The sequence below is a fragment of the Streptomyces sp. NPDC002730 genome, assembly GCF_042888805.1.
Lineage (GTDB): Bacteria > Actinomycetota > Actinomycetes > Streptomycetales > Streptomycetaceae > Streptomyces.
In genome coordinates this window covers 169,221-226,891 of the sequence record NZ_JBIAQG010000015.1, presented here as the reverse complement: position 1 = coordinate 226,891, position 57,671 = coordinate 169,221, and the positions used below count along the sequence as shown (strand labels likewise).

The following is a 57,671-nucleotide window of genomic DNA, read 5'->3' as shown; positions in this document are numbered from 1 at the left end:
GTGCCGGAAGACCTCCTTGCCGGCCATCGCGAAGTAGCGGTCCGCGGCCTCGGCGGGGAGCCCGGTCAGGCGCTGCTCCGAGCCGTCGGCACGCACGGTGATGAGATCGCGGCCCTCCCCGTCGCTGCCGAGGTCGAACGGGCCGATGGCGCCCGGTTCGTCGGGCTCCCCCGCGCGCAGCACCACCGCGCCCGCGCCGTCACCGAAGATCGCCGAAGTCGTCCTGTCCGTCGGGTCGAGAATGCTGGAAAACGTGTCCGCCCCGATGACCAGGGCGCGGGTGGAGGAACCGGACGCGATCAGCCCGGCGGCGTTGGCGAGACCGTAGATGAATCCCGTGCACACGGCGGAAATGTCGAACGCTGCCACGCCGGACAGCGCGAGCCGCGTCGCCACAGTGGGCGCGGTCGCCGGACAGGGCCGGTCGGGCGTGGACGTCGCCACGACGACGGTGTCCACGTATGGGTCGCCCGAGGACTTGAGCGCCTGCTCGCCGGCCCCGACCGCGAGGTCCGAGGTGGCCGTTCCGGGCGCGGCGAAGTACCGCTGGCGGATGCCGGTCCGGGACCGTATCCACTCGTCGGAGCCACCGGACACCGCGGCGATCTCCTCGTTGGACACCGCGCGGGGCGGCAGGCAGCCGCCGATGCCGGTGAGTACAGCGGCCCGGGTCATCGGATGTCGCCCATGTGCCGAGGAACGGCCGGCACCGGTCGGCCGAGGTGGCGTATGACCACGATCGTGTGCCCCCGAGATCCTGGTGAAGAAAGTTGCTCACGACTCGGCATGTTCAGCACGGTGCGCATGCCCGGCATGCTCACCGTGTTCATGCGATCTGACCGATGGCTGACGGCCGGCTGACCCCGGTCAGCGTGAGCGCGGGGTCCTGGGCCAGGATCTCGGCGTAGCGCTGCTGCAGAGGCAGGCCCGGCTGTACACCCAGTTCCTCATCCAGTCGATGACGGGTGCGGTGGTACAGGGTCAGCGCCTCGCCCTGTCGTCCCGAGCGGTACAGGGCCATCATCAGCTGCGCGCAGAAGTGCTCGTTCAGGGGGTGCTGGGCGACGAGTGGGCGCAGTTCGGCGGCTGCCTGGCGGACATCGCCGACGGCAAGTCTGGCGGTGACGAGGTCTTCCCACATGGTCAGCCGGCGCTCGTCGAACAGGGCGGCCGCCGCCCTGCACCGCAGGCCGTCTCCGGCGTCCAGCAGGGCCGGTCCGCGCCACAACCGCAGCCCCGACTCGAGGAGTTCGAGCGCCCGGCAGGGGTCACGGCGCAAGGCCGCCGAGCCCCGCGCCGCGAGGTCGAGGAATCGGTTGCCGTCCACGGACTCGCGCGGGATGTCCAGTACGTAGCCGTTGTGCACGGCGCGCAGCACGGTCCCGTCCGCGCGTCCCTGAGAAGGGCCGTCAAGGATTTTCCGCAAGCGCGCGGCATGCGCCTGGAGTGCGTTGTGCACATTGCCGAGAGGCTGGCCGGACCACAGCTCGTCGGCGAGTTCAAGATGGGAGATCGCCCGTCCGGGTTCCAGCGCCAGGGTGGCGAACATGGCGCGTACCTTGTTCGCGCGGATTTCGCGTTCATGACCGCCCACTGTGACGGAGACGGTGCCAAGAATTTCGATGTGCACGACACTCCTAAGTCAATTCGACTCGTCGGGCGTCCAGTCGGCGGCATCGCAATGGCGTCCGATTTACGGCTACCGCGATCTCGCGTTGATCAAATTGTTCAGACGCCAATAGTTGTCGTGTGACAGAGGGAGTGTCAAGGCAGTTCTGGCGGGTACAGGGGGCAACCCAGGGGCTCCCCCAGGGTGCCCAGGGATTCCCCCGGTGCCTTACAGGGGCAGCGGATGCAAGACTCCTGGCTCCGGAGTCCGCGAGAGCAACCGCGTTAATGCGATGCGCATTGACTATTCGTCGGACCGCCAATTCGGACGGGATCGGAGCAGACGCTTGACGAGTGGATCTGCAGCGAACTGGAGGCCGGTGCCTCGCCTCGACCACGTCATGGTGCTGCTCGACGGGGCCGCGCATCGCGATGTGTCGGCGAGTGGATTCCTGACACAGCGCTTCGGGAGGATCAAGCGCAAGGAGGCGGAAAGCTCGGTCGCCGGGCAGTACTCCACACTCGGAGTGGCCGGTGAGAACACTTTGATCGAGCTGTTCGGCAGTGATCTGCCCAGCGCGTCGCCTCTCACGGGCGGCCTGGTGTTCTCGTTCGAGGAGCCGGGCTCCGCGCAGCGCGCCCGCGCCTTGCTGGACGCCTCCGGCGAGGTCAAGTACCACCATGACCTGGTACGTCGCTCGGTGGAAGGCACGGACGAGCAGCAGCCCTGGTACCACCTGATCAGCGTCGACCTGGGTGAGGCCAGCCCGCTGCTGCTCTTCCTCAACGAGGTGACGCCCGAGTACTTCCAGTCCCTCGGCGCCCAGCCGGCACCGGACGGGACGCTGCCCCGGAAGCACTATCTGGACGCGGCGCTCGGGGCTCCGGCGGGGGGAAACCGGCTGATGAGGGACGTCACCGGCGTGACGATCTCGGTTGCCGCGGAGCGCGGCCGGCGCCTCGCCGACGCGCTCGCGGTCTTCGGCTACACCGGGGCCGAAACTGCTCCCGGAGTACATGAACTTTGTGGTCCCGGCCTCACCGTCCGGCTGGAGACCGGCGACCAGCTGGAACGCGTAACGGAAATCGAGATCGGCCTGGACCCCGAGGTATACGAATCCTCGATCCCCAGGGAATTCCGATTCGGCGAGACCTCGCGACTTGTCATCGAATCAGCAGAAACTGCGCGGTGGAGCTTCACTCCGTCGCACTGAGCGATCTTGTGCGGGATACGCCAGAAAGGCTTAGTCAGTCACCGCAGGTCGAGTGCAATCGGGGAGCCCAAAGAAATGCCTGAGACGACACCACTGTTCAGTGAGATATTCGACCAGAACGTCGCGGCGACGCCGGAGGCGATCGCGGTCGAGTTCGGTGACCAGCGGCTGTCGTACCGTGAATTGGACGACAGATCGGCCCGGCTGGCTGCGGAGCTCATCCGCAGAGGCGTCGGCCGGGACAGTGTGGTCGGGATCGCGGCGAGCCCGTCGCTCCACCTACCGCCGGCGGTGCTCGGCATCCTGCGCGCCGGTGCGGCCTGGCTCCCTCTCGACCCCGCCTACCCGGCAGACCGGCTCCGCTACATGATCGCCGACTCCGGGCTCTCCCTGCTCGTCGCCGATCCCGACACCGCTCGTGACCCGGCGTACGACGGTCTGGAGATCATCAGCCCCGACGCGGGTCCCGCTGTGCCGACGACGCCCGCCGCCGGGGAGCCGTGGCCGCTCCCGACGCCCGGCCAACTCGCCTACGTGATCTACACCTCGGGGTCCACCGGCCGTCCCAAAGGCGTCGCACTCACCCATCGGGGGCTGGCCAATCTGGCCCGCGCGCAGATCGACACCTTCGGCGTCGAACCGGACGGCCGGGTGCTGCAGTTCGCGCCGACCAGCTTCGACGCCTCGGTATTCGAGATGACGATGGCGCTGTACGCGGGCGCCACCCTGGTGCTGGCGCCGCGCGACGACATCGCGCCCGGTCCCGGCCTCGCGGACTTTCTGCGCGACCGTCGCATCACCCATCTCACGCTGCCGCCCTCGGTGCTGGCCACGCTGCCGGAGACCCCGCTGCCCGACCTGGCGGTGCTGGTGTGCGCCGGCGAGGCGCTTCCGGAGCACCTCGTCGAGCAGTGGCTGCCCGGACGCCGCATGTTCAACGCGTACGGGCCCACCGAGGCCACCGTGTGGGCCACGGTCGCCGAGCTGACTGCCGACGGCGGCAAGCCTTCCATCGGCACGGCCATCCGCGGCGCCCGCACCCTGGTCGTCGATGAGTCGCTGCGGCCGGTGCCCGCGGGCACGCCCGGCGAGTTGCTCATCGGCGGGGCGGGAGTGGCGCGTGGTTACCTCGGCCGGCCGGGCCTGACCGCGGAGCGGTTCATCCCCGACCCCGGCTCTGCCGAGACCGGTGCACGGCTGTACCGCACGGGTGACCGCGTGGTCGAGCGGGAGAATGGCAGCCTGGAGTTCCTCGGCCGCTTGGATCACCAGGTCAAGATCCGCGGCTTCCGCATCGAGCCGGACGAGATTGCCCGGCAGCTGGCCGAGCACGCGCAGGTCACCGATGCCGTGGTGATCCCGCGCGACGACGGGGCCGGGCCGCGGCTCGTCGCCTACGCGACGGGCGTCGGCCTCGACGCCGCGGGGCTGCGGGCCCATCTCGCCGAGCGTCTCCCGGAGCACATGGTGCCGGCCGTCGTTGTGCCTCTGGCGCAGATGCCTCTGACACCGAGCGGCAAGATCGACCGGGACCGACTGCCCGTGCCCGCCAGAGGATCCCGCAAATCCTCCGGCCGTACGGAGCCCCGCACCCCCACCGAACGAGCGCTCGCCGCCATGCTGGCCGACCTTCTGTCCCTCGACTCGGTCGGCGCGGACGACGACTTCTTCGCCCTCGGAGGCCACTCACTGCTGGCCGGGCGGCTGGCTGCCCGGGTGCGCTCGGAGCTCGGCCGCGAGCTTCCCCTGCGCCGCGTGTTCGAAGCGCGCACCGTGGCGGCGATGGCCCTCCTGATCGACTCGGCCGCCGCCGGGCTGACCGTGCCACCGATCCGGGCCGGGGCGCGTGGGGACGGGGGCGCACCGGTTCCGGTGTCCTTCCCTCAGGAACGCATCTGGTTCCTGGAGAAGCTCGCGCCGGGCAACCTCGCCTACAACGCGCAGGCCACGATCCGGCTGCACGGCCCGCTCGACATCGACGCACTGCACGCCACCCTCACCGAAATCGTGCGCCGCCACGATGTGTTCCGTACCGCGTTCCGCGAGGTCGACGGTCGGCCCATGCAGTTCCCGCAGCCGACGACGCAGGTCTTGCTGCCGCTGCACGACCTGGCCGGGCTCTCCGCCGGCGAGGGGACGGAGCGCGCCGACGACATCATCAGGGAGACCGTGCAGGCCCCCTTCGATCTCACCACACCGCCGCTGGTCCGCTGGGTGCTGATCCGGCACGGCGAGGACGACCACACACTCGTACACGTCGAACATCACCTTGTGCACGACGGCTGGTCGTACGCGCTCTTCCTGCGTGAGTTGCAGGAGCTGTACCCGAGTCTGGCGCACGGCAAGCCGTCGCCGCTTCCCGAGCCGGCCATCGGCTACTCCGACTTCGCCCTGTGGCAGCGGGAGTGGTTGCAAGGTGACGTCCTGGACGCGTACGTGGCGCACTGGACCAAGGAACTCGACGGCATACCCGCCGCGTTGGAGCTTCCTACGGACCGTCCGCGGCCGGTCGCGCAGAGCTTCAAGGGCTCCTCGGTGCGCATCGACCTGCCCGGGGAACTGTGCCGCAAACTGCGCGCCTACAGCCGCTCCCGCGGCACCACCCTCTATTCCACGATGCTCGCCGGGTTCTCGGCGGTGATGTCGCGCTACAGCCGTCAGTGCGATGTGGTCGTCGGCAGCGGGGTCGCCAACCGGCGACTCACAGAGATCGAGCAGATGATGGGCATGGTCGTCAACACCGTGCCGTTGCGCATCGATCTGTCCGGACAGCCGGGCTTCGACGCACTGGTCCGGCGCGTCCACGACACCGTCGGACGGGCACACGAATGGCAGGACGTGCCGCTGGACCGGCTCGTCGACGCCCTGGCGCTGCCCCGCGACCCCTCGCGCAACCCTGTGTTCCAGGTCATGTTCAGCTTCCACGACTCACAGATCCCGGACCTGGACTTCATGGGCATCCGCGGCTCCGTGCTGGAGCTGCACAACGATTCCGCCAAGACTGACATCAACGTGGTGGTGATCCCGCGTGCGGAGCAGCGCGCCGGGCGCGGAGTCGGTGACGACGACGCGGCCATCACCCTGATCTGGGAGTACGCCTCCGACCTCTTCGACCCCGAGACCATGCGCCGGATGGTCCAGCACTACACGACCGTCCTCGACGCGGCACTCGACTCCCCCGAACTCTCCTACGAGCACCTTCCTCTGCTCACCGACGGCGAGCTGGCCGGCATTCTCCGGGGAGCGCGGGGAGCGGCGACGCCGTTCCCGTACGAGCGCACTGTCCCGGAGCTCTTCGCCGAGCAGGCAGCCGCCCGGCCGGACGCGACAGCGCTCGTCAGCCGCGCGAAGTCCTACACCTACGCGCAGGTGGAGGAGCGGGCCAACCGCCTGGCCCAGCTGCTGCGGGCGCGCGGCGTCGGCAGGGACGTGCCCGTCGGCGTACTGCTCGAACGCGGCGACGAGATGGTGATCGCGCTGCTGGCGGTCCTCAAGGCCGGCGGCGGATACGTACCGCTCGACCCCGGATATCCGGCGGAGCGGCTCACCGCGATGCTCGACGACGTCGCCGCGCCGCTTGTGGTGACGCGCGCGGGTCTAAAGGGGCGGCTGGCCCCGGGGGCGGCGCGGACGCTGGTCCTGGACGAGGTGGCCGAGGAGCTGGCGAACGCCCCGGCACACGCGCCGGCTGCGCAGGCCGCATCCGACAGCCTCGCGTACATCCTGTTCACCTCCGGCTCCACCGGCAGGCCCAAGGGCGTGATGGTCGAACACCGTTCGGTGCTGCGGCTGGTGTGCGGGACCGACTATGTCTCCTTCGGGCCGGCCGAGCGATTCGCGCAGGTTGCCGACGCATCCTTCGACGCGCTCACCTTCGAGTTGTGGGGCGCGCTGCTGCACGGCGGTGCGCTGTTCGTCATCGACGCGGACCAGCTGCTCACCCCCGGCGGGCTGGCGGCGGCGCTGAGCGAGCACGGTGTGACCAGCATGTTCCTCACCTCGGCGCTGTTCACGGAGGTGATGACTCAAAGCCCGGGCGCCTTCGGGGGGTTGACCAATCTGCTGGTCGGCGGCGATGTGCTGAATGTGAGCCGGATACGGCAGCTGCTGGACGGTTCCGCCGCCGACCGGCCGGCGCGGCTGCTCAACGGCTACGGACCCACCGAGACCACGACGTTCGCGGTGTGCCACCTGATCGAGGCGCTGCCGGACGGTGCGCCCTCGGTGCCCATCGGCCGGCCGATCGCCAACACCACGGCCCATGTGCTCGATCCGCACCTGCGGCCCGTGCCGGTCGGCGTGCCGGGCGAGCTGTACATCGGCGGACCGGGCGTGGCCCGCGGTTACGCGAACCGCCCCGGGCTCACCGCCGAGCGGTTCCTGCCCGACCCGTACGCCGGTGGCGGAGCGCGGATGTACCGCACGGGTGATGTGGCGCGCTACCACCGGAACGGAACGGTGGAATTCCTCGGCCGGGCCGACAACCAGGTCAAGATCCGCGGATTCCGGATCGAGCCCGGGGAGGTGGAGACGGCGCTCAGCGCTCACCCCGGCGTCGGCCAGGCCGCGGTCGTCGTCGACGACGACGCCCCGTCCGGTCGGCGGCTGGTCGCCTATGTGGCGCGCGCGCCGGGTCGGTCGGCGCCTTCCCCGGAAGAGCTGCGGGACTTCCTCGCCCGGACGTTGCCCGCGTATCTGCTGCCCGCCGCGTATGCCGAAGTGGCGGCGATGCCCCTGACTGCCAGCGGCAAGGTCGACCGGGCCGCGCTGCCTGCGGTCGACGACAGCCGGCTGCCGCTCGACGGCCATGTGCCTCCGCGCACCGCGACCGAACGGACACTGGCCGAGCTCCTCGCGGAAATGCTCGGCGTCCCCGGAGTCGGGGTGGCGGACGACTTCTTTGTTCTCGGCGGGAACTCCCTGCTGGCGATGCGCCTGATGAGCAGGGTCAACGAACTGTTCGTCGTGGACGTGCCGCTGCGTGACTTCCTCGGCGCGCCGACCGTGGAGCGCCTCGCGTCCGCAGTGGACGCCGCGCTCGCATCCGCCGACGGCGACCGCCCGCCGCCCACGGCCCGCGGCACTGTCGGCGAGACCGATGCCGACGAGGACCTGCTCGACCGGATCGACGAACTCTCCGACGACGAGGTGAACGCACTCTTGCGTGACATGGCTGAGAACGAGGTCGAACGATGACGGACGGCGCTCTCTCCGGCGGCACGGCCGACGACCGGCGTGCCCGGCTCGCGGAGCGGCTCAAGCGGCGTATCTCGGAGCGCCATTACCCTCTCTCCTACCCTCAGCAGCGCCTGTGGTTCCTCGACCAGCTCGACCCGGGCAGCGCCGTCTACGTCGTCCCCCTGATCTACCGGATCAGCGGCCCGCTGGACGTCGCCGCCATGGAGCACGCGCTCGGCCAGGTGGTCCGCCGACATCACGTGCTGCGTACGGTCTACCGGTCGGTGGACGGCACGCCGCGCCAGTTCGTCCGGCCGGCGGAGCCCGTGACCATCCCGGTCCGCGATCTGTCCGCCCGGCCCGACCCGGCGGCCGAGGCGGAGCAGGAGTGCCGGCAGGAGGCCGGCCGGCCGTTCGATCTGGCTTCGGACGTGCCCGTACGGGCCCTGCTGCTGCAGCTCGCGCCCGACGAACACTGGTTCTGCCTGAGCCTGCATCACATCGCTTGTGACGGATGGTCGCTCGGCGTCCTTGGCAGCGAACTGTCCGCCCTGTACGGGGCTTTCATGGACGGTCGGGAGCCCGAGCTTGCACCGGTGGAGAGGCAGTACGCAGCCTTCGCCGAGGACCAGATGGCCCGGCTCACGGGGGAGCCGCTGGAGGAGATGCTGGGTTACTGGCGGGAGCGGCTGGCCGGGGCACCGGCCCTCGCGACGCTGCCCGCGGATCGTCCGCGGCCTCCCACGCAGAGCCACCTGGGCGACCATCTGGACTTCGCCATCGGCCCCGATGTCACCGAGCGGGTGGGCGAGTTGGCCCGCTCCAGCGGCGCCACGCCGTTCGCGGTGCTGCTGGCCGCGTTCACTGCCGTGGTGCACTCCCGGGCCGGCGGCGACGAGGTGATCGTCGGATCGCCCGTGGCGGGACGGACCAAGGCCGTCCTGCAGCCGCTCATCGGCTTCTTCACCAACACCGTGGTGCAGCGCGTTGACGTCTCCGGCGAGCCGACCTTCCAGCAACTGGTGGCTCGCGCCCGGGACGAGAGCCGGTCCGCGGTCGCGCACCAGGAGCTGCCCTTCGAGAAGCTGGTGGAGGAGCTTCAGCCCAGCCGTGACCCGGCCCACAACCCGCTCTTCCAGCTCATGTTCAGCTACCACGAGGGTGATGCGGACGGCCTGGTCCTGCCGGGTTGCGAGGCACGGCTGGTGCCGGGCGATACCGAGACCGCGAAGTTTGACCTGACCCTGAGCCTGACCCGCGTCGGCGACCGGCTGTCGGCCCGCCTCGAGTACAGCACCGACCTCTTCGAGAAGGACACGGCGCTCTCGATAGGCAATCAATTCAGCGCTGTCCTCGCCGCCGCCGTGGCCGCCCCGGACACCCCGCTGCGTCAACTGCCCGTGCTGTCACCGGACGAGACCCGCCACGTCCTCGTGGACTGGAACCCGCCCGCCGAGCCCGTACCGGACATATTGGTTCACGAGCTGATTGCAGAGCAGGCCGCGCGGACGCCGGACGCCCCGGCGCTGCTGGGTGCGGACCAGCAGCCACAGGACGCGCTGACATACATCGAACTGGACCGGCGCGCCGAGGCGCTGGCCGCCCGGCTGCGCGCATACGGCGTCGCCGCGGACGTTCCCGTCGGCGTCTATCTGGACCGCTCGCCCGACCTGGTCGTCACACTGCTGGCCGTCCTCAAGGCCGGCGGCGCGTATCTGCCGCTCGACCCCGGCTATCCGGCGGACCGGATCGCGTTCATGGCCGAGGATTCGCGCACGCCGGTGATCGTGACGCGAGTGTCCCTGGCCCGTCGCATCGCAGGGTTGCCCGCTTCGCTGTTGCTGCTCGATGCGCCCGAGCGGGACGTGACACCTGCCGGGCCCAGCCCGGCCGGCACCGTCTCGCCGCAACATCTGGCGTATGTGATCTACACCTCGGGCTCGACCGGCAGGCCCAAGGGCGTGATGATTTCGCACCGCAATGTCCAGACGTTCTTCGGCGGCATGGACAAGGTGCTCGGCGGGGACTTCCCGAACACCTGGCTTGCCGTCACCAGCATGTCCTTCGACATCTCAGTGCTGGAACTGCTGTGGACGTTGGCACACGGCTACCGGGTGGTCATCCGTGGCGACGAACCGAGTGCGCACAGCGCCGGGGCGGGCGGCATGACCGTCACCTCCTCCGTGCAGGCCCGGCCGGTGGACCTCAGCCTGTTCTACTTCGGCGGCGACCGGGGAGGCGAGCCGGGCGATGCGTACCGGCTGCTGACCGAGGGCGCCAAGTTCGCCGACCGGAACGGGTTCTCGGCCGTATGGACGCCCGAGCGGCACTTCCACGAGTTCGGCGGTCTGTACCCGAATCCGTCGGTCACCGCGTCCGCGATCGCGGCGATCACCGAGCGCGTGGCCGTACGGGCGGGCAGCGTCGTCCTGCCTCTGCACGATCCGCTCCGGGTAGCCGAGGAGTGGTCCGTCGTGGACAACATCTCCCACGGAAGGGTCGGCATCTCGGTCGCCTCCGGCTGGCAGCCGGACGACTTCGTACTTGCGCCCGACGCCTACGCCGACCGCAAGAAAGCCATGATGAGCGGCCTCGACGAGCTGCGCCGGCTGTGGCGAGGGGAGACCGTACGCCGTCGCAACGGGGCCGACGCCGAGACGGACGTACGCATCTTCCCGCCGCCCCTGCAGGACGAACTGCCGGTGTGGGTCACCAGCGCGCGCAGCCCGGAGACCTTCCAGCTCGCCGGAGAGAGCGGCGCGGGGCTGCTGACCCATCTGCTCGGGCACAGCGTCGAGCAGCTCGCGGAGAAGATCCAGCTCTACCGGCAGGCCTGGCGCGAGGCCGGGCATCCGGGCAACGGCCAGGTGACGGTCATGCTCCACACCTTCGTCGGGACCGACACCGACGAGGTGCGCGAGACCGTGCGCGAGCCCCTGTGCGCGTACATCAAGTCCTCCTTCGACCTGCTGACCGGCCTCGGCCAGGCGATGGGGCGAGAGATCGATCTGCGTACGCTGCCCGAGGACGAGCTCGACCACCTCGTCGCGCAGGCCTTCGACCGGTTCTTCGAAACGTCGGGGCTGCTGGGCACTCCGGAGCACTGCGCCGATGTGATCGACCGGCTCAAGTCGATCGAGGTTGACGAGGTCGCCTGCCTCATCGACTTCGGCGTCGAGCACGAGCGAGTGCTCGCCTCCCTGGAACATCTCGCGACGACACGCGAGCTGAGCGAGTCCCGGCGTCGCACCGCGCAGGCCGACGAGCCCATTGCGGCACAGCTCGTACGGCACGGGGTCACCCATCTGCAGTGCACGCCCTCGGTGGCGGGGCTGCTGGCCGAGGACGAGGAGGCCGCCGCCGCCCTGGCCGGGCTGGACCGGCTGCTGGTCGGCGGCGAGGCACTGCCCGCCCCGCTCGCCGAGCGGCTGGCAACACTACTGCCCGGCAGGGTGCACAACATGTACGGGCCCACCGAGGCGACGGTCTGGGCGACGACGGCGTCAGTGGGCGGTCCCCGGCCGGTGACGCCGGTGACCATCGGGCGGCCACTGGCCAACGTACGGGCGTATGTCGTCGACGCCTATCTGCGGCCGACGGCCGCCAACGTCCCCGGGGAGCTGCTCCTCGGCGGCCCCGGTGTCGCGCGTGGCTATCTCGACCGGCCCGCGCTCAGCGCGGAACGCTTCGTGCCGGACCCCTTCTCCGCGAAGCCGGGAGCGCGGCTCTACCGCACGGGCGACCTGGTGCGTCGGCGTGCCGACGGCGAGCTGGAGTTCCTCGGCCGGCTGGACCACCAGGTCAAGGTCCTCGGCCACCGCATCGAGCTCGGCGAGATCGAGAACACGCTGGGCGCACATCCCGACGTACGAAGCGTCGTCGTCGCGGTGCGCGGGGACGGCGGGCACAGCCGCCTCGTTGCCTACTGCGTGCCCGTCCCGCACGGGGCGGACGCCCTGACCGGTCCCGCACTGCAGGCGTTCGGCGCCAAGTCGCTGCCGGACTACATGGTTCCCGCGGACGTCGTCCTCGTCGACGCTCTGCCGATGACGGCCAACGGGAAAGTGGACCGCGGAAGGCTGCCCGCCCTGGAGAACCGGCCGGCTGCCGTCTACCGGCCGCCGGACAACGACAAGGAGCGTCACGTGGCCGAGGCACTGGCCGAGGTGCTGCACGCGGACCGGATCGGCATGGACGACAACTTCTTCGAGGCAGGCGGAAATTCGCTGCTCGCCGTGCAGGCCAGGGCGCGGTTGCAGCCCGTGCTCGGCGATCGGCTGTCCCTCGTGGACATCTTCCGCTACCCCACGGCGCGGGCTCTGGTCGCCGCTTTCGACACAGCGGGTGCGGCAGGGGGCGCGGGTCCGGCAGGCGCGGCGGGGGGCGGCGACGGACTGGACCGGGTGCGCAAGGCGGCGGGCAGGCGGGCCGACGCGTTCGCCCGGCAGGCGAAGCGGCGAGCGGAACGGAGTGGGGCGTGACGGGCGGCGAGGAGCTGGACGGCGTTGAGCCGGTGGCCATCGTCGGCCTGGCCTGCCGAGTACCGGGGGCCAGGACGGTCGATGACTTCTGGCGCAATATGCGCGACGGGGTGGAGTCGATCACCTGGTTCGGCCGGGAGGAGCTGGCGGCCGCGGGCATCGACGAGGAGACGCTGGCCGATCCCGACTATGTCCCCGCCTCCGGTCATCTGGAAGGCGCGGACCACTTCGACGCCTCGTTCTTCGGCTTCAACGCGGGCGAGGCCGAGACGATGGACCCCCAGCAGCGCATGTTCTGCGAGACCGCCTGGGAGGCCATGGAGGACTTCGGTCACGACCCGGCACGCTTCGACGGCACCGTCGGTGTGTTCGCAGGCTCGTTCATGAACAAGTACATGGCCCAGAACCTGAACACCAATACGCGCTTCCTGCGCTCACCGATGGCCCCCGCGGCACGGATGTTCAACGACAAGGACTTCCTTGCCACCCGGATCGCCTATCTGCTCGACCTGACCGGCCCGGCCTACACGGTGCAGACAGCCTGCTCGACCTCGCTGGTCGCCACCCACCTGGCCTGCCAGTCGCTGCTCAGTTACGAGTGCGATGTCGCGCTGGCCGGCGGAGTGACGGTCAATGTGCCGCTGAAGGCCGGCTATCCGGTCGCGGACAGCGGGCTCTTCAGCGGCGACGGCCGCTGCCGCCCGTTCGACGCGACGGCCGACGGCGCGGTGCCGGGCAACGGCGCTGTGGTGCTCGTGCTGCGCAGGCTGTCCGAGGCGCTGGCCGACCGTGACCACATCTACGCCGTGATCCGCGGTTCTGCGGTCAACAACGACGGTTCGATGAAGGCGGGATTCGCTGCCCCCAGCGTCGACGGCCAGGCCCGGGTGATCGCTTCGGCGCTGGCGATTGCCAACGTCGATCCGTCCACCATCGGCTATCTGGAGGCGCACGGTACCGCCACTCAAGTGGGCGACCCGATCGAGGTCACCGCACTGACGCAGGCGTTCCAGCTGCCCGACGACGCCGTGGGCCGGTGCGCGCTGGGCTCGGTCAAGGCCAACATCGGGCATCTGGACGCGGCGGCGGGCGCCGCCGGACTCATGCGGGCCACCCTCGCCGTACATCACGCGCAGATCCCTCCCACCGCGAACTTCACCCAGCCAAACCCCGAACTCCAGCTGAAACGCACGCCGTTCTATGTGCCGAACAGCGCCCGCGACTGGCAGCCGGCTAGCGGACCGCGGCGGGCCGGGGTGAGCTCCTTCGGAGTGGGCGGCACCAACGCACACGTCGTCATCGAACAGGCACCGGCCACAGCCACCGAGCCCTCGCCGGCGCAGCCGCGCGAGTGGCAGCTGCTGCCCGTCTCCGGACGTGACCGGACCACCGTGGATGCCGCGACCGAGCGGCTGGCTGCCCACCTCGACCGCGCGGATGCGTCCCAGACCCTGGCCGACGTGGCGTTCACGCTGCAGGACGGCCGACGGAGCTTCGGGCTGCGGAGGTTCACGGTCTGTACGGACACGGCGGACGCGGTGCGCGCGCTGCGGGGCGACGAGCCGGACCGGCTGATCACCAGAACCGCGCCCGACGGGAAGCACGAGGCGGTCTTCGCCTTCCCCGGCGGCGGCATGCAGCACCCGGACATGGGCCTGGACATCTACCGCTCGGAGAAGGTGTTCCGTACCGAGGTGGACCAGTGTGCCGAGCTGCTGGCGCCGAGGCTTGGGTTCGACCTGCGCAGGCTGCTCTTCCCCGCCGCCTTCACCGCGCTGAGCGGCAAGGAACTCGCCGGTGGCGCCGCCACTATGGGACGCGGCCAGGGGGCCGGCGTGGTATCCGCGCTGTTCACCATCGAGTACGCGCTGGCCCGTCAGCTGATGGCCTGGGGCGTACGCCCGGCAGCGATGATCGGGCACAGCCTCGGCGAGTACGTTGCTGCCTGCCTCGCCGGAGTGTTCACACTCCCGGGCGCGCTCGACATCACCCTCGCCCGGGGCGAGCTGTTCGCGAAGATGCCGCCGGGCCGGATGCTCGTCGTGCAGCTGCCCGAGGAGGAGCTGCTGCCCCTGCTGTCCGACCGAGTGTCGGTCTCGGCGGTCAACGCGCCCGATCTCACGGTGGTCGCAGGGCCGGACGAGGACATCGCGGCGCTGCTCACGGATCTGCGCGCTCGCGACATCGACTGCCGCAAGGTGAGCGTGCCGGTGGCCAGCCACTCGTGGATGGTCGACCCCTATCTCGAAGAATTCACCCGCAAGGTCGAGCAACTTGCGCTGTCCAAGCCGGAGATACCCTTCGTCTCCAGCGTCACCGGCACCTGGATCACTCCGGTGGAGGCCACATCCGCCGCGTACTGGGCGCAGCATCTGCGCCGGCCGGTGCGGTTCGCCGACGGGGTGCGCAGCGTTCTGGACCGGCCCGGCCGGATGCTGCTGGAGGTCGGCCCGGGCAAGGCGCTGACGTCGCTGGCCACCGCCCAGCGAATGGCGCCGGCTCCGGTCGCGGTCTCCACGATGGGGCTGCCGCGCGACCCGACGCCCGATCTGGCCCACCTGGTCACCGCCGTCGGCCAGTTGTGGCAGCAGGGGGTCCCCGTGGACTGGAACGCCTTCCACGGCGAGGCCGCCCCGCGCCGTGTGCAGCTGCCCACCTATCCGTTCCAGGGCAAGCGGTACTGGGTCGAGGCGCAGCGGACCCGGCCGCACACCGAGCCGGAGCCGGACTTCGAGGATGCGGCACCCGAGGCGGTCGGGGACCGGGCCGACGGGCAGATGGCTCCACGTACCACGACGGAACGCCAAGTAGCCGACATCTGGTGCAGCTTGCTGGGTGTCGACCGGATCGGAGTCGACGACGACTTCTTCGATCTGGGAGCGCACTCGCTGATGGTGACGCAGGCGACCCGCCAGCTGCGGCGCATGGGCGTCACCGGCCTCGCCGCCCGGGACGTGCTGCGCGCGCCGACGGTGGCGGCGCTGGCCGCCATGGTCGAACGGGCGCTGGGCGGCACGGATGCCCCGGCTGTGCCGTCAGGCCCGGTCCTCGAGGACGAGGTGCTGCTGGACGAGGACATCCGGGCGGGCGATCTGCCCGCTCCGCACGAGGGACCGCCGAGGGCCGTGCTGCTCACCGGCGCCACCGGCTTCGTCGGCGCTTTCCTCTGCGCCGAGCTGCTGGAACGTACGGACGCCACGGTCCTGTGCCTGGTACGGGCCGCGGACGTGGCGGAGGGACTGGAGCGGGTCCTCTCCGCGCTGGACTCGTACGGCCTGGCGGTACCCGGGAACCGGCTGCGCGTGGTGACCGGCGACCTGGCCAAGCCGCTGCTCGGCCTGACACCGGACAGCTTCGACGAGCTGGCCACAGAGGTCGACGCCATCTACCACTGCGGCGCATGGGTCAACTTCGTACGCCCCTACCGTGCCCTGAAGTCGGCCAATGTGCTCGGCACCCAGGAGATTCTGCGGCTGGCTGCCCGGTCCCGCCTCAAACCCGTGCATCACATCTCCACGCTGGCAGTCCTCGCCGGTGCGATGACCGGCGAGCGGGACACCCTCCGCGAGGACGATCCGCTGCCTCCACCGGTCGGTCACGACACCTCGTACAGCCAGAGCAAATGGGTGGCCGAAGGCCTGGTCGGAATTGCACGGGAGCGCGGGATCCCGGTGTCCGTCTACCGCGCGGGCGGGGTGTTGTGCGACAGCCGTAACGGCGCCGCCAACAGCGAGGACTACATCACCAAAGTCATCCAGGGATGCGTCCAGCTGGGGCTTGCGCCGCTCCGCGCGTACGAACTGTCCGTCGGCACGGTCGACCACCTGGCGAAGCTGGTCGTCGGACTGTCCCAGCGGCCGGAATCACGGAACCGGACGTTCCACACCATCGACCCGCAGCCGCTCGAGTGGAACCACATCTTCCAGAGGATCAGGGAGTTCGGGTATCCCGTGCGCAGCGTGCCCTTCGAGGAGTGGCGTGCGGCGCTCATCGAGCAGGTGGACCGGGAGGGCGAGGACAACGCCCTGGCACCGCTGATGGCCATGCTCGGAGATGTGCCCGACCGGCGGATGCCCGCGATCGACTGCGGCAACGTCCTGCGGACGCCGTCCCTGGCACCCGCACCGGCCCTGGACGCCTCCTTCTTCCAGCGGATGCTCGGGTTCTTCGTACGCCGGCAACTGCTGCCCGCGCCCGAGGGCGGCGCGACCACCACCAGGACGGAGAAGTGACAAGACATGCCTCAACTCCTGACCGGCGCCACGGTCATCGACGGACTGGGCGGCGACCCGGTGCCCCGGGGTTCGGTGCTGATTGACGGAGAACGGATCGCCGACGCGGACGTGAGGGGACCGGCGCGCGATGCCGACCTCGTCGACCTCAGCGGGCTGACCTTGCTGCCCGGCCTCATCGACGCGCATGTCCACCTCGGGCACTCCAGCGAGTCACGGGCCATCCTCAACATGGAACTGTCCGTCGCCGAGCGGGCCGCGGACATCTTCCGCACGCTGCGCCAGACCGTCGAAGCCGGGTTCACCGCGGTCCGCGACTGCGGCGGGATCGACCATGGAGTGCTGCGCACCGTGGGCCGTGGGCTCGTGCCCGGGCCCAGGATCTGGGCGTCCGCGTCCCCCCTGGTGCAGTGCGGTGGACACGGGCACCTCGGTTCGCCGTTCCTGCCGCCGGATGAGACCTTTCACTTCCGGGTGCGCGGGCTGACCGCCGTGGGCCGTATCTCCGACGGCAGTGACGAGGTGCGCAAGGCCGCTCGTGAGTGTTTCAGGCAGGGCGCGAGCTTCCTCAAGATGGCAGTCACCGGCGGGGTGGTGTCCATCGCCGACTCGCTGGACGACACCCAGTTCACCATCGAGGAGATCGCCACCGCGGTGACCGAGGCACGGGCCCGGCACACCTACGTCACAGTCCACGCGCACAACGTCGCGGGCATCCACAACGCGGTCAAGGCAGGCGTGGAGTGCGTCGAGCACGGAACCGGGATCGACGAGGAGACCGCCGCGATGATGGCGGCCGGCAACGTCAGCCTCGTGCCGACCCTGTCCATCGCGCAGGTCCTCACGGAGAACTTCGAACAGCACGGACTGCCGCCGCAGATCCGCGAACGCGTCGGCGACACGATGCAGGGCATGATCGACGGCCTGCTGGCCGCCCGGGAGGCCGGCGTACCCGTCGGCTCCGGCTCCGATCTCATCGGGCCGAACCAGAACCGGCGGGGCCTGGAAATCGCGCTCAAAGCCAAGATCCTCGGTGCGCGGGAAGCCATCATGTCGGCCACCTCGGTGAACGCCTCCATCATGCGCGTCGCCGACAGGATCGGCTCGATCGAGGCGGGCAAGTACGCCGATCTCGTCGCGGTGGACTTCGATCCGCTCGCCGAGCCCGAACTCTTCGACAACCCCGACCGCGTCGTCCTTGTGATGAAGGGCGGCACCATCGTCAAGGACACCCGCAAGTAGCGGGGGGAGAGGCAACTCATGGCGGACCACGGCAGCACTCCGGAAGCAGCCAGCAGCTATGCAGTGGTGCTCAACGAGGAAGAGCAGTACTCGATCTGGGACGTGTCGCTGCCGATGGCGGACGGCTGGCACGCAGAGGGGTTCTCCGGCAGCAAGGAGGACTGCCTCGCTCACATCGAAGACGTGTGGACGGATCTGCGCCCACGCAGCGTGCGCGCCGGCTGAACCGCCGGCCACGGCCGGGAAGGGAGACGATTGACTTGGCCATGTGGCCGAGCGAGTTGAAACCATTGGTCGTCGGCATCGGCGGCACGGGACGACCTGGATCGACGACGGACAAGGCGCTGGCAATGGCGCTGCAGGGCGCGGCGGAGGCCGGTGCCCGGACCCGTCTCTTCGATGCCGGATCTCTCGGCTTGCTGCCGCTCTTCCGGCCGCAGCATACGGAGCGCAGCGAGACCGCCCTCGAACTGCTCGACGCCCTCGCCCGCGCGGACGGCGTGCTGCTGGCCAGCCCCAGCTATCACGGCGGCGTCTCGGGGCTGGTCAAGAACGCGCTGGACTATCTGGAGGATCTCAGTGACGACCCCCGGCCCTATCTGGACGGGCGTGCAGTCGGCTGTGTGGTCACCGCCGCCGGGTGGCAGTCCGCCGGGACCACCCTGTGCGCGCTGCGGTCCATCGTGCACGCGCTGCGCGGCTGGCCGACCCCGTTGGGCGTCACGCTGAACACGACCGAACATCCTCTGACCTCAAGCGACATCGAGACCGGCCGCCGATTCGAGACGCAGCTGCTGACGGTCGGCCGGCAAGTGACCGAATTCGCCATGGCGTTCGGTGGCTCGAGCGAGGCCATGGCGGGGGCAACCAGATGACCGCGCAGCCCGAGTCCACACCTCAGCCGGCACGTGCCGTACGGCACACCACCGCAGAGCGCATCGAGAAGTTCAGGGAACGGCAGCAGCTGGCACGCGAGCCGGGATCGCCGCGGGCAGCGCGGCGGCAGCACGTACTGGGAAAGCTCACCGCGCGCGAGCGCATCGAACTGCTCCTGGACGACGGCTCCTTCATGGAGACCGACCCGCTGGCCCGCCATCGCTCGACCAACTTCGGCATCGACAGCCGACGCCCGATGGGCGACGGCGTGATCACTGGCCTGGGAACCGTCGACGGCCGTCAGGTGTGCGTGTACGCCCAGGACGCGACCTCCTTCAACGGCAGCGTCGGCGAGGTGTTCGGGGAGAAGGTGGGCAAGCTCCTCGACATCGCCATGCAGATCGGCTGCCCGGTGATCGGCATGAACGACTCCAGCGGCGCGCGGCTCCAAGAGGGCGTGCTGGCCCTCTCCGCGTACGGCCAGGTGGCCAGGAGGGTGGTCACCGCGTCGGGAATGATCCCCCAGATCTCGGTCATCATGGGCGTGTGCGCCGGCGGCGCGGTGTACACCCCGGCCGCGACGGACTTCATCGTCATGGTCAACCGGACCTCGCACATGTTCGTGACCGGTCCCGACGTGATCCGCTCGGTGACCGGTGAGACGGTGGGCCTGGAAGAGCTCGGCGGGGCGAGCGTTCATGCGCGGCGGACGGGCAACGCGCACTACATGGCGGCCGACGAGGAGGACGCCCTCGCGTACGTCAAGGACCTGTTGTCGTATTTCCCGAGCAACAACCTGGCCGAGCCGCCGAGTTACCCCACACGTGTCGATCCGGCGGGCACGGCCCGGGACCTTGAACTGGACTCGGTGATCCCGGACGTCTCCGAGCAGCCGTACGACATGCACCAGGTGATCGAACGACTCGTGGACGACGCGGACCTGCTCGAAGTGCACCCACAGTTCGCGGAGAACATTCTGTGCGGGTTCGCCAGGATGGAAGGGCACACCATCGGCGTGGTGGCCAACCAGCCCATGCACCTGGCCGGCTCGCTGGACATCGACGCCGCGGAGAAAGCCGCTCGGTTCGTCCGGTTCTGCGATGCGTTCGGCATTCCGATCCTGACCCTGGTCGATGTTCCCGGCTTCCTGCCGGGCACGGTCCAGGAGTACGGCGGGATCATCCGCCGCGGCGCCAAACTCGGGTTCGCCTACATCGAATCCACCGTGCCCAAGATCACCGTCATCACCCGCAGGGCGTTCGGCGGAGGGTATGCGGTGATGGGATCGAAGGAGCTGGGCGCGGACATCTGCTTCGCCTGGCCCACCGCGGAGATTGGCGTGATGGGCGCACGCGGCGGCGTCGACCTGCTGTTCCACCGCGATCTCGCCGCGGCCGAGGACCCCGTGACGATGGAGCGGTCCCTTACCGAACAGTACGAGGAGACGCTTACCAGCCCCTATGCCGCGGCCGAACGCGGCTGCGTCGACGACATCATCGCGCCGTCCGAGACGCGGATTTCCGTGATCAGGGCGCTGCGCGCCCTGCGGAACAAGCGGGTCGCGCCGCTGCCGAAGAAGCACAGCAATATTCCACTCTGACAGGACTGACAGGACAGGAGTTGCTGATCACATGGCGCACGCACGGGAGGGGCTGAACGCACTGTTGCGGACGCTCATCGGGATCTCTGCCGGGATTCCACTGGGTCCGGGCATGGGTGTGCCCGACGGGAGGGACATCCCGGCCACAGGCGGGGATGACCCGTCCTGCCTGAGGTGCGGCCTGCCGGCCGAACACCTCGGGCAGGACGGACCGGCAAGCAGGTCCGTCCCTCTGGACCCTGTCGCGTCAGTGCCCTGAGGCGGAGTCGGGCAGGGAGTCCGGGCCCTCGCGGGTCACGGTCGCGGCGACGGCTGCCCTGTTCGACACACCGAGTTTGGCGAAGACATTGGACAGATGCATCTCCACGGTCTTCTCCGCTATATGCAGCTTCTTGGCGATCAGCCGGTTGGTCAGCCCGTCGCTCACGAGCGCGGCGATCTGCTGCTCCCGGCCGGTCAGAGCGATCACGCTGCTTTCCGAATCGGTGCTCCTGGCGTGTGGAGCGCGGGCGGCCAGCCTGCGGCGCTCGACGCGCGCCGCTCGCGCCAGAGCGGAGGCTCCCAGCTGCTCGCAGGCCAGCTGGGTCGCCTTCAACTCCTGTGCCGCGTCGTCGAATCGGCCGTCCTGCCACAGGGCGAGGCCCACGGCCACGCGAGCGCGCAGTGCGTCGATCGCCCGGCCCGCCTCCTCCAGCCCCGCCGCGGCATGCTGTGCGGGAGCCAGTGCCGCTTCCGGGTTCTGATGAAGCAGCACCTGCGCTTCGGCCAGAGTTGCAAGAGCTATACGGCCGGGCTGCTCGAGGAGGTTCGCCGCGCGCATGGCCCGCTGCGCCCAGTCCGCCGCCCGCCCGGGCCGGCCCGCGGCGAGCTCCGCCCGGACGAGCAACTCGTACCAGGCGACCCGAGAACCGGCGTCGGCGGTCGGCAGGTCCGCCCCGCCAGCGTCGGTAACCAGAGCCAGGCATCCCTCGGGGTCGCCGTTGAGCAACCTGGCTTCAGCCAGAATCCGCAGGGCGAGTGCTTCCTTCCAGCTGCTGGCCGAGTGCCGGGGCTGCAGCGTGGCAGCGAAGGAGTTCTGCAGCGCGCCGTCGAGGTTGCCGAGAGCGATGTCCACGTATCCCTGCACCGCGTAGGCGTTGACGAGTTCTTCCGGGCTGTCCGTGCGCTCGGCGAGGTAGACCGCGTGCTCGACGGCGATCTGGGCCTCGGTGAGTTTGCCCCGGTCGCGGAGTACGAACGCCTTGCCGGCCAGCAGGTGCGGCATGAACAGCCGGTAACCGCTGCGCGTGGCGAAGCTGACCCCCTTGTCGAAGTGCCGGAGTGCTTCGTCCCAGCGTTCGAGCAGCACCTCGCTCCAGCCGATCCACATCACTGCGTCCAGGCTCTGCGCGAGCTCGCTGTCCAGCATCCCGTCCAGGATCGTGGTTGCCTGTCCGAGCAGCTCATAAGCGAGTCCCGTCCGCCCGTTGGCGGTGTTCGCCATGGCCATGAGGCCGAGGCAGGACGCCTGCAGGGGGCGGTGCCCGTGCCGTTCCACCACGGTCAGCGCCTCTTGCGCCCACTGATAACAGCCCAACGGGTCGCCGCTGTGCAGCTGTCCGGCGGCTATTTCGAACTTGAGCGATGCGCGGACCAGGGCGTCCTCGCTGCCGAGAGCATCGAGCTCCAGGCGCAGCATGGCGTCCGTCTCCTCGCGGCGTCCGAGGAGCCGTTGCACCATCGCGGCGAAGGCCACGGCTTCGGCGTGCTGGGGTGCCGGCTCCCTGGGCAGGATGCTCAGCGCCTCATGCATCAGATCGCGGCACTCCTGCAGCTGGCCCGTCGCCCCTCGCGCCTCTGCGAGCTGGGTCATCATCCTGGCCCGCCGGCCCTCGAAGCGAGGCTGCTGCGGGAGGGCGCGCAGTGCGGTGGTGAGCCAGGCCGATGCCCTACCGGGGTCGGTGGAGGCCACGGTGCGGGCCGCTTCGTCGAGCACTTCGACGGCGGGGAGATCGCCATGCTTGATCCATTGCTCCACATGCGGGGCGCGCTCGACGGCTGGGGCCCCGCGCGTACACAGAGCTTCGTCGGCACGGAGGTGCATGTCCACGCGCCAGCTCAGTTCGCTGTGGTTGTATACGGCCCGGTGGACCACCGGGTGACGGAAGGCGAAGTACTGGCCGGGTACCACCGGGTGGACCAGGTCTCGCCGGATCAACTCGCCGATCGTGCCCAGCACCGCGGTCTCGTTCCGGCCCAGCATCTGAGTGAGCAGCCCGGCTTCGAACTCGTGGCCGACGACCGCGGCGGCATCCGCCACCTCCCTCATCTCGGGTCGCAGGGGGGCCAGTTCCTCGGTGTACCGGGCGTAGTTTCCAAAGCGTGGGGTCTGGTTCAGCCGGGACAGATCGTCACGTGCGGTGAAGACCGGCTGTTCGGAGATGAGCGCCTTCAGATATCCCGGGTTTCCGCCGCTCTCCCGGTACAGGTGCCGGCGGTTGAACGCGGTGGCCTCACCGGCCAGCATCTCGCCCACTTCCTCTTCCAGAAGCGGCTCCAGATGTATGTGCTCGACGATCACCTGCTCGGACCGGCCGCGGAGGGCCGCCTGCAGCGATGGGGTTGCCTGGCGATTCCGATAGGCGAGCACGAACAGCATAGGAGCCCGCGGTGGCCTGCGCAGCAGACTCGCCAGGAGTTCAACGGAGGCTGGATCGGCGACGTGATAATCGTCAAGGACAAGAACCAGCCTGGGCACGGACAGCTGTTCCAGAAATTCGCGTACGGCGCGGAAGCCGGTTTTCGCCATGGACTTCACAGCGTCCGCCGCACGTTCTCGGTCGAAGTCCATGGTCAGCCGGAGCACCGTGTTCAAATCCTCGCGCTGCCAGGGGGGAAGTCCGTCCACTGCTGCGCGCACGAGATCATGCTGGTCGTCGAACGCGTCCGAGATCAGACCGAATGGTGCGTCATCATCATGTCGATTGACCCTGCCGGTGAATACATGGGAGTTTCCGGAACGGGCGATGCCGGCGAACTTGCCCAGTACCGCAGTCTTGCCAATGCCTGGGTCTCCCGTTATTTTGACAAGCCGGGCAACTGGCTGCCGCGCCCCTACCTGACGGAGGGCGCCGCTCAACGTACTCAAGACATCTCGCCGTCCGGCGAGAGTCTCTGTTTGTGCGGGAGTGGTTGCAGATTCTGCTGTATCCCACATTTCCGAATCGGGTGAAATAGCTAACTGACGTAGATTACGGCCGGTACGTGCCATCGCCCCCCCGTCGTGGCAGTAGGGCGCACATCCGCGTTGGTGCGGACCGCTCCCCCGTGCTTCGCGCACTACGCTTCGCACATTAGCAGCAGGGCGGGTGACCGCACAGGTGCTCGATGTAACATGCATATTGCCATTACCCCTGCAATCTGCATGCCGACCGCCGTCTTCGACATGAGTTCGTAGGCAGGGAGTGTTCGAAATCGCGCGCGGGGTGAGCCCCGCGGGGCACGGCATGGGCGAGGAGTTTGACCTGAACTTGCCGAAAATAATGGCTGATTCGCGGCGGCCACAGGTCGAGATCAATTGTAGGTGTCTTGTTTTGCACCGTGACGCGGCGGCGGGGCGCCGTCGGCCCGGACGGGTTGTCAGTATCCGGATCCGGGGGGTTTGGGCTGACAAGTAGGCACGGGCGGGACTGATCGGCCCCTGTCCCTGCCCAGGGTTATCCCCAGTGCCTAGTGAGCCTCGAGTGGACCAGACTTGGCGCGTACTTCCTCTGACCCGTGCACCTGCTGTGTCCGAGTGCGCGGGCTGTCGCTGTTTGGAGGAACGCGCGTGAGTACACGAATCTATGCACTCCCGGTCGAACAGACGCGGTGGCAAGTTCCCGGTGGGGGAACGACGGTGTTCGACTGGGAATACGACGAGGGCCGCGACCGGCTGCTCGGCCTGTACGAGAAGGGCAAGCAGAAACAGTGGGATGCGGCCGAGCGGATTGACTGGTCGATCGACATCGACATCAGCAACCCCATGGGCGTGCCGGAACAGACAATTGCCATCTATGGATCCCGAGTATGGGACAAGCTCAGCCAGAAGGACAAGGGCGTTATTCGCCATCACCTCGCTTCTTGGCAGTTCTCACAATTCCTGCACGGTGAGCAGGGTGCGCTGATCTGCTCTTCGAAGATCGTTCACACTGTGCCCGATCTTGATTCCAAGTTCTATGCAGCAACTCAGGTGATGGACGAGGCCCGACACGTCGAGGTCTATTCGCGCTACCTCCGAGAGAAACTGGGGCTGGCATACCCGATCAATCCCAGCCTCAAGTCCATCCTCAATGACGTCGTATCCGACTCCCGCTGGGACATGACATACCTGGGCATGCAGGTTCTCATCGAAGGGCTTGCACTGGCCGCGTTCGGGCTGATCCGGGACAACGCCACGGAGCCGCTCGCCCAGGCACTCAATACCTACGTGATGCAGGACGAGGCCCGGCATGTCGCATTCGGCCGGCTCGCGCTTCGCGAGTACTACCCCGAACTCACCCAGGCGGAACGGGACGAGCGCGAAGAGTTCTGCATCGAGGCGTGCTACCAGATGCAGGAGCGGTTCGTCGGCGAAGAGGTCTGGCGCAATCTCGACATCGATGCGGACGAGTGCATCGAGTTCATGCGCAACTCCGAGCACTTCCGTGCCTTCCGCAGCCATCTCTTCTCCCGCATTGTGCCGACGCTCAAGGACATCGGCCTCTTCGGACGGAAGATGAAGCATGCGTTCGGTGAGATGGGAATCATCGGCTACGAGCACCACGATCTCGACTCCCTCATGGAGCAGGACGAGAAGATCGCAAGCGATCTCGACCGCACCAGGATCGAGCAGGTCGAGAAGGTGATCACGCTGGGCGGCGCCGACGTCTGACGGTGCGCAACCTACATATCTGAAGGCCGGATCCGGCCTTTCCGCATCCAGTTTCCTCGGGAGTGCTGAGTAGTGACGACATCCGAACCGGCCCGCAAGCGGCGGGGATACCTCGCGGTGACTCTGACGGCGTCAGGGGGCACTTTCCTCGCGATGCTCGACTCCACGGTCACCAACCTGGCGGTGCCGGATCTGTCCGAGGACTTCCCCACCGCCTCGTTACCCAACCTCTCCTGGGTCATCAGCGCCTACGCGGTGATGTTCGCGGCGCTTCTGGTGCCGGCCGGGCGGCTGTCGGACGTACTGGGCCGGAGACGTCTGTTCCTTCTCGGCATCGGGATCTTCACCGTGGCCTCGCTGCTGTGCGGTGTTGCGCCCAACCTCCCTGTACTCATCGCGACCCGCGGGCTGCAGGGGGTGGGCGCCGCCGCGATGATCCCGGCATCGCTGGCGATCCTGCTCCTCGACGGGCCGGCAGACCAACGGGTGAAGTCGATCGGCTTGTGGAGCGCGGCCTCGGCGTTCGCCGCGGCGGTCGGCCCCAGCGTCGGCGGGGTGCTGGTCGACGTGTTCGGCTGGCGCTCGGTGTTCTACGTCAACCTCCCCTTCGGTCTCCTGCTGATTTTCGCGGCCGTACGGCTGCTGCCCCGTCCCGCCGGCTCGGACAAGAAGCAGATTCCGGACCCGCTGGGCACCCTTCTGGTCGCTCTCGCGGTCGGTGCAATGACCGTGGGAGTCACCGAGGGCGGCACCTGGGGCTGGTGGGACGGCAGGACACTGGCCTGCCTGGTGGGCGGAGCCGCCGGTGCGGTCGTCGCCGTGCTGCGCTCCAGGAAGCATCCGGCGCCTGCCCTCGAGACGTCTCTGCTGGGCAATCGCTCCTTCGCCGTCACGAACGTGGTGTCACTCCTGTACGGCATGGCGCAATACCCGTGGCTGCTGGTCAGCGTGCTCTACCTGACCGGCTCCTGGCACTACTCCGAGCTCAAGGCGGGCTTTGCCATGACACCGGGCGCGGTCGCGGCGTCCGTCGCCGCGCTGGCCATGAGCCGGCTGGCCCCGCGACTGGGAGGACCCCGAGGCGCCACGCTGTCCGGGCTGCTGGCCTTCGTGGCGTGCGGTCTCTGGATGGTGTTCGGGCTCACCGACACCCCCTCGTTCCTGACCTTCTGGCTGCCTGCGGGATGCCTGGTCGGCATCGGCATGGGGGCGGCCACCATGGGGACCTCGGCTGCGGCGGCGCTGAGCGCTCCGCCCACCCGGTTCGCCGCGGCAAGCGGTATGAACACCACCGCGCGGCAATTCGGCGGCGCGCTGGGCATCGCCGCACTGGCGGTGATCATGCAGCAGCGCACCGAGGACGGCGGCGGCACGAACCTCGACGCGTATGTGGGCGTCTTCGCCTTCTCCACCGTCGTCGCCGGCGTCGCACTGCTCATCAGCCTGTTCTGGCTGCGTGTCACCCCGCCGCCGCAAGCGCAGGCCGCCCCCGCTGCCAGGCCCGGGACGGCGTCGCCCGCCGCTGAGGAACGGAGTCGAGGGTGATGGACTCCGAGCGGCACGAGGCCACCCCACGGCGTACGGCACTGGTGACCGGCGCCAACAAGGGGCTCGGCAAGGAGATCAGCCGACAGCTCGCGGCGCTGGGGATGAGCGTTCTGCTCACCGCCCGGGACGAGGAGCTGGGCAGAGCCGCTGCGGCCGAACTCGCGGCCGAGGGCGGTGACATCCGATTCGCACGGCTGGATGTGACCGAGGAGAAATCGGTCCGGTCGGTCGCCGAGCTCGTCGACGGATTCTTCGGCCGTCTCGACATCCTCGTCAACAACGCGGGAGTGAGCGGAGTGGTCCGGGGGGAACCCCTGCCCTTCGACGAGATTTCCGTCGAGACGCTGAGAAGCACGCTCGAGACGAACTTCGTCGGAGCGTTCGCGCTCACGCAGGCGTTGCTGCCCGCGCTGCGCACCGCTGGGGGCCGGGTAGTGAATGTGACCAGCGCGCTGGCCACCTTCGCACGGACCACGGGAAGCGGTCCGGCGGGACGGGCGGACCTCATTCCGTACTGTGCGTCCAAGGTGGCCCTGAACATGACCTCGGTGCTCCTCGCCGACCAGTTGAGGGATTCGGGCGTCACCGTCTGCTCGGTCTCTCCCGGATACGTCGCGACCGACATGAACAACTTCGCGGGTACGAAAACAGTTCGCGACGGCGCACGGACCGTTGTGCGCTTCGCCACCGCAGCCTCCGATGAGCTGCCCGACCGGGCCTTCATCACGGAAGAGGGTGTCGCGCCCTGGTGAGGGGCCACGAGCAAGAGGCGGCCAGGTCTGCGATTTCGTGGTCGCGGGTGGTGGGTCGGGGTAGGCGCCGATCGAGTTGCAGTGCCCCGTACTGCTGCTGCGTAGGCACTCGCGCGGAGATCCTGTCCACGCTCAGCCGAGGCGGGTACCCCAATTCGGCGAGGAGCGTCGGCGTGCCGCCCTTGATCTTGCGGCGCTCCATCCTCGCCGTACCCCGGGCGATGTCCAGCGGGCAGTAGGACGTGACCAGTTCCGCCGACTCGTCGTCGTGGTGTCCATGGGGCCGATCAGCCATAGGTACTCGTCGATTCCGCCGGGCCCGTACAGGTCCATGAACGCCTTGCAGTCACGACATAGCCGGTACCGGCAGAGCAGCATTTCCGCCGTACCACCGGCCCGGATCACGGGAGGATCCGGCGCGGCGAGCCGTCAGGCGCGGGCGGGCGGTGTGAGTTCGGTGCCCGGTCTGGGCGACGTGTGGGCGGCGAAGGAGGCGCGGTAGGCGCGCGGGCTGGTGGCGAGGCGCGCGGCGAAGTGCTGGCGCATCGTGATCTCGCTGCCGAAACCCGTACGGCGGGCGACCTCGGGCATGGGCAGGTCGGTGTGTTCGAGGAGCTTCTGGGCGGCGGCGATGCGCTGGTCCAGGAGCCAGCGCAGGGGCGTCGCGCCGGTGGCCGCGGCGAAGTGGCGGGCGAAGGAACGTGCCGACATGCCCGCGTGGGCGGCGAGGTCAGCGACGGCGAGCGGTTCGTGGAGGTGATGGAGGGCATATTCGCGCACGGATGCGAGGGCGTCGGCGTCGCGGTCGGTGCGCGGGGTGGGGTGTTCGATGAACTGAGCCTGGGTTCCGGTACGGAAGGGGGCGGTGACCATCGAGCGGGCGATCGTCGCGGCCGCCTCGGCGCCGTGAGCCGTACGGACCAAGTGCAGGCACAGGTCGATGCCGGCCGCCGTACCGGCGGCGGTCCAGATGCTGCCGTCCTCGATGAAGAGCGCGTCGGGTTCGACGGTGACGCGAGGGTGATGGGCGCGGAGCAGATCGACGAGGTTCCAGTGTGTGACCGCGCGGCGGCCATCGAGGAGGCCGGCCTGGGCGAGTGTGAAGGCGCCGCCGCACAGGGCGGCGATGGTGGTGCCGCGGACGTGTGCGCGGCGCAGGGCCTCGAGTACTGGTTCCGGGGCGCGGGTGAGATGGTCGTCCAGGCCGGGGACCAGGATCAGGTCGGCACGAGCCAGCCAGGTGAGGGTGCGGTCGGGGGTGAGGCTGAGACCCCCGCGCATGCGGACGGGCGTGGTGTCGGCGGCGACGCGGCGCAGGTCGAAGGCGGGGACGCCGCGGTCGGTGCGATCCGTGCCCCAGACCTCGGTGATGACCGAGACGTCGAAGGCTCGTATGCCCGGGAAGCTGACGAGGGCGACACGGTACGGGACGGGGTCGGCGGACACCGTGGCAGTAAACCATCGATCGCTGACTTGTGCACCTCTGGGGCCAAGTGGACCGGGGCGGCAGGATCGTGGACATGAAGATTGCAGAGAGCGCAGCACTGGTCGTGGTGGACGTACAGAAGGGCTTCGATGAGCTGGACTTCTGGGGTCGGCGGAACAATCCGGAGGCCGACGAGAACATCGCCTCGCTCATCGACGCATGGCAGGCCACGGGGCGGCCGGTCGTCTTCGTCCGGCACGACTCGTCGAAGCCGGACTCGCCGCTGCGGCAGGGACACGAGGGGAACGGCTTCAAGAAGTACGTCGAGCAGCGGCGCGGAAAGGGGCCCGCGGCGGAGCTGTTTGTGACGAAAACCGTGAATTCGGCCTTCTACGGGACGCCGGACCTGGACGCGTGGTTCAGGGCTGAGGGCATCTCGCAGTTCGTGGTGGCCGGGATCCAGACCAATATGTGCGCGGAGACGACGGCACGGATGGGTGGAAACCTTGGGTACGAGGTGCTCTTCGCGCTGGACGCGACGTACACGTTCGATCTTGAGGGGCCGTTCGGCTGGCGGCGGACCGCGGACGAACTGGCGCAGGCGTCGGCCGTGTCACTGCACGGCGGAGGCTTCGCGACGGTGGTGACGACCAAGGAGCTCGTGGCCGCAGCGGCCTGAACGCGGCCGCCCCCGTACACGGACGCATCGGCGAGACCGTAGCGGCTCGCCCCGCCGGAGGGGGATCGATGCCGTTGGTCAATTCGGGCCCGGCGTGACGTCGGCCTTCACGGGACCTGGTTGTGGTCGTGAAGGCCGACGTTGTCCTGCGTGCTGTACGCGAACCCGTCATGACCGGCTGACCGCCCGGGGCCCGGCGGTCGGTAGCGTCGACGTCCATGAACAGTATTGAACTGACGGACGCCGTCCAGGACTTCGGCCGCCTGGTCGCTCTCGTGGAGGAGACCGGCGAGCGCGTGACCCTCACCGAGGACGGCCTGCCGGTGAGCGTGCTACTCCCGGCGGCCGAGCTGGCGTTCGCCGAGTTCCTCGCCCGTCAACCCCCGGTCGGCGAGCAGAAGGGGCTGGTTCGATCGGGGCAGCCTGCCGGGCGCGAGCGTCCGCAGGCTGCGGGTAGAGACCACAGTTCCCCGCCGGTTGCGCGTCACGTGAACAGGGTTGTCCAGGATGGCTGCGACGCCGTGATCACACCAGCCATACCAAGACCATCTCACCCGCGACCAGCAGACTTGGGACAGCCCATAGGGTGAGCGGATGGTCGAACGCGATGCAAGGAAGATGCCGGCGGTGCTGCCCGCCCACGCGATCGAGGTAGGGACCGAGCCGCTGAACCGGCCGACGCGAAACTCAGTGGGCGGCTGGCCGTTCCTCGACGATGCCCAGGAATGGCCCGAGTGTTTTTGCGGCGAGCGGATGGCCCTGTTCTTCCAACTCGACATACCCCTCGACCTGGAGCACTTCGGCGGAGACCACCTGCTGGTCTTCCACTGCCGCACGCACAACGACGCATCCGACCCCAAGATGGCTGCTGGCCGGCTCGTGCCCCGGTACTGGGATGCTCCGCAGCCGCCCTACCCGCGTCCGTTCTGGCGCGTGCTGCTCCAGCGCCACGCGGCGCTGCCGGCGGCTGAGACCGAACCGTCCCTGTGCGCCCTGCCACTGACGCTGCAGCCCTTCGTGGACACCCCCAACCCGCACGGGCTCGGAGCCCAGACATTCAAGGTCGGCGGTACCCCGTCCTGGGCGCAGGATCCTGAGCACTACAAGTGCGCGTGCGGCGCCGATTTGGTGTACGTCTGCCAGGTGCCGGAGGGCATGGAATTCGGCGCCGACACCGACGGGCTGTTTCTCGGCAACGAGATCTACCTGCTGGCGTGCCCCAGCCACTGCGATCCGGCGGCTGTCTGGCCGGTGAACCAGAACTGACCCTTGGGCGTCACCGGCCTGCACAACCCCGTCGGCGCCGATAACCCCACAACGAGCAGGTCAGCCGACGGCTCCGTAGATCATTTACGGGACGACCCTTAGGACAACGTCGGCCTTCACGACCACAACCAGGTCGTGAAGGCCGATGTCACGCCGGGCCCCGAATTGACCAACGGCATCGAGGGGGATCCGGCGGGGCGAGCGGTCACGCGTGGGCGGGGGCCGTCGGCTCGGTGCCCGTCTGGGTGACGACCGAAGCCGCCACCTGCGCCGCGAACTCCAGCATGCTCACCGCACGGTCCGGGCTCAGCGTGCGATCCCAGCCGGCCCTGGTGCCGAGCCGGGCGAGGACGCCCGCCATGAAGGCGTCCCCGGCGCCGATGGTGTTGACCACATCGACCGGGACGGCCGGTACGGAGACGGGCGGACCGGCCGGGGTGTAGGCGGCGGCGCCGTGGGCGCCGCGTGTCATCACCACCAGGCGTCCCTCCCCGGCAAGCCTGCGGCAGCTCTCGTCCGGATCCCTGTCCGGCCACAGCCGCAGCAGATCCTCGTCGCTCGCCTTCACCACATGGGCCAGCGCGCACAGATCACGGAGCAGCCCCAGGCCCCGGCGGGGGTCGATCGTGCGGTCCTCGCGCACATTGGGGTCCACCACCAGCAGCGAGTGCCGGGCGGCCGCCTGCGCGGTCGAGGCGACGGCCTGCGCCGCCGGTTCGACCACCGCGGCCAGGCCTCCCACGTACACCGCGCCGAAGCGGCCGACGTCGGCCGCCCGGTCCGGGAACCGGAAGGTCGCGGTGGACTGGAGGTGGAAGTGGTAGCCGGTCCCCGTCTCCCCCGGATCAGCGACCGCCAGTGCAGTGGGGAGGTCGGAGCGGGCGCAGCGGGTGAGATCCACGCCGGCGTCCGCCAACCGCCGTTCGATGCTCCGCGCGAAGCCGTCACCGCCGAGCGCTCCGGCGAAAGCGACAGGAGTGCCGAGGCGCGCGAGGCCGACCGCCACATTGGCGGGTGCGCCGCCGGGCTGCGCGCGCCTGACGTCCGGCTCGCTCGGCACGGGGACGAGATCGACGAGCGCTTCGCCCAGTACCAGGACTCCGTCGGGCCCGTCGCTCACGGCTCCACCACGATCTTGCGGCCGATGCCCGCCTTGAACCGGTCGATGGCCTCGGGGTACTGGTCCAGCGGCAGCCGGTCGCTGATGAAGACGGACGGGTCGAGCACCCCGGTCGCGAAGAGCGCGGCGGCCCGCTCATAGCTGTGCAGCACCGCCATGGAGCCGGTGATGGTGATCTCCTGGTTGTAGATCCGGTACGGCTCGATCACCGCGGTCGTCGCATAGTCGGCGACCCCGAACTGCAGGAAGGTGCCTCCCTTGGCGACCCGTCCGAGGCCGTCCTGGATGGCCCCCGCATTGCCGGTCGCGTCGATGACGAAATCCCAGCCGCCCGGCTGCTCCAGCTCCTCGGCGGTGGCTGCCGAGCGGGAGCAGCCGAGCAGCGAGGCCGTCGCGAGACGGTCCGGATTGACGTCGAGTATGTCCACGCCCGCGGCGCCTGTGCGTTTGGCGAGCTCCAGCATCATCAGACCCATGGTCCCCGAGCCGTAGATCAGCACCTTGGCGCCGAGGGTGCTGCTGTTGAGCACGTCGTATCCGCGGACCGCGCAGGACAGCGGCTCGATCAGCGCCGCGTCCCTGACGTCGATGTGGTCCGGCAGGCGTACGCAGTTCGCGACGGGGGCGACGGCGAACTCGGCCGCACCGCCGGGCACGGTGACGCCGATGGCCGCCCAGTTGTCGCAGAGGTTGCCCCTTCCGGCCCGGCAGTAGCGGCATTCGTGACAGTGCAGGGACGGGTCGACCGCGACCTTGTCGCCGACGGCCAGTTCGCTGACATCCCTCCCGATGCCCACGATCTCACCGGCGAACTCATGGCCGGGCAGGATCGGCAGCCTGGGCGCGAACTCGCCCTGCAGAATGTGCAGATCGGTGCCGCACAGACCGCACGAGGCCACCGAGACGACGACCTCCCGCGGTCCCGGCGTGGGGTCGGGAACCGTCGTGACGGAGACCTTGCCGGGGGCTTCGACGATCGCTGCCCTCATTTAACAGCTCCTAGGGAAAGGCCCTGGACGAGCTTGTCCTGGGCGGCGTAACCGGCGGCGAGCACCGGCAGGGACACAACGACGGACGCGGCGCACAGCTGGGCGAGGAACAGGCCCTGGCTGGTGACGAATCCGGTCAGATAGACGGGCGCGGTCTGGGCGACCACGCCGGTGAGCACGCGGGCGAAGAGCAGCTCGTTCCAGCTGAAGATGAAGCAGATCAGGGCGGTGGCCGCGATCCCGGGAGCGGCCACCGGCGCGACGACCCGGGCCAGCACGGTCGGCAGCCGGGCGCCGTCGACCTGCGCGGCTTCGATGATGGAGACGGGTACGTCCGCCAGGAAGGACTGCATCATCCAGACCGCGATCGGCAGATTCATCGAGGTGTAAAGAATGACGAGGAGCCAGATGTTGTCCAGCATCCCGGCGTTCTTCGCGAAGAGGTAGACGGGCAGCAGACCGGCGACGACCGGGAGCATCTTGGTGGACAGGAAGAAGAACATCACGTCCGTCCACTTGCGTACGCGCCGGATGGAGAGCGCGTACGCCGCCGGGAGGGCGAGGACGAGCACCAGCAGCGTGGAGAAAGCTGACGCGGTCAGGGAGTTGATCAACGACGGCCAGGGGCTGGGGCCGCCGCCCGCGCCGAAGAACTCCCGGTAGCCGGCGAGGGTCAAGGGCGCGCCGAGGGAGGGCGGATTGGTCGCCGCGTCCGCCTCCGAGTGCAGTGAGGTCAGCAGCATCCATGCGGCCGGCAGACAGAACCCGATGCCCGCCACCCAGGCCAGCAGGCCGAGCGCTGCGGTGCGGCGCCTGGCCCGGCGCGCGGCGGGTGGCAGCAGTGTCGAAGGAGCCGGAGCGGCCGTGGTGGCGGTCATGCGCGGTTCCCCTCCTCACGGAAGAGGGACGAGACCACCCGGAGCGCGAATGTCGCGATGATCATCGTGCCGATCACAACGACGACTCCCGCGGCGGACGCCAGTCCGTACTCGTGGGCTTGGTAGAAGGTCTGGTAAATCGTGTACGGGAGGTTGGCGGTGCCGAGTCCTCCGGAGGTGATCGTGAACACCGCGTCGAAGTTCTGCACGATGTACACCGAGCCGAGCAGGACGCCCAGTTCGAGGTAGCGGCGCAGATGGGGCAGGGTCAGATAGCGGAACGTCTGCCAGGCGCTCGCTCCGTCGAGGCGCGCCGCCTCCATCATCTCGGCGGGCCTGCTCTGCAGTCCCGCGAGGAGGATCAGCATCATGAACGGCGTCCACTGCCAGACGAGCGCCGCTTCGACGGCCATGAGCGGCATGCCGGATATCCAGTCGGGCTGGGCCGGGGACGTATCGCCGAACAGCTCGCCGACCCAGGTCAGTGCCCCGTTGAGCAGTCCGTACTCCGAGTTGTAGAGCGCGTGCTTCCACAACAGCGCCGCGGAGACGGGCACGATCAGGAAGGGCGTGATGAGCAGGGTGCGCACCATGCCGCGGCCGAAGAAGGAGCGGTCGAGAAGCAGGGCGAGCAGCAGTCCGAGCACCACGGTGGCGACGACGACGCTCGCGGTGAGCAGGACGGTGGTGAAGACCGAGTCGCGCAGCTCGGGGTCGGTGACCACGGAGGTGTAGTTGGACAGTCCGGCGAAGCTGCGCGCGTCGGGGTTGAGGGAGTTCCAGTCGAAGAGCGAGATCACCAGCGTTGCCACGAACGGCAGTTGGGTGACCGCGATCAGGAAGACGAGGGCCGGAAGGAGCGGGGCCCGGGTGGCCCAGGCCCGTACGCCCCCCTTCCGCTCCTTCGGCTGCCGCGCCTGCTTCGACCGGACCTGAGGGTTCAGCGGCTGTGTGGTGACGGAGGCACTCACTGCTGCTCCCTGCCGACCTTCTCGGCCAGCTTCTGGGAGGCGGCCAGGGCCTGGTCGACGGACTGGCGGCCGGCGATGGCCGCGCTGATCTCCTGCGAGACCTTGGTGCCGAGGTCGGTGAACTCGGGGATGCCGACGAACTGGATTCCGGCCGCGGGGCGGGGCTGGGTGCCGGGGTTCTCCGGGTTGGCGCTCGCGATGGCTTTCTCGGTGATGTCCGCGAAGGCACCCGCGGCCTTGCGGTACTCCGGGTTGGCGTAGGTGGAGGCCCGCTTGCCCGCGGGCACATTGGCCCAGCCGCTCTTGCCGCCGACCAGTGCCTCGTACTTCTTGCTGGACGCCCAGGAGATGAACTTCCAGGCGCTGTCGGACTTCTTGGACGCCTTCTGCATGCCCCAGGCCCAGGTGTAGAGCCAGCCGGAGCTCTTGGTCTTCTCCACCGGCGCAGGTACGTATCCGATCTTGCCCTTCACGGGGGATCCGGCAGCCTCCAGGGAACCGGCTCCGGCCGTGGCGTCGTACCACATCGCGGTTTTGCCCTGGGTCATGTTGTTGAGGCACTCGGCGTACCCGGACTGGGCCGCGCCCGCCTCACCGTGCTTGCGCACGAGGTCGACGTAGAACTGGGTGGCCTTCTTGAACTCCGGGGAGGTGAGCTTCGCCTGCCAGTCCTTGGTGAACCAGGTACCGCCCATGGTGTTGACGACGGTGGTGAGCGGGGCGATGACCTCGCCCCAGCCGGGGAGCCCGCGCAGACAGATGCCCTTCATGCCGCTCTCGGCGCCGTCCGCCTTGGCCGCGAGATCGGCCACCTGCTGCCAGGTGGGCTGCGCCGGCATCGTCAGCCCCTTCCTCGCCAGGACGTCCTTGCGGTACATGAGGAAGGACGACTCGCCGTAGAAGGGCTCGGCGTAGAGCTTTCCGTCCTTGGCGGTGAGCGAATCCCGCAGCGGCTTGAGGATGTCCTCCTGGTCGAAGGCGGAGTCCTTCGCCGCGTACTCGCCGAGCTCGTGCAGCCAGCCGTTCTTGGCGTAGAACGGCACCTCGAAGTTGCTGATGGTGGCGACGTCGTACTGGCCCGCCTGGTTGGAGAAGTCCTGGCTGATCTTGTCGCGGACGTCGTTCTCCGGGAGCACGGTGAAGTTGACCTTGATGCCGGTCTCCTTGGTGAAGTGGTCCGCGGTCAACTTCTGCAGCTCGACCATCTGCGGGTTGTTCACCATGAGTACGTTCACCGCCTCGCCCCCGCCGGAGGAGGAAGCACCTGCTCCGCTGCACCCCGCGAGCAGGGCCATGGCTGCCGTGCCCGCCCCCACACTCAGGCGGATTCCACGTGGTCGTCGCTGGAGGGGCATGATTTCTCCTGATCGGTCGTAGCGGCTCGGTGATTGGTGGTTCAGGGCATGAAGGCCCTGCCTCGGCCGGGCTGCTGGGTATCAATGCGCTTATGGGGTACGGCAGTTGGGCACCGAGGGCGCGTCGGGGTCAGACGCGGATGATCTGGGGGCCGAGGAGGGAGTAGCGCTGCGCCTCGGCCGAGGGCAGGCCCACGTCGGTGACGATCGCCTCGAAGTCGCCGACGTCGGCGAAGCGGCAGAAGCTCGCCGCGCCGAACTTCGTATGGATTCCGGCGAAGACCCGTCGGCGGGCGCTGCGCATGGCCTGCGCCTTGACCTCGCTGACCGCGGGGTCGGGTGTGGTCAGTCCGTGTTCACGGGAGATGCCGTTCGCGCCGACGTACGCCAGATCGATGACGAAGTCGGCGAGCATCCGGGTGGCCCAGTGGTCGACCGTGGCCATGGTGCCGCCGCGGACACGTCCGCCGAGCAGCAGCACCGAGGTCTTCTCGGCGTCGGCGAGGACGGTCGCCACCGCCAGGGACGCGGTGACGACGGTCAGTGGCCGGTCCCGCGGCAGCGCTTCGGCGACGAGCTGCGGGGTGAAGCCCTCGTCGACGAAGACCGTCTCGGCGTCGCCGAGCAGATCGGCGGCGGCCGTCGCGATCCGGGACTTCTGCGGCACATGTCGGGTGGTGCGCACGGCGAGCGTGGTCTCGAAGCCGGCGGACTCGACGGGGTAGGCCCCGCCGTGCGTACGCCGGACCAGGCCGTGCTCCTCCAGGGTGTGCAGATCCCGCCTGATGGTCTCCTTGGCCACCCGGAACTGGTCGGAGAGCCGGTTGACGTCGACCGACCCGTCCCGCCGGGCCGTCTCGAGAATTCCTCGTCTGCGTTCCTCGGTGTCCACGGCACACTTCCTTGCTTCTGCTTTCTGCTTCTGCGTCTGCTTCTGCTGGTGCTGGTGCTGGTGCTGCGAGCCGGCGTCCGTTCGGGCTCATGCGTCGTTTGTACAAGCAGGCACGGCCGCTCGACCAGGCTCTTCGCTGAGTCTGCTGTGCCCGAATCTGCCCGTTTCAGCAAAGCCGTCGGCGCTGGTCGGGCACCATCGGGCCGGAAGCGCGGTGGACGGCGCTGCCCGCTTCCCGCCCTGACGGCGTCCGAACCCTGCCCGCGGGCGGACACTTGAGCCGTGGCGCGATGCGGCCGACCCGGAATGCGGAACAATCCGGAGGGCTTGAGGATCAATGAATGGCTGGCTCCGCCCGTACGTATGTGCAGAGGCGGAGATGGATTTTCCGACGGACATCCAGGAGCACACGTATGAGTGGAACAGCCCAGATCGGCGTCACGGGGCTCGCGGTGATGGGCCGCAACCTCGCCCGTAACTTCGCCCGCAACAGCTTCACGGTGGCCGTGCACAACCGGACAGCGGCGAAGACGCGGGCGCTGGTCGAGGAGTTCGGTCACGAGGGCACCTTCGTGCCCGCCGAGTCGGCCGAGGAGTTCGTCGCGGCCCTGGAGCGCCCGCGCCGCCTGGTCATCATGGTCAAGGCGGGCGATCCGACGGACGCCGTGATCCAGGAGTTCGCGCCGCTGCTGGAGGAGGGCGACGTCATTATCGACGGCGGCAACGCCCACTTCGCCGACACCATCCGCCGCGAGAAGGAGCTGCGGGAGCGTGGCATCCACTTCGTGGGCGCGGGCATCTCGGGCGGCGAGGAGGGTGCGCTGCACGGGCCGAGCATCATGCCGGGCGGGTCCCCCGAGTCGTACGCTTCCCTGGCCCCGCTGCTGGAGAAGATCGCCGCGAAGGCCCCCGACGGCACGCCCACCGTCGCGCACATCGGCCCGGACGGCGCCGGTCACTTCGTGAAGATGGTGCACAACGGCATCGAGTACGCCGATATGCAGCTGATCGCCGAGGCGTACCACCTGCTGCGCGCGGTCGCGGGCTACTCCCCCGCCCAGATCGCCGAGACCTTCCGCACCTGGAACACCGGACGGCTCGACTCGTATCTGATCGAGATCACCGCCGAGGTGCTGGCCCACACGGACGCGGCGACCGGAAAGCCCTTTGTCGACATCGTCGCCGACCAGGCGGAGCAGAAGGGCACGGGCCGCTGGACGGTGCAGATCGCGCTCGATCTGGGTGTGCCGGTCTCCGGTATCGCGGAGGCGGTCTTCGCGCGCTCACTGTCGGGCCACGCCGAGCTGCGCAACGCCTCGCGCGCCCTGCCGGGCCCGACGGCCGAGCCGCTGAGCGAGGCCGAGGCCGCACGTTTCGCCGACCAGGTCGAGCAGGCGCTGTACGCATCCAAGATCGTGTCGTACACCCAGGGCTTCCACCAGATCCAGGCGGGCAGCGACGCGTACGACTGGGACATCGACCTCGGCACGGTCGCCGCGATCTGGCGGGCCGGCTGCATCATCCGGGCGGCGTTCCTGGACCGGATCCGCGGCGCGTACGACGCACAGCGCGACCTGCCGAGCCTGCTGTCGGACAAGCAGTTCGCCGAGGAGATCGGCGCGGCGCAGGACGACTGGCGCGAAGTGGTCGCGTCGGCCGCCCGGCAGGGCGTGCCGACGCCGGGCTTCTCGGCGGCCCTCGCGTACTACGACGCCCTGCGTGCCGAGCGGCTGCCCGCGGCGCTCACCCAGGGCCAGCGCGACTTCTTCGGCGCGCACACCTACCGGCGGACCGACCGGGAGGGTTCGTTCCACACCCTCTGGGGCGGTGACCGCTCGGAGGTGCGCACCGACTGAGCCGCGGCTACGCCGGGCGGGTCAACGGCGGGCTGGTCAGCCCGCCGGTCCCGGCGCGGGCTCCGGCTCCGGTACGGGGTCGGGGCTCGGGCCCGGCGGCCTCGGAATGGGGTCCGGCGCGGGTCCCGGCGGGGGCGAGGGCGTCGGCACCGGGCCCGGCAGCGGGCCAGGATCGGGTCCGGGCGGGCCCGGCGTCGGGATGGGCGAAGGGGGGACGGGCGGCTGGGTCATGCCAGACCTCCAGAGGTACGGAGTCGCGTTCCCAATGTCTCCCGTTGCGCGTGCCCACGCGCGCCGGGTCCACGCGTCATGATCCGGACGAGGCCACCTCGGCGGCCGCCCGCAGCCCTTGCCGAGGACTGGTGAGGACCGGGACAGCCGTCCTCGTACGGTCGGCGGCGTCCGCCATCGAGGCCTGGGCCAGAACGATGACATCCGCCTCGCGCACCGCGTCGACGGCGGCGGCCACCGCGTTCAGAAAGCCGTCGCGATCGCCCGCCTCGAAGCGCTCCCAGGCGCCGTCGACGAGCAGCGTGCGCAGGTCGACGTGCCGGCCTGCGGCCTCTTCTCGGATCAGCGCGGCTGTCGGCTCCAGGGTGCTGTGCACGGTCGCCGCCACGACGACGCGACGCTTCCCGGCCGCCGCCGCGGCCATCGGACGGTCGACCCGCAGCACCGGTACACCCAGCTCGGCGGCGCATGCCTCGGCGACGCCGCCGATGGTGGAGCAGGTGCACAGCACCACGGTCGCACCCTCGGCGACGGCTCCGGCCAGCACGGCGGCGACCGCGGAGGCGACCGCCGCGGGGCCTTCCTCGCGAGCCCTTGCCAGTAGCTCCTCGTGGACGAGGTGACGCAGCGCGAGCCCCGGGTGGTCCTCGTCCCGCAGGGTCTCGAAGACGGGGACATGGACCGGGGAGGTGTGCAGCAGCGCCAGCATGGCAGGGATGCTAACGCCACTGCGGGAGTCACCAGAGCCGGGGATCCGCCTTCAGCTGCTCCTGCGCGGCCCGCACCAGTTCGGCCGGGGCCGCGGGGGCCGCGTCGGGGTGGCGGAGGGCCCACTCGGCGGCGTACGGACACAGCGGAACGACGGGAACGCCCTCACGCGCCGCCATCGCGTAGAACTCCCGCACCAGCGCGCCCGCGATGCCCTTGCCCTCGTGCTCCGGCTCCACCACGGTGTGCACGGCGACCAGGGCGGCCGGGGTCGCGTCGAGGGTGAAGTAGACGATGCGGCCGGTGACCTGGCCGTCCTCGTACGCCTCGAGGAGTCCTGCCGGACGGTTGTCGCGGATATCGGGATCTGCCATGGCAGGTGTCTCCTTCGGGCGAGCCGGACGGCGGACGACGCTCCGCGAATCAGACGGCGGCGTGCGGGCTGCGTTCCGTACGGCTGCCAGGCACGGGCGCGGAGGCGTCCGAGCCGAGGGCGACGATCCGGTTCTCCGCGTCGACATGGACGACGCTGGGCACCAGGCTGCGCGCCTCGGCGTTGTCGACCTGGGCGTAGCTGATCAGGATCACCAGATCGCCGGGGTGCACAAGGTGGGCGGCCGCGCCGTTGATGCCGATGACTCCCGAGCCGCGCTCGCCCTCGATGACATACGTCTCCAGTCGGGCGCCGTTGGTGATGTCGACGATGTGGACGAGCTCGCCGGGGAGCAGATCGGCGGCTTCCATCAGCGCGGCGTCGACCGTGACGGAGCCGACGTAGTGCAGATCGGCCTGGGTCACGGTGGCCCGGTGGATCTTGGACTTGAACATGGTACGCAGCACGGCGGCACTCCCGGATCTTGGCTCCCTGCCTGCTTTTTGCAGGTCAGGGGCGGTTTCCATACCCAACTGTCTGTCGCATCTTCGGGCAGCCTCGGCAATCAGGGCTGATGCTGACCGATCGCTGACTGGTCCGACACCACGTCAGTTGAGTGCAGAGGCTGCCGACAGCCTTCCGCCCCACCCCACGTGGACCGCACCAGCGTACGCAACCACTGCCCGGCTGCCCAGCCGAGGGTGCAGGCGAGGCGTTCAAGATGTCTGCGCTGGAACCGTCTGCTCCGGGCCGCTACCCCTCGGCGGCGTCCGTTCGGTCCTTGTCGGACTGCGCAGCCAACTGCCTCTTGGTCCGGCTGCCGAGCACCGCGGCTGCGGCGAGCCCGCTGCCGAGGAAGGCCACGGCCACGACCCACGGCTGGTCGAAACGGTGACCGGTCGCGTGGTCGAGGGAGTAGCGACCAGCCCCGGCGAGTCCGATGGCGGCCGCGGTGAAGCCCAGGAAGGCCGGGTACTCAAAGCCTCCACCCTGGTTGAAGAACCCGGCGGGCATGTGCACGGCCACCGCACCGGCCATGGCTCCCGCGGCCGCGGCACCGGCCGCCGGGGTGGCCAGGCCCAGCGCGAGCAGTGCGCCACCGCCCGCCTCGCCGAGCCCGGCGGCGACGGCGCTTTCCCGGCCGGGGTGGAATCCCATGGCCTCCATGCCTTTCGCGGTGGCGTCCAGACCGCCGCCCCCGAACCAGCCGAGCAGCTTCTGCGAGCCATGTGCCACGAGGACCGCGCCGGTGCCGGTGCGCAGTACGAGCAGTCCGAGGTCACGTCGGTTGATGCAGGCCATGAAGGTCTCCCAGTGCGGACGTGGTCGGGTCGGCGTACGGGATCCACTCTCGCCCGGGCCGGGCCGCCGTCCCCTGTGCTGCTGCGCCATACGGATGATGCGGGACACGTGATCCACTGGCCGGAACCGTGCGGTGGATTCTGCGCGCCGGATCTGGCACGCCGGGCAAGCTCGGCGCGACGCTGGACCGCACCCGGCGGTGTAGGTGACCGCATCCTGCGATCTCGCCCTGCCCGCGATCGTCTCGGCGTCCGTCGCCCGAGGGCAGCCAACAGAGCCGATAACCGCCGCGATCATCAGGGCAGTTGATATTCTCGGAGCTCGCCCGGCGCCCCCGGGCGGGGGCTTTCGGGGGGGATCATGAAGCCACGTCTGGTGTTCGTGCACGGCATCGGCGGTCCGCGGGACGCCGCCACCGAACTCGACGCCTGGCTGCGCGCATTGGCCGACGGCGCCCGCGCTGCGGGCCATTCGCGGCGGGTCCTGGATCTGGTGCAGGGCTGGGCGGCGGATGCTCGATTCGCCTACTACGGCGATCTGTTCCGTACGAGCGGCGCCCAGGGCGCGACGGACGACCCCGGCGCGGACGAGGAGACGCAGCTGGTCGGCGAGTGGCTACTGGAAGCCGTCGACGAGCGGCTGGCCGAGCCCGGCACCGACGAAGAGGGGCGCATGCTGCGCCACGCACGGGCCCAACTCGTCCCCGAGGGCGCATCGCAGGGCCTCGGTGAGGTGGGCCGGCACGTGCTCAACGCCGCGAACACACTGCTGTCACTACCCGGCCTGCGCACCTTCGGCGGCTGGGCCGGCGCCGGACTGATGGTCCTCCAGCTGCGCCAAGTGGCACGCTATCTGCGCCGCGCCGAACCGGACGAGGAGGGCCTGACCCTCGACGCCCGGATCCGCCGCCGCCTCGAGGAGGCACTGGACCCCACCGGACCCACCATCGTCGTCGCCCACTCTCTGGGCACCGTCGTATCGCTGGAGACGCTGCACACATACCGAGGAGGCGTACCGCTGCTGGTCACCCTCGGTTCACCGATGGGGATGCGCACGGTGGTGCAGCCCAGGGTGCGCCCGCAGCCGTTGCAGGTGCCCGGCACGGTCGACCGGTGGCTCAACTTCTGGGACCGGGACGACTTCATCGCAGGACGGCCGCGACTGGAGAAGTTCGTACGCCCCAACGACCGGTCCGTGCTGCCCGTCAGCAGGCGGGTCGACTCCGACGGCGTGTGGGTGCACCCCGCCGCCAAATATCTCGCGCAGCCCTCCGTCGCCGGGCCGGTCGTCGAGGCGATCGAGGCAGCCACGATCGCATGACAACGCCGACTCCTCGCCGCCACACCCTGGTCATCGCGCCGCAATGCGAGGAGTTGGGGCTGCTCGACGGTCTGGAGGAGGTGGCGCGGTCTCTGCACGGCTCGTTCACGGACCGCTGGACGGGCGCGTGCACTCCTGCCACCGCGTCGTCACTGCTGTGCGGCCCGTCCGTCGACCAGGCGCAGATCGAGGCCGCGATCCGCAGCGCTGCCCAGCAGGCGGGCGAAGCGCGAGCGGTGCTTGTCCTCGCGCTGATCGGCCACGGCATCACGCCCGGCCAGAACCCCACCCTGTATCTAATGGCGGGCGACTCGAAGCCCGATGTGATCGGCTCCGCGGTGAACGTCGGGGCGCTGCTGACCCAGGCCCTGGAGACACCTGGACTGCCCGGCGTGATCACGCTCGTCGACACCTGCCACGCCGGGGGTGCCACGCCGGATCTCAAGGCCCTGGACGCCGGGGTGGGCCAGGGCGCGACCCGGTTCTCGCTGCTGATGTCCGTCGGTGCCGCACAGTCCGCGTACCGGCTCGCCTTCACCCGTGGCATCGTCCAGGTGCTCGCCGAAGGCATCGGCGGCGCGGGCGAGTTCCTGCGGCCCGCGGCGGTGCTCGATGCCGTACGGGACGCCGTGCCGGGCCAGGACGCCCGACTCGTGGAGTACGACGGTGCGCAGTTCGGCGAACGCCCCTGGCTCGCGCGCAACGCCGACCACCGCCTGCGGTCCGGGTCGGTGCTCGGGCCGCTGGCGACCGAGGAACTCGACCAGGCACTGGAACCTCTGGGCGGCGCTGCCCTGCTGACCGCGCCCGTCACCGGCGCCGATGTGCTGGAGCGGCTGCGCGTCACCCTGCGTGAGCGTCCGCCGGGGAGCGCCGCCGAGCTGGCCTGGGCGCTGCGTGTCGTCGACGGTCTGCTTGACAGCCTGCGCACCATCGACCTGCTCACCTCCTGGCCGGGTCGGCCGCTTACGTCCGAGCGGCTGCGGCGCGCGATGTCGGCCGCGGCGGGCCGGTCCGGTGCGCGGCTGCCGGACGCCTCGGGGAGCGAACTGCTGCGGGACGCCGTGGAGTACCTGCGACTGCGCGCCCCTCGTGTCGACGAGACGCGCACCACTCCCCTGGCGGCCTTCGTCGCGGCGCTCGCCACCGAGGACCAGCCGGCCCCGGACAATCCCCGCCTCACCGCCTGGGCGCACTCCGTCGGCGCCGAAGTCGAACTCAACGACGCCTTCGAGGCATTGCGGCAGCAGGGCACCAGATCGCGACTGCGACTGGTCGTCAGCCTGCATGCGGCCGTCGCCGACGAATGGCCCGAGACCCTTGACGCCTGGCTCCTTGACCGTGGCGATGTACACGCACACAAGGAGTTCGACTGCGCCCCCGACCAGACGGGGGTCGAGCAGCGGCTGGCCGGCGTGCTGAAGTGGGCGTCCCTGCAGACCAGAACGATGGGTGTACGGCTGCAGCGGGTCGAGGTCGCCGCCTCTGCCGCGCTGCTGCTGCGCTGGCGGCCCGAGGAGACGGACTTCGGCGAGCGGCTCGGTGTCGCGTACGACGTCGTACTGCGCTGGAGCGAGCGGCTGTGCCCGCCGGACCATCTGTGGTGGATCAATGACCGGGCCAGGGAGAAGCTCCAGGCGATGAGCGCGTGCGGAGCGGGCGGTGCGCCCGTGGACTGGCTTGGCAAGCAGGAGACCGGACAGGCCCAGGAGCTCAGGAAGCGGCTCGGGCACGGAGCGTACGCGCGAGCGGTCGCTCTGGAGCACCGGCCGGCGCGGTTCGAGCAGGTGATGGAGGTACTCCTGGCGTACGCCCCGATCGTGCTGTGGCCGGGCGGCGACGGCAACGTGCCCGGCAGGTCCCGGGACAGCCTCGACAGGTTCTGGCATCTGCTGCCCACGGAATTCAGCGAGGCCTACCGCCGCAGCTGGGGACAGCACACACCGGCGGAGCCGGACGGCCGGGAGCATCTCGCGCAGTGGCGCTCGGTGTGGCACGACTCCGAATGGCTCGACTTCTGCGACTGGTTCGAGCAGTTCACTACCGAGGGGGAGAACTCCGCATGACCTGGCAGCCCTTCTACGTCGGGGACGGCACGCCGCGCGATGTCGACCTCGGCGAGCCGCCTCCGTGGCGCAGCTTCCCCCGGCAGGCCCTGCACAAGCAGTTTCAGCCGCCGCCGGGTCTGGTCAAGGCGGTCAACGCCGCGCTGGCGCTGCGTCGGCCGCTGCTGGTGACAGGCGCGGCGGGTTCCGGCAAGTCCACGGTGATCGAGCAGGTCGCGGCGGAGCTGAAGCTCGGCGCCGTACTGCGCTGGCACATCACCTCGCGCAGCACCCTTATGGAGGCCCTGTACCGGTACGACGCCTTGGGCCGCATCCACGCCCAGCGGCTCGACGGGCCCGGTGGCAGCGACGACATCGCGCCCTTTCTGCAGATGGGCCCGCTGGGCACGGCGCTGCTCCCGGCGGAACATCCGCGGGCGCTGCTGATCGACGAGATCGACAAGAGCGATCTGGATCTGCCGAGTGATCTGCTCGATGTGCTGGAGCGTGGGGAATTCGAGATCCCCGAACTCGCGCGGTACAAGAGCGAGATCGTCGAGGTTCGGGAGTGGGACGGCGACACGCGCCGCCCGGTGGAGCGCGGGCTCGTCCAGTGCGACAGCTTCCCGTTCATCGTGATGACGAGCAATGGCGAACGGGACTTCCCCGCGGCCTTTCTGCGGCGCTGCATCCGCTACACCATGCCGCTGCCGACGGTCGACGCGCTGCGCCGGGTCGTCGAGGCGCATCTGCAGGTCGGTACGGATACGGATCGGCCCGGGGCGGTCGACCTGTTGATCGAGACCTTCGTCGGGCGCGTCGCGGCGGGCGAGAACCTGGCGATCGACCAGCTCCTCAACGCCGTGCACCTGCTGACCGGCGGCAGTGCTCCTGCCGGAGAGGACAAGCAGGAGGTCATGGACCTCGTCCTGCGCGAGCTGTCGCGTGCCTGAGGAGGCGTCGCTGGCGCGGGCGGTGGCGGCGCTGCGCGCCGCGGCGCCGGAGCTGGATGGGACTGCGTTGGCCGATGCGCTGTGGCTCGCGTCCCGGATGGCTGAGGACGGACAGGCGAAGGCGGTGTCCGGGGCGCCTTCGCCCGAACAGTCCGCCGAGGCTGCATGTGCACCCGAGCCGATGGCGGAGGCTGCTGCGACGCCGCCCTCGGGTGCGGGAGCCGCCGCCCCCGAGCGCGCCCTGCACGAGCGGCTCGCCGGCGCGAGCTCGCGGATCCGGGGCGACGCGGTTGCCGCGTCACGGGCCGCGGGCCTGCCGTTGGCGCTGGAGGTGACCCGCGCCCTGCGGCCATGGAAGCGGCCGTGGCGTCAGGGCCGCCGGCCCGCCCTCGACATAGACGCCACGGTGGACGGCTACGCCCGCAGCGGGGAGCTGATCCCGGCGTTCAGCCCGGCGCCGGAGCGGTGGTTCGACCTCGTACTCGTGGTGGACCGCTCCCCCGCCATGCAGGTGTGGCAGGAGACAATCGCCGACTTCACCGCCGTACTGGACCGGCTCGGCGCGTTCCGTACCCTTCAGGTGCGCGATCTCACCTTCGGGGACGAGGGCCCCGAACTCCGCGACCACCAGGGCCGGTTGACGGGGACGGGCCAGCTGCGGTCGCCCGACGGCCGTCGGCTGGTGGTGGCCGTTTCCGACTGCGCGGCACCGGGGTGGCGAGAGCCGAACGTGTGGCGGCAGCTGTGGGAGTGGTCCCTGACAACGCCGGTCGCTCTGCTCAATCCGCTGCCGCCGAAACTGTGGCGCCGGACGGGTCTTGATCTGCCGACGGTGCGGGTCGCGCCCGGGGCACCGGGCTCGGTCAACTCCCATCTGATCTTCGATCCGCCGCCGCTGCTGCCCGACGGTGATGACGGTCCGTGGCTGCCGATCCCCGTGCTGTCGCTGTCTCCCCACTCCCTGGACCGCTGGTCGCGCACTCTGATGCGCACGGCCCCTGAGGGGTGCGGCGCGGTGCTCGTCCCGCCGGGTGGCCGCACGGCGACTCGTCGCCGAGCCTCTCGTCCGTCGGCTGCCGACGCGCGCGCTGACGGCTTCCTGCGCACGGCTTCGCCCGCGGCGGCGCGCCTGGCTGTGCTCTGCTCCGCCTTCGACCGGCTGAGCATGCGGCTGCTGCATCTCATCCGCCAGGAGCTGGTGCTCGAGGCAACGACAGCGGATGTCGCAGAGCTGCTCACCAGCGGGCTCTTCTCGCTCGGCACGGATACCGCAGGAACGGTCGAGCTGGCTCTGCCCGAAAAGGTGCAACGGCGGCTGAGGCGGGAGCTCGCGGAGCACGAGGTGTGGCGGATCAACCGGGCTCTGAGCCGACATGTGTCGTCACGGGGGGCCGGGGCCGGGCAGCTTCCGTCGGTCGCGCACGACCCGGAGGGGACGTCGGAACTCCCGGCGGAACTGCAGCCGTTCGGGCAGGCGTCGCGGCGGACGCTGGAGCTGCTGGGGCTGTCGTCGGAGGGGCGCGAGCCGCGTCGGGCGGGATCGGGGAGACCGGTGCCGACTCAACTCCCCTCGGAAACTGTGGAGTTCTTCGTGGGGCGCGAAAGGCCCCTTGAGGAGCTGCTGCGTTTCCTCACCTCGCCGGGATCACGGGTCGTATGTCTGGCGGCACGTGGAGGTACGGCGGGCGCGGGCAAGACCGCACTGGCCCTGCGCGCCGCCCACATGGCGAAGAACCATTTCCCGGATGGCCAGCTCTTCGTGGACCTGCGAGGTTCCAGTTCGCGCCCGCTGGATCCCGCCCCGGTGCTGGTCGGCTTCCTTCAGGCGCTGGGCGTACCGCTCGAGTCCGTTCCCGGCACCATCGACGAGCTTGTGGAGCTGTACCGCGAGACCCTGGCCGGGCGCCGGGTGCTGCTCGTACTGGACAATGCCCACGATGCGTCGCAGGTCGCTCCGCTGCTTGCCGGCACGGACTCTGCCGGCTGTGCGGTCGTCATCACCAGCAGACAGGCGATGCCCCGCCTCCGTTCCAATGTGATCCAGATTGCCCCGCTGGACGAAACGCACGGGCTGACCCTGTTGAGCCTCCTCACGGGACGGCGGGGGCTCAGCAGTGCGGAACGCTTGGAGCTCGTTCGGGGCTGTGGCGGATGGCCGCTGGCGATCGCCCTGATCGCCAAGTGGATCGCCACGCGAGAGACACCTCCCACGCACCGGATCGCGCTGGGGCTCAAGAGCACCGACCCCACCGATACGGCTTTGGATGCCGCACTCAAGCTGCGCTTCAACCATCTGGACTCCGGGCTCGCGCGGGCCTTGATGCAGCTCGCCCTGATGGATACCGCGCAGCTGACGGTTCATGAGATCGCCGCGGTGCTCGACATGCCCCTCCGATCGGCGGTCGAGACCGTCAACGCACTTGTCCTTCACGGTCTGCTGGAGCGCTCAGCACTGCCTGCTCGGTACCCGTACCAATTCCACGACGAGGTACAGCGCTTCGCCCGGCAGCGAGCCTGGGGCGAGTCGGATGCCGTAGAACGGCTTCTCAGCCACTACAGCAGGGAGGCTGTGCGTGCCTGCAGGGCGGACCGCCCGGGTGACCTGCTCGCCGACCGCCTGGGGCTCATCGGCTCCGACGAAGCCACAGTCGCGAGGGGCACTGGCCTTGAGCGGCTCCTTGAAGAGTTGCCCCATGTGCTGACTGTGCTCTCTGCCGACGACGTCGGCCGCAGCGTCGCCCCACGCATCCGGGCAAATCTGCTCCTGCTGCTCAGGGATCTCGCATCGTCCCCCTTTCACGCGGCGCAGTACCGCAGTGCCGCGCTCACCATCTCCGACGACGCCATGACGGCCGGGGACGGCTTGAGCCGTGCGAGGGCTCAAGTCGCCTTGGCCCACAGCCTTTTCTCAGCGGGGCTGATGTCAGAGGCGCGGGCCGCCCTGGAGACCACGGTCGGCGAGGAAGATCCCGCCACAGCAGGGATCGTCGCCCATCTCTTCGGGACAATCGCACAGCTGGAGGGCGGCTACTCACGCGCATTGGACCACTACACACGGGCGCGTGCCATCGCCGGTTCCTGCCGTGACCACTCCGCGGAGGCGTCGGCGCTCGAGAGCCTTGCCCGGCTCCACCTGGAGCACGGGGCGGCCGATCACGCGGTCGACGCGGCCACTCGCGGGCTTGAGCTTCTGCGCGCATTGGGCATTTCACTTCGCGTCGCCGAGCTGCTGCGTGTGCTGTCCGACGCACACCACCAACTCGGTCATCACACCGAGGTGTTGGAGTACCTCTCCGAGGCCGTGCCACTGTTCCGGGAACATCGCAGTCACCAGGCCGTGGGCATGGCTCTGCTGCGCATGGCACAGACCCACCTGGCCGTCGGCGATCTTGAGTCGGCGCACGGCGCCGCCCAGGCGTCGGCGTTGACGCTCGTCCAGACGGGCAGCACCTCACAAGAGGCGGAGGCCCTGACCGTGCTGGGGAATGTCCTCCATCACGTGGGTGATACGGACACCGCCCGGCAGCGCTGGCGAGAGGCACTGGCGCTCCTCCTGACGACCGACGACAGCGGCCGGGTGGCCGAACTCCAAGAGCTCCTGGCCGAACAGGCAGAACAGGCAGAACAGGCAGAGCCGCCGCGAGTCGCCCTCCAGGAACAACCCCGGCCAACAGTCATCGCCGTCGACATCCAGGACTTCGCCACGCACCGGAGCGCGGACCGACCGGTTCTGCTCGACACGCTGGACGAGGTCCTGGCCGCTGTCGGCGTGGACGCGAGCCGACGCAGGCCGCGCTTCTGGGACGGCACCGTCGTCCTCGCCGTCGACGCGGACGTCCCGATCGCTCACATCCTGACCGGGCTGGTGGACGACCTCCCGAGGGCGCTCGACACTGTCAACCAACGGCGGGGCTCTCCCCAGCTCGCCGTGCGGGTCGCCGTCCACGCCGGTGCCGTGCAGAGCGGCGTGTCAGGGCTTGCCGTGGACACGGCACTCAAGCTGCTCCGCTGCGATGACCTCGACAGCGTTGCCCGAGCGTCGCGCGCTTCGCGCACGGTGTGTGTCTCCGCGATTGTCATGGAGGCCGCTCTGCGACACCCCGGCACAACTGTGTCGACCGAGCGTTTCGCGAAGCTTCGCATCAACGACGAAAGCGGGACGCTGAAAGCATGGCTCCAAATCCCGGACATCCGACCGCCGATGGACGAGGAACTCCAGCGCCTGCGCGAAGCGTTGCTGGCCGAGGATCCGGACGGACGCCGCATGGCGAATTTGCTCAGGGACCGCATCGACAAGGCCCTCGACGGCCCCCGGACTGGTCGCTTCGACGTCGAAGAGCTGACGTCCTCCGAGCACGGCCACCTTTCCGAGTCCGTGGAACTGGCTGTGCGGGAAGAGTTCGACCTGCCGGACGTCCAATTCGACGTCCACTTCACACTCTATGGGCCACAAGGGCTGTTCTTGCCCGAGGCGCAGGCCGGGCTCTGCCTCGCCCTGTACGCCAACGAAATGAAGTCCACGTGGTGGGCCGGACTGATCCGGGCAGAGCCCGGATTGCCGGCAGAAGCGGTCGACGACCAGGACGGGAAGCGAGCCCTCGACCGCGATGCCGCCCCCCACGTGGAATGGCTCCACCGCAGGGCCGAGCTGCCGGAGAATCTCCTGTTGCACGTCCCCGAGGCGGACCGTACGGCGATCCTGTCCATGCCGACCGGCACCACCCGGGCGTACGAGCTCTTCAGGCGGGTGACCGGCCGCAGGATCACAACCGCCACGCTGCGTACGGTGACCGGACTGCGCGATGTCTCCCGGCGGGTCCGCGAAGCGCGCCGCTTGCTCGACAGCGAAGGCCTTGTGATCCTCAGCCATCTGCCGGATGACCGTGAGCTCTGCCGCGAGTTGGGACTTCCGGTCGCCGAAGCGGGCGAGTGGGTGAGCGTTCGCAGGCCATGACCGGGACAGCCTCACGTGTTCCAGAAGTGATGCATGGCGTACGAACTCCACGGCCGCCACCCCTCCGCATCCTGCGCCACTGCCCCGGCGCGCCGCATCCCCGCCTGGACCGCCGCGTCATCCCGCAGCAACACATCCGGGTCGCCGAGGGCCCGCATCCGGATGTAGCCCGCCGTCCAGGGGCCGATGCCTGGCAGGGCAAGCAACTGCCGCTCGGTCCCGGCCCGGTCGGCGCCCGGGTCGAGAACGAGCGAGACGTCCACCAGCGCGGCCGTCAGCCCACGAAGGGCGGCGCGCCGCGCGTCGGGCATGCCGAGCTCCTCCAATGAGGCCTCCGCCAGCCTCTCCGTCTGCGGGAACAGATGCGTCAGCCCGCCACTCGGCTCGGGCAGCGGCTCCCCGTACGCCGCGACCAGCGCGTCGCCGAGCTTCCGTCCCGCGGACACCGACTGCTGGCCGAGCGCCGCCCGTACCGCGAGTTCGTGCGGGTCGGCCGCGCCCGGGGCGCGCAGTCCTGGACGGGCGGTGACCAGCGGGGCCAGCGCCGGGTCCGTGCCGAGGCGTTCGGCGACGGCGCACGGGTCGGCGTCCAGGTCGAAGAGACGGCGCATCCGCTGAGTTGCCGTCGTCAGATCACGCAGGTCCGCGAGGTGCAGCCGGCACTCCAGCCAGCCGCCCGCGCCCGGCTGTTCGCCCACCTCGGCAATGCCTGGCCCGCCCGGCAGCCGCAGCGTGCGCCGGTAGATACGGGAGCCGCGTTCGCCGACGATCTCCTCAATGCCTGTGATCGCGCGGCTGCCCAGATAGTCGAAGACTTCCACGGAGGCGTACGGACCGCGGTAGGCCAGCCGCAGCGGCACTCCGGCCGCAGCGCCGTTCTCCTGGGCGACCGGGCCGAAGCGGGAGGTGCGGCCGGGCCGGGCGGAGCGAAGTTCGCTGGGGGTGGCCGCGTAGATCTCCCGCATGGTGTCGTTGAACTGCCGCACGCTCGCGAAGCCCGCCGCGAAGGCGATCTCCGCCGCCTGCATGGTGGTGGTCTGCAGCAGTACGCGCGCGGTGTGGCCGCGCTGGGCGCGCGCCAGAGCGATGGGGCCCGCGCCGAGTTCGGCGTTCAGCTGCCGCTGCACCTGCCGGGCGCTGTAGCCGAGCCGGTGGGCAAGGCCTGCCACGCCTTCCCGGTCCACGATGCCGTCGCCGATCAGGCGCATGGCGCGCCCGACGACGTCGGCGCGGGCGTTCCACTCGGCGGAGCCCGGCACGGCGTCGGGGCGGCAGCGGCGGCAGGCCCGGAAGCCCGCGCCCTGGGCCGCCGCGGCCGTCCGGTAGAACGACACGTTCCGGCGCTTGGGCGTGATCGCGGGACAGCTCGGACGGCAGTAGATCCCGGTGGTGGACACGGCGAAGAAGAACACCCCGTCGAACCGGGCGTCCCTGCTGCTCACCGCCTCGTACCTGCTGTCCTCGATCGTCATACGGCCAGTATGGGCACCGCGCCGGGCGCTTGGCTGGCGGAAATCGGACGTCGCGTTTCGACGTCGCATTCGGACGTCGGGTTCCGCCGTCGCCTTCGGCTATCGGCGGCGGAGGAACGCGGACACGCCCAGCGCGAGAAGCGCGAGCACGGCGGCCACCCCGCCGAGGAGGACGGCCGTGTTGCCGCCGTCGCTCTCCGCAGACGCCGCGGCCGGCTGCCCGGCGGCCTCGTCGGCAGGCACAGAACCCGGCGCGGTGACCGGCTGAGAGCTCGCCGGCGCTACGGCAGGCTCGGAGGCGGGCTGCGAGGTCGGCCCGGTGACCGGCTCGGAGGGCGGCTCGGCAGCGGGCTCGGAGCCCGGCTGATCCGCGACCGGCTCGCCGCCCCGCTCCGTACCGCCCGCCAGCACCACGTCGGAGCATGAGTAGTAGGTGTCCGGCGTGCTCGAGTTCCGCCATACCGTGTAGAGCACATGACGGCCCGTCAGTCCGGCCGGAAGCCGACCGGTGATCCGGTACGCGCCGTCCGTGAGCTTCGGATCGGTGGCCGAGGCGAAGGGCTCCGCCGACAGATCGGCCCATCGCAGCGGCGCGGTCGGATCGTAGCCCTTCTTGGTGAGATACAGGTCGAACGTTCCCTCGTGCGGGATCGTCGTCCGATAGGTGAGGGTGAACCGGGCACCGGCCTTCAGGGTCGTCGTCGGCCAGTCGGCGCGGGCGATGTTCAGGCCCCTGTACGCGTCGATGCCCGCGCTGCACAGCTGTCCGTCCGGGACGACCTCGCGGTCTCTGCCCCGTACGTCGGCCACACGCAGGTTGTCCCACTGGTCGAACGCCGATCCCCCGTTCGCGGCAACGGCGGCCCGGCAGGCGGCCGACCCGCCCTGGGCACCCTCGGGACCGCATGCGGCCACCCGGCTGACGGGATCGGTCGGCGCCCCGTGCGCCTGCGCAGTCCCGGCAGCCACGGCCGTGAGCAGGAGCGGCAGGACACCGGCGAGCGCAGCGGCGGCAGTTCGATGGGCAGTCATCCGCGGCATACCTCCTTGGTGGGCTCAACAGCCTGCCGTGTATTACGGCTTCGCCCGGCCGAGCGTTCACCGCCGGCCAACCAACGCCCACCAACACCCACCAACAACGACTCAGTACGCGGTGATCTCCACAGGGCCGCCGCCCTCATCCGTCCTTCCGATCCAGTCCGCGCGGAGGTGGAGTCCACGGCCGGGCAGCGCGGTACGCAGCAGACGCTGCCGGCGGAGCACCCGGCCGTCCTGGCTGACGACGAGGACGGGGCGGGCCAGCGACTCGCAGGTACGCAGAAGGAAGCGGTCCCGCAGCGGACGGGGGCCGTCCGGGGCGATGCGGTTCGGCGCCACCCACTGCAACGGTCCGGCGACCTGCAGCCGCAGCCCACCGTCCGGCCACGTTGCCCCGGCCAGATGCCGCAGCACCTGGTCCGCGACGTACCGGCCCTCCTCGGCCGCGGTGCCGGCCGGCTCGACTCCGTGCAGGAGGTTGCCGACGGCGAAGACGCCTGCCTCGGCGGTGCGGAACGCGGTGTCGACCGCCGGGCCCCGGGTGCCGGGGTCGAGCGGTATCCCTCCGCGTCTGGCCAGCTCGTGGTCGGGGATCCAGTCTCCGGTGAACACGACCGTGTCGCAGCCGACGGTGACTGTTCTGCCGTCCAGGTGCCGCAGTCCGACTCCCGTCAGCCTGCCGCGCCCGGTCAATTCGGTCACGGTGGCACCGGTGAGCAGCGGGACACGGCGGCTCAGCAGCGGGTGCGGCGGCCGGCGCGCCTGGTCGGTCACCATGGCGACGACCTCGACTCCGGCGGCCCACAGAGTGCGTACCGCGGAGAAGGCGATCGGCTCCGCCCCCACGACGATCGCCCGGCTGCCGACCCGCCGTCCGTGCAGGTGGACCTCCTGCTGCAGCTCTCCCGTGGTGAGCACACCCGCCGGCCGGGTGCCGGGCACCAGCCGGGCGCTGCGCGGCCGTTCGCGCGCGCCGGTGGCGAGGACGACGGCGCGCGCGGTGATCCGTTCCAGTCCCGCCGGGCTTGTGGTGTCCAGAGTGCGCGGGCCGGACCAGCCGGTGACGGTGACGCCGGTGCGCAGGTCCGCTCCGGCGCGTACGGCGTCGTCGACGAGGCGGCGGGCGTACTGCGGACCGCTCATCGGACGGCGCAGGTCGCGAGGTCCGAAGCCGCCGTGGCCGCAGTGCCGCGGGATGCCGCCGGCCTGTTGCTCGCGCTCGACGATCTCGACGGCGCCCGCGCCCGCCCCGGCGAGCCGAGCGGCTGCGGCGAGGCCGGCCGGTCCCGCGCCGACGACGAGGACGTCGACGGTACGCGCGGGCCGGCTCATTGGCGTGCCTCGAAGAGTTCGCGCACCGCGGCCCCGCAGTAGAAGCCCTGGCAGCGACCGCCGCGTGCGCGCGTACGGCGCCGGAGTCCGTCGAGCGAGCCCGGCGGGACCGTACTGGCCAGGGCGTCGTGGATCTCCCCGCGGGAGACACGTTCGCAGTGGCAGACGAGTGTGCCGTATTCGGGATCTGCGCCAATGAGAGCGGCACGCTGGTAGGGACGCGGGAACGCCTCCCCGAGGTTCGGCATGCGTACGGGCTCCAGTTCGCGCCCATCCCCCAGGTCAAGACCGGCGTCGGCGAGCAGGTCGGTGACGTGGGCGGCGATCGCCATCGAGGCGGTCAGTCCCGTGGAGCGGATGCCGCCGACGGCTATGTACCGCTGCCGCGCGTGGGCCCGGATCCGGTAGTCGTCGTGCTCGGTGGCGGCGCGCAGGCCCGCGTAGACGGCGGTGATCTCCTCATCGAGCAGCTCCGGCATGATCCGTCGGCCCTTCTCCCTCAGGAAGTCCAGCCCTTCGGCGGTCGATCCGGTGGCCTCCTTGTCGCCGAGGTCCTCGGCGGTCGGGCCGAGCATCACATTGCCGTACACGGTCGGTGCCACCAGTACGCCTTTGCCGAGCGCGGTCGGCACGGGCAGCAGGATGTGGCGGACCAGCTCGCGGGCGAGCTTGTCGAAGACGATGAGCTGGCCCCGGCGCGGAGTGACGATGAAGTCGGTGTGGCCGAGCTCGCGGTCCAGCTCGTCGGCGTACAGTCCGGCCGCGTTGACGAGGTAGCGGGTGCGTAACAGGCCGCGGTTGGTGCTGAGTTCATGGTGGCTGGCGCCGCTGGTCACGCTCTCCACCCGGCAGTTCAGATGCAGGTCGACGCCGCCTCGGACGGCTTGGGTGGCGTAGGCGAGTGTGGTGGTCCAGGGACAGATGATGCTCTCGCCCGGGACGTCGAGCGCACCGAGCGCACCCGGCCCGAGGTGCGGCTCGCGTGCGCGCACCTCGTCCGCGCCGATGAGCCGTGCGTCGTGGTAGCCGTTGCGCTCGGCCTTGGCGGCGAGCGCGGGGAGTGCGGCAAGCTGCTCCTGGTCCCAGGCGACGAGGAGCGCACCGAGCGGTTCGACCGGGATGCCGGTTTCCGCGGCGTAGGTGGCGAGCCGCCGCTGTCCGTCGCGTACGAGCCGGGACTCCAACGAGCCCGGGACGGCGTCGAATCCGGTGTGCAGGATCGCCGTGTTCGCCTTCGACGTGCCATTGCCGACGTCGTCGGAGGCGTCCACGAAGGCGGCACGCAGCCGGTGGCGGGCGAGTTCGCGGGCGATGGCCGAGCCGACCACGCCGGCGCCGACCACGATCACGTCGTGCATCGTGTCCGGCAGTTGCCCGGCGGTCGTGACGGTCGTGACGGTCATGGTGCTCCTAGGGCGGGTTTTAGAAGTCCCGCCTGCCCCGCGACCCCTGGCACGCACACTCGCGATGTTGTCGGAGTCGCCCAAGTACGTCCAGTACGAGGGCGATCCTCCGCCTTGCGATTGCACGCACCAGACGCCGCAGGGCCCGCCCTGCGGGCGGACGGCGCTACTTCTAAAACACGCCCTGGTCCTGATCGCGCGCACGGCCCCGGCCGGGCTTCATGGGGCGGTCGGGATTCATCGGGCAGTAGGCGTACGGTCCAGCAGCGCGGCCACCTCGGCGCGGAAGGCCGCGAGGCGCTCGGCCGCCTGTGCCGCGCTGATCCTCGGCTCATGGACGGCGGACGGTTTCCACGCGGGTATCGCCTGCTCGGCGGTCAGGCCCGGATCCAGGCCCAGCCGCGCCACCGCTCCGACCCCGAGTGCCGTCGCGTCGGGCAACGCCGATACCTCGACGGGCAGTTGAAGCAGATCGGCCTGTGTCTGCATCAGCAGGGCCGAGCGGGTCAGGCCGCCGTCGACGCGCAGACCCGTGAGCGGTGTCCCGAGGTCCGCGGCGACCGCGTCGGTGAGCTCGACGACCTGAGCGGCGATGCCTTCGCACAGCGCACGCACCAGCTGTCCGGGGCCGGTGTCCAGTCCGAGGCCGGTCAGCGAGCCGCGCAGATCGCCGCGCCACCAGGGGGCCGCGAGACCGGCGAGGGCCGGTACGAAGGTGACGCCACCGCTGTCCGGCACGGCCGAGCCGACGGGGTCCAGGTCGGCGGCGCCGGAGATCACTCCGAGGTCGGTGAGCCAGCGGACGGCGGAGGCGGCCGTATAGACCTGTCCGTCGAGGCAGTAGCTGGTGCGTCCGCCGAGCCGCCAGGCGACACAGCTGACAAGGCCGTTGCTCGTACGGCGCGGGCGGGACCCCGTCTGGGCGAGAAGGAACGCACCGGTGCCGTAGGTGCACTTGGCGGTGCCCGGTTCGGTGACGCTCTGGGCGAGCAGCGCGGCCTGCTGGTCGACCAGGAGTCCGGTGAGCGGGATCGCGGTGCCGAAGGCCGTGGTGATGCCGACGGGGCCGTCCGCGTCGACGATCTCCGGCATCCGCTCGCCGGTCAGGCCGTAGATGTCGAGCGCCTGCGGTGACCAGGCGACGCGGTCGAGGTCGAGGAGCTGGGTCCGTCCGGCGGTCGCCGCGTCCGTGACGAAGGCGCCGGTCAGCCGGTGGATCAGCCAGGCGTCGCTGGTGGTGACGACGCCTTCGCGGGTGAGCTCGCGGCGTATCCAGGCCATTTTGGGCGCGGCGAAGTACGGGTCGAGCGGGAGTCCGGTCAGCTGTGCCAGCTCGGCGGCGTGCGGGGCGAGTTCCGCACAGATCGGCTCGGCCCGCCGGTCCTGCCAGACGATCGCGTCGGTCAGCGGATCGCCCGTGGCCGGATCCCAGGCCAGGACGGTCTCGCCCTGGTTGGCGAGGCCGACAGCGGCGACCGGTTCTCCG

The 57,671-nt window shown here is 69.9% G+C and carries 38 protein-coding genes and 2 pseudogenes (2 of these 40 cut by a window edge); 19 read left to right on the top strand and 21 right to left on the bottom strand.

What is annotated here, in order from left to right; genetic code table 11:
* Positions 1-675, bottom strand: the 5' portion of a protein-coding gene (locus tag ACFYXH_RS33905) for a beta-ketoacyl-ACP synthase III (protein WP_389571280.1). 327 nt of this gene lie to the left of the window's left edge; 675 of the gene's 1,002 nt are visible here — the first part of the coding sequence; the start codon lies at positions 673-675; the stop codon falls past the left edge of the window.
* A 151-nt stretch (positions 676-826) separates the two neighbouring features.
* Positions 827-1,630, bottom strand: coding sequence for a BTAD domain-containing putative transcriptional regulator (locus ACFYXH_RS33900; RefSeq protein WP_389571277.1), 804 nt, complete (start codon positions 1,628-1,630; stop codon positions 827-829).
* 358 nt (positions 1,631-1,988) lie between these two features.
* On the opposite strand from ACFYXH_RS33900, the gene ACFYXH_RS33895 reads away from it, so the two are divergent.
* The 8 genes from ACFYXH_RS33895 (at position 1,989) to ACFYXH_RS33860 (ending at position 20,431) form a co-directional block, all read left to right on the top strand.
* A complete protein-coding gene (locus ACFYXH_RS33895; RefSeq protein ID WP_389571274.1) occupies positions 1,989-2,822 on the top strand; it encodes a DUF5829 family protein in 834 nt (277 codons plus the stop codon).
* 75 nt (positions 2,823-2,897) lie between these two features.
* Positions 2,898-8,018 (top strand): amino acid adenylation domain-containing protein, encoded by a 5,121-nt coding sequence (locus ACFYXH_RS33890; RefSeq protein WP_389571270.1) that lies wholly within the window; start codon positions 2,898-2,900, stop codon positions 8,016-8,018.
* Positions 8,015-12,481: a MupA/Atu3671 family FMN-dependent luciferase-like monooxygenase gene (locus ACFYXH_RS33885; RefSeq protein ID WP_389571267.1), complete on the top strand. Its 4,467-nt coding sequence runs from the start codon at positions 8,015-8,017 to the stop codon at positions 12,479-12,481. The genes ACFYXH_RS33890 and ACFYXH_RS33885 overlap by 4 nt, the downstream gene beginning before the upstream one ends.
* Positions 12,478-16,713: a type I polyketide synthase gene (locus ACFYXH_RS33880; protein ID WP_389571264.1), complete on the top strand. Its 4,236-nt coding sequence runs from the start codon at positions 12,478-12,480 to the stop codon at positions 16,711-16,713. Before ACFYXH_RS33885 ends, ACFYXH_RS33880 begins: the two co-directional genes overlap by 4 nt.
* A gap of 6 nt (positions 16,714-16,719) precedes the next feature.
* Positions 16,720-17,955: an amidohydrolase family protein gene (locus tag ACFYXH_RS33875; RefSeq protein ID WP_389571261.1), complete on the top strand. Its 1,236-nt coding sequence runs from the start codon at positions 16,720-16,722 to the stop codon at positions 17,953-17,955.
* 18 nt (positions 17,956-17,973) lie between these two features.
* Positions 17,974-18,180 carry an MbtH family protein gene (locus tag ACFYXH_RS33870; RefSeq protein ID WP_389571258.1) on the top strand — a complete coding sequence of 69 codons (207 nt, stop codon included), beginning with the start codon at positions 17,974-17,976 and terminating at the stop codon, positions 18,178-18,180.
* A 41-nt stretch (positions 18,181-18,221) separates the two neighbouring features.
* A complete protein-coding gene (locus tag ACFYXH_RS33865) occupies positions 18,222-18,830 on the top strand; it encodes an NADPH-dependent FMN reductase (RefSeq protein WP_389571479.1) in 609 nt (202 codons plus the stop codon).
* Positions 18,827-20,431 carry an acyl-CoA carboxylase subunit beta gene (locus ACFYXH_RS33860; RefSeq protein WP_389571255.1) on the top strand — a complete coding sequence of 535 codons (1,605 nt, stop codon included), beginning with the start codon at positions 18,827-18,829 and terminating at the stop codon, positions 20,429-20,431. Before ACFYXH_RS33865 ends, ACFYXH_RS33860 begins: the two co-directional genes overlap by 4 nt.
* A 247-nt stretch (positions 20,432-20,678) precedes the next feature.
* Here ACFYXH_RS33860 and ACFYXH_RS33855 read toward each other — a convergent pair whose 3' ends face one another.
* Together ACFYXH_RS33855 and ACFYXH_RS33850 are read right to left on the bottom strand one after the other, a co-directional pair.
* Positions 20,679-22,991 carry a LuxR C-terminal-related transcriptional regulator gene (locus ACFYXH_RS33855; RefSeq protein ID WP_389571477.1) on the bottom strand — a complete coding sequence of 771 codons (2,313 nt, stop codon included), beginning with the start codon at positions 22,989-22,991 and terminating at the stop codon, positions 20,679-20,681.
* Between the two features lie 126 nt (positions 22,992-23,117).
* Positions 23,118-23,627: pseudogene (locus ACFYXH_RS33850) on the bottom strand (ATP-binding protein); the annotation flags it as partial.
* Between the two features lie 612 nt (positions 23,628-24,239).
* Between ACFYXH_RS33850 and ACFYXH_RS33845 the strand changes: the two are divergent.
* The 3 genes from ACFYXH_RS33845 to ACFYXH_RS33835 all read left to right on the top strand — a co-directional run bounded on the left by ACFYXH_RS33845 (position 24,240) and on the right by ACFYXH_RS33835 (position 27,622).
* Positions 24,240-25,322 (top strand): diiron oxygenase, encoded by a 1,083-nt coding sequence (locus ACFYXH_RS33845; RefSeq protein ID WP_389571252.1) that lies wholly within the window; start codon positions 24,240-24,242, stop codon positions 25,320-25,322.
* Between the two features lie 72 nt (positions 25,323-25,394).
* Positions 25,395-26,867, top strand: a complete 1,473-nt coding sequence (locus ACFYXH_RS33840; protein ID WP_389571247.1) for an MFS transporter — start codon at positions 25,395-25,397, stop codon at positions 26,865-26,867.
* Positions 26,867-27,622 (top strand): SDR family NAD(P)-dependent oxidoreductase, encoded by a 756-nt coding sequence (locus tag ACFYXH_RS33835; protein WP_389571244.1) that lies wholly within the window; start codon positions 26,867-26,869, stop codon positions 27,620-27,622. Before ACFYXH_RS33840 ends, ACFYXH_RS33835 begins: the two co-directional genes overlap by 1 nt.
* 58 nt (positions 27,623-27,680) lie before the next feature.
* On the opposite strand, the pseudogene ACFYXH_RS33830 reads toward ACFYXH_RS33835, so the two are convergent.
* Both ACFYXH_RS33830 and ACFYXH_RS33825 read right to left on the bottom strand, forming a co-directional pair.
* A pseudogene (locus ACFYXH_RS33830) lies at positions 27,681-27,890 on the bottom strand (GntR family transcriptional regulator); the annotation flags it as partial.
* A gap of 161 nt (positions 27,891-28,051) precedes the next feature.
* Positions 28,052-29,068, bottom strand: a complete 1,017-nt coding sequence (locus tag ACFYXH_RS33825) for a GlxA family transcriptional regulator (protein ID WP_389571241.1) — start codon at positions 29,066-29,068, stop codon at positions 28,052-28,054.
* A 74-nt stretch (positions 29,069-29,142) separates the two neighbouring features.
* Between ACFYXH_RS33825 and ACFYXH_RS33820 the strand changes: the two genes are divergently transcribed.
* The 3 genes from ACFYXH_RS33820 (at position 29,143) to ACFYXH_RS33810 (ending at position 30,993) form a co-directional block, all read left to right on the top strand.
* The gene (locus ACFYXH_RS33820; protein ID WP_389571238.1) at positions 29,143-29,727 is read left to right on the top strand and encodes a cysteine hydrolase family protein; all 585 of its coding nucleotides are present in this window, start codon (positions 29,143-29,145) and stop codon (positions 29,725-29,727) included.
* Positions 29,728-29,945: 218 nt separating this feature from the next.
* On the top strand, positions 29,946-30,317 hold the full coding sequence (locus tag ACFYXH_RS33815; protein WP_389571235.1) for a type II toxin-antitoxin system Phd/YefM family antitoxin: 372 nt from the start codon (positions 29,946-29,948) through the stop codon (positions 30,315-30,317).
* Between the two features lie 4 nt (positions 30,318-30,321).
* Positions 30,322-30,993: a hypothetical protein gene (locus tag ACFYXH_RS33810; protein ID WP_389571232.1), complete on the top strand. Its 672-nt coding sequence runs from the start codon at positions 30,322-30,324 to the stop codon at positions 30,991-30,993.
* 205 nt (positions 30,994-31,198) lie between these two features.
* Here the strand turns inward: ACFYXH_RS33810 and ACFYXH_RS33805 are convergent, their stop codons facing one another.
* The 6 genes from ACFYXH_RS33805 to ACFYXH_RS33780 all read right to left on the bottom strand — a co-directional run bounded on the left by ACFYXH_RS33805 (position 31,199) and on the right by ACFYXH_RS33780 (position 37,198).
* Positions 31,199-32,113: a PfkB family carbohydrate kinase gene (locus ACFYXH_RS33805; protein WP_389571229.1), complete on the bottom strand. Its 915-nt coding sequence runs from the start codon at positions 32,111-32,113 to the stop codon at positions 31,199-31,201.
* The gene (locus ACFYXH_RS33800) at positions 32,110-33,102 is read right to left on the bottom strand and encodes a zinc-dependent alcohol dehydrogenase family protein (protein ID WP_389571226.1); all 993 of its coding nucleotides are present in this window, start codon (positions 33,100-33,102) and stop codon (positions 32,110-32,112) included. Before ACFYXH_RS33800 ends, ACFYXH_RS33805 begins: the two co-directional genes overlap by 4 nt.
* On the bottom strand, positions 33,099-33,980 hold the full coding sequence (locus ACFYXH_RS33795; protein WP_385307703.1) for a carbohydrate ABC transporter permease: 882 nt from the start codon (positions 33,978-33,980) through the stop codon (positions 33,099-33,101). Before ACFYXH_RS33795 ends, ACFYXH_RS33800 begins: the two co-directional genes overlap by 4 nt.
* On the bottom strand, positions 33,977-34,924 hold the full coding sequence (locus ACFYXH_RS33790; RefSeq protein ID WP_389571474.1) for a carbohydrate ABC transporter permease: 948 nt from the start codon (positions 34,922-34,924) through the stop codon (positions 33,977-33,979). The genes ACFYXH_RS33795 and ACFYXH_RS33790 overlap by 4 nt, the downstream gene beginning before the upstream one ends.
* 23 nt (positions 34,925-34,947) lie before the next feature.
* Positions 34,948-36,306, bottom strand: a complete 1,359-nt coding sequence (locus tag ACFYXH_RS33785) for an ABC transporter substrate-binding protein (protein WP_389571221.1) — start codon at positions 36,304-36,306, stop codon at positions 34,948-34,950.
* 130 nt (positions 36,307-36,436) lie between these two features.
* Positions 36,437-37,198: a DeoR/GlpR family DNA-binding transcription regulator gene (locus tag ACFYXH_RS33780; protein ID WP_389571218.1), complete on the bottom strand. Its 762-nt coding sequence runs from the start codon at positions 37,196-37,198 to the stop codon at positions 36,437-36,439.
* A gap of 413 nt (positions 37,199-37,611) precedes the next feature.
* Here ACFYXH_RS33780 and gndA point away from each other — a divergent pair, with 413 nt between their 5' ends.
* Complete coding sequence (gene gndA / locus ACFYXH_RS33775; RefSeq protein WP_389571215.1) at positions 37,612-39,054, top strand: NADP-dependent phosphogluconate dehydrogenase; 1,443 nt, start codon at positions 37,612-37,614, stop codon at positions 39,052-39,054.
* Between the two features lie 307 nt (positions 39,055-39,361).
* On the opposite strand, the gene ACFYXH_RS33770 is transcribed toward gndA, so the two are convergent.
* The 4 genes from ACFYXH_RS33770 to ACFYXH_RS33755 all read right to left on the bottom strand — a co-directional run bounded on the left by ACFYXH_RS33770 (position 39,362) and on the right by ACFYXH_RS33755 (position 41,668).
* The gene (locus ACFYXH_RS33770; RefSeq protein WP_389571211.1) at positions 39,362-39,994 is read right to left on the bottom strand and encodes an aspartate/glutamate racemase family protein; all 633 of its coding nucleotides are present in this window, start codon (positions 39,992-39,994) and stop codon (positions 39,362-39,364) included.
* Positions 39,995-40,022: 28 nt separating this feature from the next.
* Positions 40,023-40,367: a GNAT family N-acetyltransferase gene (locus ACFYXH_RS33765; RefSeq protein ID WP_389571207.1), complete on the bottom strand. Its 345-nt coding sequence runs from the start codon at positions 40,365-40,367 to the stop codon at positions 40,023-40,025.
* A 49-nt stretch (positions 40,368-40,416) separates the two neighbouring features.
* The gene (gene panD, locus ACFYXH_RS33760) at positions 40,417-40,833 is read right to left on the bottom strand and encodes an aspartate 1-decarboxylase (RefSeq protein ID WP_389571204.1); all 417 of its coding nucleotides are present in this window, start codon (positions 40,831-40,833) and stop codon (positions 40,417-40,419) included.
* A 286-nt stretch (positions 40,834-41,119) separates the two neighbouring features.
* A complete protein-coding gene (locus tag ACFYXH_RS33755) occupies positions 41,120-41,668 on the bottom strand; it encodes a DoxX family membrane protein (protein ID WP_389571201.1) in 549 nt (182 codons plus the stop codon).
* Between the two features lie 360 nt (positions 41,669-42,028).
* On the opposite strand from ACFYXH_RS33755, the gene ACFYXH_RS33750 reads away from it, so the two are divergent.
* Genes ACFYXH_RS33750 through ACFYXH_RS33735 form a run of 4 tightly spaced genes read left to right on the top strand, consistent with a single transcriptional unit; the run spans position 42,029 to position 50,940 of the window.
* Positions 42,029-42,988, top strand: a complete 960-nt coding sequence (locus ACFYXH_RS33750; RefSeq protein WP_389571198.1) for an alpha/beta hydrolase — start codon at positions 42,029-42,031, stop codon at positions 42,986-42,988.
* Entirely contained in the window at positions 42,985-45,054 is a 2,070-nt protein-coding gene (locus ACFYXH_RS33745) for a hypothetical protein (RefSeq protein WP_389571196.1), read from the top strand. Before ACFYXH_RS33750 ends, ACFYXH_RS33745 begins: the two co-directional genes overlap by 4 nt.
* Positions 45,051-45,986: an AAA family ATPase gene (locus tag ACFYXH_RS33740; RefSeq protein ID WP_389571194.1), complete on the top strand. Its 936-nt coding sequence runs from the start codon at positions 45,051-45,053 to the stop codon at positions 45,984-45,986. Before ACFYXH_RS33745 ends, ACFYXH_RS33740 begins: the two co-directional genes overlap by 4 nt.
* Complete coding sequence (locus ACFYXH_RS33735; protein WP_389571192.1) at positions 45,979-50,940, top strand: NaeI family type II restriction endonuclease; 4,962 nt, start codon at positions 45,979-45,981, stop codon at positions 50,938-50,940. Before ACFYXH_RS33740 ends, ACFYXH_RS33735 begins: the two co-directional genes overlap by 8 nt.
* A gap of 11 nt (positions 50,941-50,951) precedes the next feature.
* On the opposite strand, the gene ACFYXH_RS33730 is transcribed toward ACFYXH_RS33735, so the two are convergent.
* From ACFYXH_RS33730 to ACFYXH_RS33710, 5 genes are all read right to left on the bottom strand, one after another.
* A complete protein-coding gene (locus ACFYXH_RS33730; RefSeq protein ID WP_389571190.1) occupies positions 50,952-52,412 on the bottom strand; it encodes an AlkA N-terminal domain-containing protein in 1,461 nt (486 codons plus the stop codon).
* A 99-nt stretch (positions 52,413-52,511) separates the two neighbouring features.
* Entirely contained in the window at positions 52,512-53,444 is a 933-nt protein-coding gene (locus ACFYXH_RS33725) for a lytic polysaccharide monooxygenase (protein WP_389571188.1), read from the bottom strand.
* A 111-nt stretch (positions 53,445-53,555) separates the two neighbouring features.
* Complete coding sequence (locus ACFYXH_RS33720; protein ID WP_389571185.1) at positions 53,556-54,782, bottom strand: NAD(P)/FAD-dependent oxidoreductase; 1,227 nt, start codon at positions 54,780-54,782, stop codon at positions 53,556-53,558.
* Entirely contained in the window at positions 54,779-56,185 is a 1,407-nt protein-coding gene (locus ACFYXH_RS33715) for an FAD-dependent oxidoreductase (protein ID WP_389571182.1), read from the bottom strand. The genes ACFYXH_RS33720 and ACFYXH_RS33715 overlap by 4 nt, the downstream gene beginning before the upstream one ends.
* 237 nt (positions 56,186-56,422) lie before the next feature.
* Positions 56,423-57,671: the 3' portion of an FGGY family carbohydrate kinase gene (locus ACFYXH_RS33710; RefSeq protein ID WP_389571179.1), read on the bottom strand. It continues 197 nt past the right edge of the window; the window shows 1,249 of its 1,446 coding nt (coding positions 198-1,446); the start codon falls outside the window, past its right edge; it ends in the stop codon at positions 56,423-56,425.

What these genes read in the sequence shown, in the direction of transcription:
- ACFYXH_RS33890 (WP_389571270.1), top strand. Translation starts at nt 2,898, where the DNA reads ATGCCTGAGACGACACCACTGTTCAGTGAGATATTCGACCAGAACGTC.
- ACFYXH_RS33885 (WP_389571267.1), top strand. Translation starts at nt 8,015, where the DNA reads ATGACGGACGGCGCTCTCTCCGGCGGCACGGCCGACGACCGGCGTGCC.
- ACFYXH_RS33875 (WP_389571261.1), top strand. Translation starts at nt 16,720, where the DNA reads ATGCCTCAACTCCTGACCGGCGCCACGGTCATCGACGGACTGGGCGGC.
- ACFYXH_RS33870 (WP_389571258.1), top strand. Translation starts at nt 17,974, where the DNA reads ATGGCGGACCACGGCAGCACTCCGGAAGCAGCCAGCAGCTATGCAGTG.
- ACFYXH_RS33865 (WP_389571479.1), top strand. Translation starts at nt 18,222, where the DNA reads ATGTGGCCGAGCGAGTTGAAACCATTGGTCGTCGGCATCGGCGGCACG.
- ACFYXH_RS33860 (WP_389571255.1), top strand. Translation starts at nt 18,827, where the DNA reads ATGACCGCGCAGCCCGAGTCCACACCTCAGCCGGCACGTGCCGTACGG.
- ACFYXH_RS33835 (WP_389571244.1), top strand. Translation starts at nt 26,867, where the DNA reads ATGGACTCCGAGCGGCACGAGGCCACCCCACGGCGTACGGCACTGGTG.
- ACFYXH_RS33820 (WP_389571238.1), top strand. Translation starts at nt 29,143, where the DNA reads ATGAAGATTGCAGAGAGCGCAGCACTGGTCGTGGTGGACGTACAGAAG.
- ACFYXH_RS33815 (WP_389571235.1), top strand. Translation starts at nt 29,946, where the DNA reads ATGAACAGTATTGAACTGACGGACGCCGTCCAGGACTTCGGCCGCCTG.
- ACFYXH_RS33810 (WP_389571232.1), top strand. Translation starts at nt 30,322, where the DNA reads ATGGTCGAACGCGATGCAAGGAAGATGCCGGCGGTGCTGCCCGCCCAC.
- ACFYXH_RS33800 (WP_389571226.1), bottom strand. Translation starts at nt 33,102, where the DNA reads ATGAGGGCAGCGATCGTCGAAGCCCCCGGCAAGGTCTCCGTCACGACG.
- ACFYXH_RS33795 (WP_385307703.1), bottom strand. Translation starts at nt 33,980, where the DNA reads ATGACCGCCACCACGGCCGCTCCGGCTCCTTCGACACTGCTGCCACCC.
- ACFYXH_RS33785 (WP_389571221.1), bottom strand. Translation starts at nt 36,306, where the DNA reads ATGCCCCTCCAGCGACGACCACGTGGAATCCGCCTGAGTGTGGGGGCG.
- gndA (WP_389571215.1), top strand. Translation starts at nt 37,612, where the DNA reads ATGAGTGGAACAGCCCAGATCGGCGTCACGGGGCTCGCGGTGATGGGC.
- ACFYXH_RS33770 (WP_389571211.1), bottom strand. Translation starts at nt 39,994, where the DNA reads ATGCTGGCGCTGCTGCACACCTCCCCGGTCCATGTCCCCGTCTTCGAG.
- ACFYXH_RS33765 (WP_389571207.1), bottom strand. Translation starts at nt 40,367, where the DNA reads ATGGCAGATCCCGATATCCGCGACAACCGTCCGGCAGGACTCCTCGAG.
- ACFYXH_RS33755 (WP_389571201.1), bottom strand. Translation starts at nt 41,668, where the DNA reads ATGGCCTGCATCAACCGACGTGACCTCGGACTGCTCGTACTGCGCACC.
- ACFYXH_RS33750 (WP_389571198.1), top strand. Translation starts at nt 42,029, where the DNA reads ATGAAGCCACGTCTGGTGTTCGTGCACGGCATCGGCGGTCCGCGGGAC.
- ACFYXH_RS33745 (WP_389571196.1), top strand. Translation starts at nt 42,985, where the DNA reads ATGACAACGCCGACTCCTCGCCGCCACACCCTGGTCATCGCGCCGCAA.
- ACFYXH_RS33740 (WP_389571194.1), top strand. Translation starts at nt 45,051, where the DNA reads ATGACCTGGCAGCCCTTCTACGTCGGGGACGGCACGCCGCGCGATGTC.
- ACFYXH_RS33730 (WP_389571190.1), bottom strand. Translation starts at nt 52,412, where the DNA reads ATGACGATCGAGGACAGCAGGTACGAGGCGGTGAGCAGCAGGGACGCC.
- ACFYXH_RS33725 (WP_389571188.1), bottom strand. Translation starts at nt 53,444, where the DNA reads ATGACTGCCCATCGAACTGCCGCCGCTGCGCTCGCCGGTGTCCTGCCG.
- ACFYXH_RS33720 (WP_389571185.1), bottom strand. Translation starts at nt 54,782, where the DNA reads ATGAGCCGGCCCGCGCGTACCGTCGACGTCCTCGTCGTCGGCGCGGGA.
- ACFYXH_RS33715 (WP_389571182.1), bottom strand. Translation starts at nt 56,185, where the DNA reads ATGACCGTCACGACCGTCACGACCGCCGGGCAACTGCCGGACACGATG.